This is a genomic window from Geitlerinema sp. PCC 9228, assembly GCF_001870905.1.
Taxonomy (GTDB): domain Bacteria; phylum Cyanobacteriota; class Cyanobacteriia; order Cyanobacteriales; family PCC-9228; genus PCC-9228.
The window spans coordinates 19,090-70,107 of record NZ_LNDC01000081.1 but is presented as its reverse complement, the minus strand read 5'-3'; the positions used below and the strand labels follow the sequence as shown (position 1 = coordinate 70,107).

Here is a 51,018-nt window from a genome sequence, read left to right as displayed (position 1 = left end):
GCCTGTTTTTCGGCTTCGGCGAGGGCGTTGCGCGCCCCTTCCACCACCGGTTCTGGCGCTTTGTTGACAAAATTGGGATTTTGCAAGCGCCCTTGGTAGGATTTCACTTCCGCTTCCACTTTTTGCAGGCGTTTTTCTAATTTGGCACGCAATTCGCTCACATCAACCACCCCAGCCAAAGGCAACAAGACCTGTACCGTTCCCACCACGCCAGCTAACGTTTGCTGCATGGATTCGTCGAGGGTGGCGGTAATGGTCAGGGGGTTGGCTTTGGCCAGGTTTTCGATGTAGGCTTGCCCCTGTTCCAAAACTTGCCGTTCGCGATCGCTTTCGCTTTGTAAGATAATCCCCACGGCGGTGTTGGGCTTGATTTCGGCTTCGGCGCGTAAATTGCGAATGGAGCGAATGGTGCCAATGAGCAAGTCAAAGTCGGTTTCTAGCTGCGTGTTGACCCAGGATTCGTCGTAGCTGGGATAGTTTTGCAAGGCGAGGGTTTGTTCGGCATTAGCTTTTGTCAGAGTTTGCCAAATTTCCTCGGTCAAATGGGGCATGAAGGGATGCATGAGTTTGAGAATCCCTTCGTTGACGTGGGCAAGAACTTGCTGTGCCACCCGGCGGGAATCGGCATCATCCCCTTGCAGGCGGGCTTTCACCAGTTCGATGTACCAATCGCAGAAATCGCCCCAAATAAAATCGTACAGTTCCTTGGCGGCTTCGCCCAACCCGTAGCTACTCAGGTAATCGCTGGTCTTTTTGACGGTTTGCTGGTAGCGAGAGAGAATCCAGCGATCGCTCCATTGGCAATTTTCCACCGCTGGCATCCCCAACTGGACCGGGGTTTGTTCGTCCAAATTCATCAACACGAACCGTGCCGCGTTCCACAGCTTGTTGGCGAAGTTGCGGGAAGCTTCCACCGAGGCAGATTCGTCGGTTTTGCGGTTGTATTCCAGACGGATATCCTGACCGGCACCAGCCACTTCCTTGACCAAAGTATAGCGCAGGGCATCGGTACCGTATTTCTCCATCAGCAACAGCGGATCGATACCATTGCCGGCGGATTTGGACATTTTCTTGTTGTTCTCATCCCGCACCAACCCGTGGATGTACACATCTTTAAAAGGCATGGTGCCGGTGAAATACCCAGCCATCATGGTCATGCGGGCGACCCAGAAGAAGATAATATCGAAGCCGGTGACCAGGGTAGTGGTGGGATAGTAGGTTTCTAAATCTTGGGTGTTGTGGGGCCATCCCAAGGTAGAAAAGGGCCACAATCCGGAGGAGAACCAGGTATCCAACACATCCGGGTCTTGTTCGATCTTGACATTTTCGCCAAATTGTGCTTTGAGCTGCCCCCTGGCTTCTTCCTCGTTTTTCGCCACGACAAAGGGGGTATCGTCGGTAATTTCGCCGTTGGTTTCGCTAACGGCATACCAAGCGGGAATGCGATGTCCCCACCACAGTTGCCGGGAAATGCACCAGTCTTTGATATTGGCTAGCCAATCCCGATAGACCTTTTTCCAACGTTCCGGAATGAAGCGGGGCAGGTTTTGGTTGTCCAGGAAATCTAGGGTTTTATCGGCGAGGGGTTGAATGCTGACAAACCACTGGGTAGATAGGAGGGGTTCTACAGGAACTTTACCGCGATCGCTGTAGGGAACGGTATGGAGATAATCTTGCACCGAAACCAGATAGCCATCGTCTTCCAGGCGTTTGACCACATTTTTGCGCGCCACAAACCGTTCTTGCCCCTCAAATTCTCCCGCATTGGCATTGAGGGTGCCATCCAAGTTCATAATGCTAATAAATTCTAGCTTGTGGCGTTGCCCCATCTGAAAGTCATTGGGGTCGTGGGCGGGCGTTACCTTGACGCAACCGGTACCAAATTCTGGGTCTACCTGTTCGTCAGCGATAACTGGAATTTTTCGTTGTAGAATGGGTAAAGTGAGGGTTTGTCCGATTAAATGCTGGTAGCGATCGTCGTTGGGGTTCACCGCCACTGCCGTATCCCCCAACATGGTTTCCGGACGGGTGGTGGCGACTTCCACATAGCCGGAACCATCGCTAATGGGATAGCGGAATTGCCACAGATGCCCGTTGACTTCTTCTGGTTCCACTTCCAAGTCGGAAACAGCCGAACGACTGGCGGGACACCAGTTCACCATATAGTTCCCGCGATAGATTAACCCGTCTTGGTAGAGGCGAACAAAAGCTTCCAGAACCGCATCGGAAAGCTGGGCATCCATGGTAAAGCGTTCCCGACTCCAATCCACGGATACGCCCAAACGTTGCAGTTGGTTAACAATTTGACCGCCGGATTCTTCTTTCCACTTCCACGCCCTTTGCATGAAGTTTTCCCGACCGAGTTCGTAGCGGTTGGTGCCTTCGGCTTTCAGTTGTTTGTCGAGAATGGTTTGCACGGCGATGCTGGCGTGGTCGGTTCCCGGCAGCCACAGGGTGTTGTATCCCTGCATGCGATGGTAGCGAACCAACACGTCGATGAGGGAGGCTTCAAAGGCGTGTCCCATGTGCAGGTTGCCGGTGACGTTGGGTGGCGGGATGACGATGCAGTAGGGTTCGCCGGGATGGTTGGGGTCGGCTTGAAAGATTTGCTTGTCTGCCCAAAACTGCTGCCATTTGGCTTCGGTGGTTTTGGGGTCGTATTGTTTGGCTAGGTTGTTGCTGGTTTCACTCATGGAGAAACGGGATGGCGAACTGGTGAATGTGTACCTTTATGAATTTTGCCATATTGTGGTGGGGTTGGAGATGGAGAATGGGGAGTTCTTTGGTAAGGGTGGTTGGAGATGGGGAGCGTTGGGTTAATATTTTTTTGCTGATGGATTGGAAAATAGATTTCCCTCAGAGTAAGAAGCTAGATAGTTGGTAATGTTCTGATTTAGGTTGCGACATAGCTTCTGCGTTGGCTTCAGTTCTGCCTTTCCTTATCAAATTCCCCCAAAAAACTCGTTCTCGTTTAAGAGATGTATTATAGCAGTTTTCCCGATTTTACGCTTTATATTTGAATCGTTTTGCAACCTTAAAATTTTTCAGTAATAAAACCAAAAGTGTTTTTTCTTCTATTCTGATATCCAAACAAATACGAACAAGTCAAGCTACTTCCATGGAGACTCTACAAAATTGCTGGCATAGAGGATATCTTTCAAAGCGCGATCGCTAATTCCGGTTTTAGAACTGCCAGAAAAGATGCTTTCCAGACTTCGGCGTTTATTTCGATTTGCCCTGTAGCTTCCATTTTAGGGAATTTTTTGTTATCTCTCTAGAAACCGCTACCAAAATCGCCTATGAGTCAATCACCCTCCCCAAAGCCTCAGCAAACTAGAGGATTGGCGACAATTCTCAACTTTATCGAACGCCTTGGGAATCGCTTACCAGACCCAGTAACGCTATTTGCCCTCCTTGCCCTGTTTACCATTTTTGCTAGCGCGATCGCATCTTGGGCGAACCTTGCCGTCGTCAACCCAGCCAAAGAAGAAACCGTAGAAGCCGTTTCCTTACTTACAGCAGAAGGCATTCGTCGTATTGTCAGCGAAGCCGTACCCAACTTTGTCCAATTTCCCCCTTTAGGTACCGTTCTCGTCGCCTTGTTAGGCGTTGGCGTTGCCGAACATAGTGGCTTATTGTCCACCGCCTTACGACGGCTAATTCTCGTTACCCCCGCCAAATTTGCCTCTCCCATGGTGGTGTTTGCCGGGGTGATGTCGAATTTAGCAGCAGATGCGGGGTATGTCATTTTGGTTCCTCTATCGGCAGTGGTATTTCGAGCTTTCCACCGCCATCCCATCGCTGGTTTGGTTGCCGGATTTGCTGGGGTTTCCGGTGGCTTTAGTGCCAATTTGATTATCAATCCACTGGATCCCTTGCTAGCAGGATTATCCCAAAGTGCTGCCCAGTTAATCGAGAAAGCGTATACTGTAAATGCCATGGCAAATTACTATTTTATGGCAGTTTCTACCGTTGCGATCGCTTTTGTAGGCTGGTACGTTACCGACTATATCGTAGAACCCAGATTAGGCACCTACAACAATGAGGAACCCGAAACAAACGAAGTTGAAGAACTAACCCCTTCGCAACGGAAAGGATTGCGTTGGGCGGGATATGCCTTACTTGCCTATCTTGTCTGTATCGCCCTTTTAACATTACCTCCACAAGCTGTCTTGCGGGATCCAGAAACCTCCGAACTTATCAAATCGATTTCCTCGCCGTTTATGGAAGGAATTGTCTTTCTAGTGGCATTGGGATTTTTCTTTCCTGGTCTGGCGTATGGCAAAGTCGCGGGCACCATCCGCACCGATAGAGATGTCGCCAATACCATGTCGAAAGCCATGAGTTCCCTAGGATATTATTTGGTTCTGGCATTTATAGCAGCACAGTTTATTGCTTATTTTGATTGGAGCAATTTGGGAATTATTTTTGCCATTAGTGGCGCGAATTTTCTCAAAGCAACGGGCATCGAGGGCGTACCTGCCTTATTCTTATTTCTTGCCTTTAGCGTGGTTTTAAACTTGTTTATTGGTTCGGCTTCCGCAAAATGGGCAGTTTTGGCACCGATTTTTGTGCCCATGCTCATGCTTATTGGCTATTCGCCAGAAGCGATTCAAGCCCTTTACCGCATTGGTGATTCTAGTACCAATATTATCACGCCGTTGATGCCCTATTTTCCCGTGGTGCTTGCCTTTGGACAGCAATACGACAAACAATTGGGAGTTGGGCGTTTGATTGCCCTCATGATTCCCTATAGCATTGCCTTCTTAATCAGTTGGCTGGTGTTGTTCTTTGTCTGGGTGGTTTTGGAATTGCCGTTAGGTCCCAATGCCCCCATTTATCAAACGTGAGCGGAACAATCGCGATCGCTCTTTACTTGCGCTAAATTGATTCCCATAGCTACAATCAACTGTTGTTCGAGCGAAATCAAAAACCATTATGAAATTTAGTCGCATCTCTTTTTCCGCGATCGCACTTTCCCTCATACTAGCAATCATGAGTTTAACTGGTTGCAGCGATCGTGGTTCTGTTGCTCCAGAAGCTTTGAAGAAAATTCCAGAACCAGTCAAAGTTCGTTCTAGTTATGGAACGTTAGAAGAACTATTTCAAACCGAAGTTGTCAATATGGGACTGGAGAAACTGGGATATCAAGTCATTTCCGGAACCGAAGTGGAATATCAATTTCTCCACGAAGCGATCGCGGCAGGCTATCTCGATTATACAGCCAGTCACTGGCATATTCTCCATACCAAATACCGACAAGAAGGCATGCAAAAAGTGGGAACCTTAATCGAAAATGCCTTACAAGGATACTTAATCGACAAACCCACCGCTCAAAAACATGGAATTTCCAATATTCAAGACTTGCAAAATCCAGAAATTGCCCAACTTTTTGACAGCGACGGTGACGGCAAAGCCAACTTAGTGGGGTGCAATCCAGGGTGGGGGTGCGAACGCATTATCGAACACCATCTCGATGCCTACAATCTTCGAGAAACTGTAGAACACGATAAAGGAAATTATTCCGCTCTGGTTGACGAAATGCTAAATCGTTTTCAGAACAACCAACCCATTCTTTATTATACTTGGACACCCTACTGGTTAAACGAAAGATTGCAACCAGGGCAAGAAGTCATTTGGCTAGAAGTTCCCTATACCGCTCTTCCCGAAGAACAACAAGTTCTGGAAAACATGGATACCAAATTTCAGGGAAAAAATCTAGGATTTCCCATCGATAAAATAGGCATTGTTGCCAACGAACAATTCCTCAATGACAATCCAGTTGCAAAACGGTTCTTAGAAGTTGCCACTATTCCCATGGAAGATATTAACGCTCAAAATCAACTTATGAAAAAAGGACAAAATACCCCCGACGCCATTCGTTCTCACGCGCGGGAATGGATTCAAAACAACCAACCAACGTTTAATCGTTGGCTGGAAGCAGCCAGAAAAGAACTGCAAAATCAATAGCTAGGGCGTTTCATTTCCCCCTGTATTTTTTGCCGAACATAAAATTTCATTTTGCCATTGCTGTTGGTCGTTCTTTTGCCAAATCCGAAGCGTACCATCGTATCCAGCACTCGCTAAAGTTTCTCCGGTTGGCGTTAAAAAAGCCACATCGTAAACAAATCCATAATGACCGCGCAGGGAATTAACTCGCTGTTCGGATTGGCTGGGATTGAAATTCCATAGTTTCACCGTTTCATCATAGCTGGCTGTTGCCAAATACTGTTGGTTATTGCCAAAACGAACGGCACTCACCAAAAAATCATGGGCGTTAAATTTTAATGTATTCCGTTCCCCTGTATTCAAATTCCAAATATCGATTTCTCCTAAATTGGTACCGCTGGCTAGCTGAGTTCCATCGCTGCTAAATGCCAGGTCAAAAACATGGGTGACATTGGATTTTTCCAGGGGAGAAAGATTGGTTTGCTGCTGCGTGTCTAGGTTCCAAATCCAAATTTTGCCATCGTTGCCGCCAGTAGCTAGGATATTGGGATTGGTGGGATGAAAGGCAACTGTTTGGATTTTGGTTTTTTGGCTATCTATTTGGAGTTGTATGGGTTGTGAATTGCTGTTGCTATCTGATAGATTCCATACAGCAATTTTCCCGGTACTGCTACCAGCCGCAACTTTCGTGCCATCGCTACGAATATCTACACTTAGAATACGACCAAATTGTCGGCTGAGAAGCTTTTGCCGTAAATTTCCCGTCTGTAAATCCCAAACTTTAACCGTTCCATCGCCTCCCCCGCTAACGAGAATTTTTCCGTTTCGAGACATGGCAATATCGTTAATTCGACCTTTATGACCTTGCAGGGGGGCATTTTTTTCTTGTTGGTTCTGCCAATCCCAAATTTCAATTTGACCTTCAGAACGAGCAATGGCTAATGTTTGATAGTCGGAACTAACTGCTAAACTGAGAACGGCTGCTGCATCTGTTTGGCAATTGGTTTGGGAACTGGTAGCTGGCGTTTTGGTTTTGGTAGTTTGCGTTGCCCTTTGGTTGAGTTTTAAAAAATTGCTATTACCAACCAACCACCATCCCACACCACCTACAATGGCGAGGGAAATGATTAAGGCAATGATTGTGACGGCGGTATCGTTTTTGTTAGACATAGCTGAAATTGGGTTTTAAGTTATTTTAAATTAAATGGGTTGGTGGGGGTGTGCCCTACCCGGGCAATGCCCACCCGACAAAATTCGTGCCCCAGGTACAAATATTCTATAACGAGTCGTTCGGTTGCAGGTACCCTTGTTCGATGAAAAACATCCGCAACGCTTTTTCTTACCAACAAAGCTAGTCGGGTGGGCATTGCCCACCCGACAAAATTCGTTCCCCAGGCACAAATATTCTATAATGAGTTGTTCGGTTGCAGGTACCCTTGTTCGATGAAAAACATCCCAAAGCTAGTAGGGTGGGCAATGCCCACCCGACAAAATTCGTGCCCCAGGTACAAATATTCTATAACGAGTCGTTCGGTTGCAGATATCCTTGTTCGATTAAAAACATCCGCAACGCTGTGGGAAAATCAGAATACGTTCCTACTTGCGTATTTCCTTCATAAATTTCTAATCCCCAATCCGAAGTGCGATCGTAATTGGCTAGCATGAAATCCCATCCCTCTCGATATTCCCCTAACAAAATTTTCTGGGCAACGTATCCCGCTAAAATGCCGTTCACTTCGCCACTATTTTTGTTACTAACAAAGGTTTGATACATGCTGGCGGCAACGGATTCTAAATATTGGGGATACTGCCGCGTTACGTCAACCCAATCACCACTTGCAAATTTTAAAATCTTCGTTGGCGGAAACGAACCGGCGTAGGAACTAAACTGATAGAGAAAAGCATTATCCATGGTAACAAATTCAGTGGTTCCATCGTTGTCTATATCCATAAACGAACCGCCGGCACCATCTCCGCCTACTGCTGTTTCTACGAACTGGTTGCCATCCCAGCTGTAAATGCTAAAAATGGTACAGCAATGGGCACCGCCGCTGAAAGTTTTTACAATTGCTTCTGAAATGCCGTTATTATCTAAATCTTGTAGAAAAGCACTTCCTGTATAAAAGGTAAATTTTTTCTCGGCAACCCTTTCTTTCCCTTGATAGGAAATGGTATATTGTAGGTTTTTACGATCGCTACCGGTGCCGATTTCTATGGGTTCGTAGTTGACTGTTATCTGAATTCCATCTTGTTGAATGGTTCGATTGATGGCATCTTCACCAAATTCGATTTCGGTTTGAGCAATGACGGGAGATGCTGCTAGGAAGGCGGAGGATAGAGCCAGCAGACTTGAAAGAATTTTAGGAGAATTTTTTTTCATGTTTTGTGGTTCCTCAAGTTGGGAAGGTTTGGGATGATTTTGCTCGATCGCGATCGCTTTTTGGTTAACCAGATGGCTGCAATACGACATCCGCATTAGCAAGACCGGATAATGAAACCGAGGAAGAACTTCGGAAAACCCCCTGTAGTCCCCTTGCAAAGGGAGACGGCTTGGAAGATATTTGTGGTTTATATTATCGGATTGGGGATGAGATTCGCTAGCTTCGGAAAACCAATACCAACCGATTTCCGGCTGCATACCACAAAATCCGGAAAATGTCAAGATACCTGGCTGGGGGGTCTGAAAAATTTCTGCGAGCGAGGGGGTTGTTTTGAAGCGCGATCGCGATTTTTCCGCACGAAGTTATGGGAGTTTTAGCCTTGCTAAAGGGAATTTTGGGTAAAATTGAATATAAGACGCCACATTAGGACTTTAAAAGTCACTTTTGATTTTAGCATTTTGGCTACAAAGGCGCAAATCCGTGTTTTAATTGATATAGATTCTCAACAAAAAAATTGCCTGTTTGGGGGAAACGATTGGAATATTAAAACGATAGGCGGCAAGAATATTAGCCACAGCCTAGAGAAAAGCAAATGGTTTCAGGGAATTTCATGGTCGATTTTTGGACCACACATCCAATTTATTTGCCTATTCTTCTATAAAAATACAATATTTGAATCGTTGCGATCGCAGATATTTTCAAGCTGGGGCGGGCACGGCAACCATTTCCCTCACTGGCAAACAAAAGGATAAGATGGAGGCAAATGGCTACCGGAGATTTTTCCATGAGCGAGTTTCAATACTACGAATTCCAATCCATCAACCGCCGCCTGACCAAAGAAGACCGGGAATATCTGAAAAGCCTATCCAGTCGTGTCGATTTGGAAACCCATACAGCGCGTTTCATCTATGCCTACGGCGACTTTCGCGGCGACCCCCTGGAAACCCTCGATCGCTGCTTCGATATGATGTATTACATCGCCAACTTTGGCGTTCGACAGCTCGCCTTTCGCCTTCCCAAAGATGCCCTGGACCCGGAAACCCTCTCTCCTTATTGCATTAGCAGCGAGGCAATCGAAGTTCGACCCACCGAAAAATCCCTCATCCTCAGCATCCAGCTTGCCAATGAAGATTTGGCTACGGGGTGGATTGACGAAAAACAGGATGCCCTTTCGCCGTTGCTTCCCCTCTACGATGACCTTTGCAATGGCGATTTGCGACTTCTCTACCTGGCTTGTTGCCGTTTGCAAACTTGCGAAGATATCTACGACCCGCAAATCAATGAAAATGACAAGCCTTTTGCAGTATCTCCACCGGCAGGATTGGACCAACCTTCTGAGGCGTTACAAGAATTTATGGATTTCTTTAATATTGATATGGATATGGTTGTAGGCAAACAATCGGGTTGAGGGAGGAACGAAAATAAAATTTCCCCAAGCTGTCTGTGGGCCATAATTTGGGGAAAGCTGGGAAATAGCAAGCCAGCGATCGCATTTTTTCGTTGACCGAGCCACCACAAACGCTCTACAAATAAAATAATAGACCTACAACAAGTTTATGAAACAGCCAGCCGACAAACAACCTGCCAACCACCAAGCCGGCGAACTAGGGGAAACGCTGGTTGCCACCTGGTTGCAGCAACAGCAGTGGCGTATTTTGGATCGTCGCTGGCGATGTCGCTGGGGAGAAATCGATATTATTGCTCAATATAATAACAACCAAACCAACGCCCCCATTGCTTTCGTGGAGGTAAAAACCCGCCGTGGGAACAATTGGGATGCAGGCGGCAGGTTGGCTGTGACTCCTAGCAAGCAAAACAAATTGCAAAAAGCTGCGTCTTTGTTTTTGGCGGAAAATCCCCACCTCAGCGAAAATCCCTGTCGGTTTGATGTGGCGTTGGTGCGTTGTTGTCGTTTGACAGCGCGATCGCACCCTGGTTCCACCCATCCACCTCCGGATACTGCTATCATCGTAGGAAATCCTATATACCTAGAAAACCACCAACTGGTTCTCGAAGCCTATATTGAATCTGCCTTTTTGCCATTGGCTTGACCCCAGTCGCGGTCGCTTTTTGCTTTCAGAAATGGCTTCCCTTCCCTATTTCCAGTTTCCAGGCTTCTTCTTATTAACAAAAAACCGATTGCCAGACCGTTCATGAAACCACCTATGGAGTTTTCGCTATGAGTTATTGCCTCAATCCCCACTGCCAACACCCAGAACAACCTGAGATGAGCGAAGTCGAACACCGTACTTGCCACAGTTGTGGGTCTAGCTTGGTTCTCAAAAACCGCTACCGCATCCTCAAACGACTAACGCCGAAAGCTTCTCAAAGAACGTTCTTGGCTGTTGACGAAGATAAACCTTCGACTCCCTTCTGTGCCATCAAGCAATTCAATTTGCCAGATAGCCATTCCTCCGTAACGGCAACGCCACCTTCCCACTCCACTTATTTGCGTTTGGAATCGTTGGCAGAACATCCCCAAATTCCCCAAATGTGGGCGTATTTTCGAGAGGGAGACTATCAATATTCCGTACAAGAATGGATTGAAGGGGAAAACGTAGCCGACGAAATTGGTGCCAACGGAGTTTTTTCCGAAAGCGAACTGCGGGAATTCCTACAACAAGTATTGCCTATTCTCGATTATATCCACAGCCGGCAAATTATTCACCGGGATATTAAGCCAGAAAATTTCGTTCGATCCGGCGATCGCATTTATCTGGTGGACTTCAATAACGCGCAATTTGCCACCGGTACCACCAACCTCTACGCTGGCAACCATCCCATCGGTTCCGCCGAATACGCTGCCCCCGAACAAGTGAAAGGCGCGTGCAGCCCTCGCAGCGATATCTACAGTTTGGGAGTAACTTGCCTGCACTTGCTTACTGGCCTGTCTCCCTTTGACCTGTTCAACCCCAAAACCGATACCTGGGTTTGGCAAGCTTATCTGAAACAACCGGTAAGCAAACGCACCGCTGCCATCTTAGAGGGCATGGTCGCCAAATCCCCCAAACAACGCTACCGCCACGCCAGCGAAGTTGCCAAAGACCTGAACCGCAATCCCGTAGCCTCCGCGATCGCCTTTCACAACGTTCCCACGCCCCAGCAACTCACTCCCAAAACCACCGCCGGTGCGATCGCTAAATTGCGGTTTGCTTCCCTAGGTACTCTAGTAGCCGCCAGCGGCGTTGCTGTGGGCATGTTTGTCAGCCACCTCGCCAACCGACCCACCGTCGAACCTGTAGGATTGCAAGCGCCCAGCATGCATCCGCTGCCTTCTCCCAAAGTCGAACCACCGCAATTCCAAACCCAAGCCGCACAACCCACCTCTCCCGTCAGCAGCATGCTAGATACCCTGGGAACCATTTGGTCGATGGATCGCAGCCAAAACGGGAATTTGCTGGCTTTGGGAACCGATGAGGGAACCGTTGAAGTTTGGAATTCCAAAACCAACCAACGGGTAACGCAATGGCAAGCTGGCGAAGGGGCCATTTGGGCGATCGCAGTAAGTCCTGATGGAAGTAAAGTAGTAAGTGCCACTCAAGACAACCGCGTCAAGATTTGGGATACAGCCACCGGTCAGCTTCTCCACAACCTCAAAGGCCACCACGCCTCCGTCTATACCCTCGCCATCAGTCCCAGCGGTCAGTATCTAGTTAGTGCCGGTCAAGACAATGTCATTCACCTGTGGCACCTGCGTACCGGCATTCACTTAAACACCCTCAAAGGGCATCGCGACGACGTACAATCTCTGGCTTTCTCTCCCTGGGGCAACCTACTGGCTTCCGGCAGCAGCGACGGTACGGTGAAACTCTGGAATATTCCCACCGGTAACTTGCAACAAACCCTCATCGGTCACACTTCCGATGTATGGTCGGTGGCCATGTCTCCCGATGGCAAAACCCTCGCCAGCGGCAGTTGGGATCGCACCATCAAACTGTGGGACGTGCAAACCGGCGAATCCATAGAAACCTTTAGCCAACACGACCGCAAACTCAAATCCCTTGCCTTTAGTCCTGACGGTCATACCCTCGCCAGCAGCGATTTTAGCGGTACCATTCACCTGTCTCCCGTAGATAACCAAGGCATCACCGGTACTTTGAAATCCAATTCCGATTTGGCAGGCATTCTCTTCGCCGATGGCGGTCGTACGTTGCTCAGTGGCAAGCAAGACCGCGTGATGGAATGGAATTTGTTTGCCCACTTGTATCAGTAGTGATTATGTCGACTCGCTCTCCTATTTGGCAACTTCCTCCCACAGAAACTCCCCCTGCCTGGTTTCGACCAATGGTACAACGCTACCTTCCATCTGCGGCAGAGTGGGACGGTCGCTATCTGGCGCAACTGCTTTGGCAGCGAGGCATTCGCCAAGAGGAACAACTGCGGGGGTTTCTCGACTGCAAGGCTTACCAACCCACCAGTCCGTTTGCCTTTGGCGAACCGATGAAATTGGCAGTCCATCGCCTGCAATTGGCTATGGAAGGTGGGGAAGCTGTTGCCATTTGGGGAGATTTCGATACTGATGGCGTAACGGCAACCAGCGTTCTGTGGGAAGGGTTGGGTGAGTTTTTCCCGCCAGAGAAGTTGACCTATTTTATTCCCAATCGCCTGCAAGATTCCCACGGCTTGCATAAGGCTGGCTTGAAACGGTTGGCGTCATCGGGATACAAGCTACTGGTGACTTGCGATACGGGAAACAGCAATCTCGGGGAAATTGACTATGCCGCTCAGTTGGGTATGGATGTTCTTGTTACCGACCACCATACCCTCCCGGATTCCCCGCCGGCGGCGGTGGCGGTTATCAATCCGCGATCGCTTCCTGCTGACCATCCTTTGGCCCATCTGTCGGGGGTGGCGGTGGCGTACAAACTCATAGAAGCTCTTTATGAAAGTTTTCCCCATATTCCCCAACAACCGTTAGAACATTTGCTGGATTTAGTAGCCATAGGACTGATTGCCGATTTAGTGAAACTAACGGGAGATTGTCGCTATCTGGCACAAAAAGGCATCGAACAATTGCAAGCCGATTACCACAAACCCCCCGACCAACGCCACCGACCGGGAATTGGCAAGCTTTTGGACCTTTGCAAGCGTAGTGGCGATCGCCCCACGGATATTTCTTTTGGTATTGGTCCGCGTATCAATTCCGTTAGCCGCATTTACGGCGATGCCAGTTTGTGTGTGGAACTACTCACCAGCCGGGATGTGCAACGCTGTTCGGAACTAGCAGAAAAAGTAGAACTTACCAACCACCGCCGCCAGGAAATGGCAGAACGAGTAGCCGCTCAAGTGAGAAACAAATTAGCCGAAATTGACCTATCTACCACGTGCTTCATTGTTTTGGCTGATGAAAGTTGGTCGGTGGGGATTTTGGGATTGGTCGCCAGTCAAATTGCTGAGGCATATGGCATGCCAACGTTGCTGTTGGGAATTGATGGGGAAACAGCCATGGGGTCGGCACGTTCGGTCTGCGAAATTGACTTGTACCGGCTGATTTGCGATTGCTCCCATTTGCTAACCCGCTGGGGCGGACATCCGTTTGCTGCTGGGATGAGTTTGCCGGCAGCCAACATTCCCCTGTTACGGGAAACCCTCAACCGCAAGCTACGGCATTTGGCAGACAAAAATGAAAATCTGGGGGTTCCTCAGGTTGCTGCGGACTTAAAAGTCTCGGTCGAGGAGTTAGGCAAAAATTTGTTTAAAGAATTAAAATGCTTGGAACCCTACGGCATGGGAAATCCCGTTCCCCGGCTTTTGCTGGAAAATTGCCGGTTTGTCAATCCCTACGATAAATCTCTTCAGGATAAAAGAACGCAGCGACCGATGAAATATAAGAAAACCGAGTTTAAAATTTGCAACCACCGCGGCGATATCGGATTTTCTGGTGTTTGGTGGGGACATCCCAAGGAAGATTTGCCACTAGGAAAGGCTGTGGATGCCATTGTGGAGTTGGAAGCCAATTTGGCGAAAAAGAAATACGAAGTGCGTTTGGTGGATTTTCGCCTACGGGAAACACCAGCTTCTGTAAAAATGACCAATGGCGATGTACCGGCCATTCTCGATTTTCGGCAGGCGACAGAAGTTCCCCAGGGAGAAGAATGGGTTTTGGTGAAGCAATGCCCTCAAAGTTGGGACGAACTGTCTCAATGGTGGCAGCAAGCGGTTCGCCTGCAAAAACCCTTGGCATTGGCCTATCGCTGCAACGAGGAGGTAACCGCAACGGAAATTTGGCAGCGACTGGTTGGCATGGCAAAATATCTCAGCCGTACCCAAAAAATTGTTTCTGAGGCTGATTTGCTGGCTAAATTGCCGATTGCCAACTATCCGCTTTTACAGGTGGGATTGCAGGCTCTCACCCAGCTGGGATGGGAGGTGGTGCAAACCCCTGCGGGTATCCAAATTTTGGGTGATGGGGATTTTTATAACACAAGTCCCGAAAAAATGCAACCCCTCCGGGAAGCGATCGGGGAAATTCAGTTTCGCCGGCAGTATTTCCAAACCGTTCCCATTGCTACCATCCAAGCAACACTACGATAGGGATCCTTGGTTATCCTCCGGCGGCAAAGGCTGCCATAATCAATGCCGAAAGCAGCAATCCCGGACTGAGCAAGAAAACCAATGTTAGCAATTCTTGTGCTTCCATACAATCTATCCGAACGATATTGGCGAATGGACGATTTTACCAGTTTAGCTTAAAAAAATCCTGGCTTTCCAGATGGGCAAATTTTTTTAGATTTTTATAATGAAAGCACCGACCGTACAGCGATCGCGAAGGTTTTGCTATGATTTTAGACTATATTTTCAACGCTGCCAACCTTTTTGTGCTGCCCTTTTGGGCGTTAATGATTTTTCTCCCCAACTGGGGGGTGACCCGCAAGGTCATGACTTCCACCATTCCCTTGGTTCTGCTGGCTGCTACCTACGTTTATCTATTTATCGTTGGGTTTGACAGCGAAGCCGCTTCCTCCCTTGCCAATCCCACCCTCAGCGAAATTGCCGGCTTTTTTGCCCAAGAGTCGGCGGCAGCCATTGGCTGGGTTCATTTTATCGTAATGGATTTGTTTGTCGGTCGTTGGATTTATTGGGAAGGACAAAGAACGGGTTTGGTGACCACCCATTCGCTGATTTTATGCCTGTTTGCCGGACCTTCTGGCTTGCTTTCCCATATCATCACCGCCGGTATCTGGAATCGGTTTTTTGCTTCGGCAGCTAAGGAAACCACCGCCGAAACCAATCCCACAGCTTAATTTTCTGCGAACCTGGGGATGATTTTGGCTAAAATAATGGATTGTCACGCTCTGGAATCTTTCCAGAGTTTTTTTGTGTCTACAATAGTGCTGGTAACGGATGGCCAAAGTTTATGGCAGGGAAACAACGAGCGACATGGTCTTGGTACGCGCAGCTAGCCATCGCAAGTGCGATCGCTGTTTTGGTAGGATGGGGTCCTACCCTAGCGGAAAATCCCGAACACGTGCAAAATCTCATGGAAAACCGCGAGTGCGGGGGATGCGATTTAACTGGGGCGGATTTAAGCGGTATGGATTTGAGCGAAGTGGATCTTACGGGGGCAGACTTGCGGGGAGCTTTTTTGGTGGGAACCAATCTCCGGGATGCGATCCTGGATTTTGCGATTCTTGACAATACAGTTATGACCGATGCTTATTTGATTGGTGCTGAAATGCAGGAAATTTCCCTGGTAGGAGCCGATTTAAGCAATACGGTCCTGCGCGATGTAGATATGGATAAAGCAAATTTAGAAGGAGCGATTCTTCAGAATACGCAATTTAGCGGTGCCGATTTGGATGGTGCCAATTTTCGCAATGCCGATTTGCGTAATGCTGGCTTGAGTAATACTAATATTGCCCAAGCCAACTTCACCCGTGCCGCTATGTCCAACGTAAATTTTAGCGAATCTGACTTAAAAGGATCCTCCTTTGCCGGGGGGTTGCTCAACGACGCGGTGTTTTTTGAAGCCGATTTGCAAGAAACCAATTTCCAGGAAGCCACCCTCAAAGACGCCACGTTTATCGATGCCGACCTGCAAGATGCCAACTTGAACAATACCAACTTACTCAATGCCAAGTTAGAAGGTGCCGACCTGCGGGGGGTGACCTTTTGCGGTGCCATCATGCCGGATGGGGAAACTTCCCTACAGGGGTGCAATTAGAGAAAATTAGCCAGCATCGAACGCACCAGCTGGAAAATGGCGGTAACCGCGATCGCGACTGCCCCAGAAACCACCGCAATCGTGGCAATGCCCAGGGGATTGTTGAGAATACCTCCCGATAGTGGGGACAGAATCACCAACGCCACGGTAATCGCCCCCAAAATGGGCAAATCCTTGCCTTCTATCAGCCGTCGGTTTTGCGCGATCGCCAATCCCGCCGACAGCAACACCGCGATCGCCATGCTAAGGCCCGGGGCCACAAACGTAGCCGCAGCCAGGTACAGCAAAGACCCCTCAAATCCCGTAAAAGCAGCCCCTGCCATCACTTCCACCATAGAAAACGAACGGCTACCAGAGGCAGTTGCAGGCACGTTGGAACTTGGCGCAGGTGCCGGAGAAGGAGCTGGTGGCGACGGGGAAGAACGGCTCTGCTGTTGGGTCGGTGCCAACCCAATCGATGCAGAAGAGGTCCCAGTAGAACCACCGCCACTGGCAGTACCCGATTCTGGCAGAGCTGCCAGCACTTCTTCTGCGGCCTGAAAGCGATCGCTGGGAGTGGCTTGCAACAACTTATCCAACACCGCCGCCGTGAGATCGCTCACCTTGGCTTCCTCGTGCCAGTTCCACTGATTGCTATAAGAATCGTACAAATCCATAGGCTGCCGCCCCGTCAGCAGGGTAATGCAAGTCACAGCCAAAGCATACAAATCCGTTGCCGGATACACCGTACTCCCCGACATTTGCTCCGGTGGCGCAAAACCCATGGAGAAAATGCCAGTGGAAGCACCTTGTTGTTGGAGTTGGGTGCCCCCCATAGCCGCCCGCTTCACAGCACCAAAATCAAGCAAATACAGGCGATTGTCCTGATTGCGCATAATATTAGCCGGCTTGATATCCCGGTGAATGGCATTTTTTTCGTGAACCACCCGCAGAATATCCAAAACCGATCGCAAAACCTCCAAAATTTCCGCTTCAGAAAACTTGCCCTTTTGTTCCAGTTCCTGTTCTAAATTTTGGCCATCAATATATTCTTGGACTAGATAAAAAAATTGTTCGTTTTGGTTGGGGTCGCTACGGGAAGGAATTTCTAAAGGGAAAAAAGCCAAAAGATTGGGGATATTGGGATGTGCGTTGCCCAGCTCTTCCAGGGCCACAGCTTCGCGCTGGAATAAATTTTGCGCCAGTTCCCGTTGCTGGGACGTTAAATCCCCAGAAGGTTGAAATTGTTTGACCACGCACGGACGCATGGCTGGCGTATAGCGGTCTCTGGCGAGAAAAGCTGCCCCAAACCCACCTTGACCTAACAAACGCAAGGGGAGATAGCGCCCAGCCAGAATAATGGGCATACCGCAAGTTGTACAGTATTTTTGCTGGGTGGTCGTGAGGTTGTTTTTATCGTCCAGATCGGGAAAAACGTTGTTGGGTCTGGGACAGCTAGGACGGGTGCAGTAGACTTCCATGCCAGTTGTTTTACCAGTTGCTTTGCCAGTTGTTGTATCAGGTTTTTGGACAAGTGTCATGCCCAAGGCAATTCGGTGACTGGATGGTCACATCGCTGGCAGCGTGCTTGCAGCCTTTTTATGCACCAACCAGCCAGAAAAAATTCCAAAAGCTAGTGGAAACAGGGGTTTGCTTTTAGGTGAGCGTAGAATTGGGCGTACCGGAGTTGGACGACGGTGGCGGTTGTTTGTCCGGTTCAAACGGCGGAGAAGGCGGAACCGGCGGTTTTTTGTTTTCCCATCCCGGCGGCGCAAATTGAGGCAGCAGTTCTCGACTGAAGGCCTCTGCCGCCTTGGAACGGTAGCGGTTGGGATTGTAAATCACCGAAAGCATCCTTTTGACTTCTACATCTTGAATGTGGGCACGGTGTAGGGTGCCTAGCTGCAGTTCCTTTTCAATGGCGGAAGTAGAGACAAAGGCAGCACCCAAGCCCGATTGCACCGCATTTTTGATGGCTTCAATGGAGTTGAGTTCCATTTCAATGCGAAAACGACGGGTATCGATGCCGTAGCGCGACAGCACCTGATCGATGACTTTGCGAATGGTGGATTGTGATTCTAGGGTAATAAATTTCAGTTTGTACAGGTCTTCTTTTTGAATGTTTTCCGTTTTCGCCAGGGGATGGGCAGCGGGTAGTAATAGGGCCAGTTCGTCTTCGATGTAAGGAATAATTTCTAAAGAATCGTGCAGTTCCGCCGGTACTTCGCCGCCAACAATGGCTAGGTCGATTTGACCGTTGAGAACGCTCCAAGCCGTGCGCCGGGTGGAATGGACGTGCAGCTGTACCGATACTTCCGGATAGCGGTTGCGGAACATGCCAATCATGCGCGGCAGCAGATACGTACCGGTGGTTTGAGAAGCACCAATAATTAGGGTGCCTCCCTGCAAGTTTTGCAAGTCTTCTAAAGCGCGGCAGGTTTCCTGGCAAAGGGTGAGTACCTTTTCCCCGTAGCTGAGCAGCAAATGCCCGGCTTCGGTGAGTTGGGCGCGCCTGCCACCGCGGTCGAACAGAGGAACGTTGAGCTGCCGCTCTAAGTTTTGTACTTGCAGGCTAATGGCTGGTTGGGAAACGTACAAACTGTCAGCAGCTCGTTTGAAACTTCCCTCCGCGGCGATCGCTTTGAGAATGCGTAACTGATCCAAAGTGAAAGGCAACTCAGACATATGATATCAACCTAAAAGGGCTTGCGGACAAAATCAACAGCAGCCTGGGCCGTTGGTTGGGCGATCTAGAAAGAAAAGTAGGCTACGTTCGTTAAAATACGCTACAGTATAGCGATTGAGGTCCTTAAAACCTCCCATATGGTTTCTAGATACGCCTAGTATTGAATCTTACTCTATTTAATTTCCTTATATGATGTTCGACCATGGTTCGGTTTGGAATTGGATCGCAGACAGCCACTTGGTGATGGTGGCTCTGCTGGCAGGCTTTGCTCTGGCACACAGCGGTTTGGCTGCTTGGCGAGGGCAAGGAGAGCAATGGTTGGGCGCGCGGGGATATCGCGTCCTGTTTGCCCTGGTCAGTCTGCCTTTGGCCGTGTTGCTGGTCGTATATTTCATCAACCACCGCTACGACGGCGTGCAACTGTGGCAGGTGCAGGATGTGCCTGGAATGCGATCGCTGGTTTGGGTGCTTTCTGCCATTTCCTTTGTTTTCTTATATCCGGCTACTTTTAACCTACTAGAAATTGCCGCCGTGCAAAAGCCACAGGTACATTTGTACGAAACCGGAATTATCCGCATCTGCCGCCACCCGCAAATGGTGGGGCAAGTCATTTGGTGCATCGCCCATACCCTGTGGTTGGGGAGCAGTTTCGCGGTGGTGACCTCTTTGGGGTTGATTGCCCACCACCTGTTTGGGGTTTGGCATGGCGATCGCCGCTGGCTGCAGCGATATCCAGAAGCCTTTCCCCCAGTCAAAGCACGTACCTCCATCATTCCGTTTTTGGCCATTTGGCAAGGACGACAAACCCTGAAACCACAGGAGTTTTTGCGTCCGGCGTACCTGGGCGTGGCCCTATTTGTTTGGCTGCTGGCTTGGGCGCACCCTTACCTAATCCAAGGGAGTGCTTGGTTGGGATGGCGTTAATCAAAATTACGAAAGAGGGGGAAAGATTTTTACAAATTTTAAATTTCCGGCAAGTTGGCAGCGAATCTGGAAATTTCGTTGTAGCATGATCCCAAATAGATTATAAATTAACAAAAAATTTGGGAGAAAACATGCTGTCCGCTCTTAGCGAAAAAGAGTTTACAAGCAAGGTCCTGCAAGCGCCCCAGCCAGTTTTGGTCCATTTTTGGGCACCTTGGTGCGGGCTCTGCAAACTGGTCCACCCCATTTTGACGGAATTCCAAAGCAACTACGGCGATCGCATCCAAGTAGTGGAAATCAACGCCGACGAAAACTTCAAACTTGCCAACGCCTACAAACTAAAAACCCTACCAACCTTGCTTCTGTTCGTGCAAGGGGACGTTTGGCATCGCATCGAACATTTCTCCGGGCGCGAAGAACTCAAACACATCCTCGCCCAATTGGCTGGGGACGACCAAAGCAGCACAACCACAATAGCACCCACTGCTTCTACATACGCCCGCCTATCCTCAGAATTTGGCTAGCCAGTTGAAGACCCATCGGGGCTATGGAAAAATAAAAAATTTTGCCGATTCCCCGCCTGGGTATCCCCCGATTTCTCTAATTCTCCACCTTGTCCATCCATCAACCATCTTGAGAATTCGTCGGTCGATCGAGTAATACGGGCTAGGTATATGTAACAATCTATAAGGGCTAGCCGTTTCAATGACGAACTCTCAAGTAGTATTTTTGCGATGGAACCGATTTATCAGTATGCCTGGCTGATTCCTGTTTTACCCTTAGTCGGGGCGATGCTTGTGGGATTGGGGCTGATTTCCTACAGCAACGCCACCAGCCACCTGCGCAAACCCACCGCCGTTTTTATCATCTCCCTCATGGGAGCGGCGATGGTTTTGTCATTTGCCCTGCTTTGGGACCAAATCCAAGGGGCTGCCCCCTACACGCAAATGTTTGAATGGGCAGCCGCCGGAGAGTTTCACCTCTCCATGGGATATACCATCGACCACCTCGCCAGCCTCATGCTGGTCATCGTCACCACCATTACCTTGTTGGTTATGGTGTACAGCGATGGGTACATGGAACACGACAAAGGCTACGTACGCTTTTTTGCCTACTTGAGCCTGTTTGGATCCTCCATGTTGGGTCTGGTGATGTCCCCCAATCTCGTCCAGACCTACGTGTTCTGGGAATTGGTAGGGATGGCTTCCTACCTGCTGATTGGCTTTTGGTACGAACGCCCTGCCGCCGCCGATGCCTGCCAAAAAGCCTTTGTGGTCAACCGCGTGGGCGACTTTGGCTTTTTGTTAGGCATGTTAGGTCTGTATTGGGCGACCGGTACCTTCGAATTTGACCTCATGGGTTCCCGCCTCAGCGATGCGGTGAGCACCGGTGCCCTCAGTGGCGCGATCGCAGCTTTATTTGCCGTGCTGCTGTTTCTGGGCCCAGTGGCCAAATCCGCCCAATTCCCCCTACACGTGTGGTTGCCGGATGCTATGGAAGGACCCACACCCATCTCAGCGTTGATTCACGCTGCTACCATGGTCGCCGCCGGTGTCTTCCTGATTGCGCGCATGTATCCGGTATTTGGCGAAGTGCCCCTTGCCATGGATACCATTGCTTGGACCGGGGCATTCACTGCCTTTTTGGGGGCAACCATTGCCTTGACCCAAAACGATATTAAAAAAGGTCTTGCCTACTCCACCATTTCCCAACTGGGATACATGGTGATGGCGATGGGCCTGGGTGCTTACAGTGCCGGTTTGTTCCACCTAATGACCCACGCCTACTTCAAAGCCATGCTCTTTTTGTGCTCTGGCTCGACCATCCACGGCATGGAAGAAGTGGTGGGGCACAATCCGACCCTGGCACAAGATATGCGTTTGATGGGTGGTTTGCGCAAGTATATGCCCGTTACCGCCATCACTTTTGCCATCGGTACCCTATCCATTTGCGGCATTCCGCCCTTTGCTGGCTTCTGGTCGAAAGATGAGATTCTTTCCCAAGCCTTTGAGGCCAACGCCGCCTTGTGGGTCGTGGGATGGTTGACCGCCGGTTTGACCGCTTTTTACATGTTCCGGCTGTACTTCCTCACCTTTGAAGGTTCTTTCCGCGGCAACGACCGCGATCTTCGCCGGCAAGTCCTCGCAGAAGCAACCCCAGCTGAAGAACAAGCCGCTTGGGCCGCCGCTTTTGGACCGGGGGCCATGAATCCCCAAGAACTGGAAGCGGAAAGCGATGCCCACGACGAAGCTTCGCATCACCACAGCGAATATCCCCACGAATCCCCTGCCAGCATGACTGTGCCTTTGATGGTCCTGGCAATTCCTTCCATAGCCCTGGGGTTCGTAGGGATGCCGTTTGCCAATTATTTTGAGGAATTTATCTATCCCCCCGAGGCAGCTGCAGAGGTTGCCGAACATGCCGTCGCTTTTGACTGGACGGAATTTACCATTATGGCGGGTAGTTCCGTGGGAATTGCCCTGATTGGCATTACAGTAGCTTCCTTAATGTACCTCTCTGGAAAAATTAGTCCGGCACGGGTTGCCAAATCCCTCGCTCCCTTGTACAAATTTTCTGTCAATAAGTGGTACTTGGACGATATTAATGAGGCCATCTTTGTCAAAGGCTCGCGACGCCTAGCACGACAAATTCTGGAAGTAGACTATCGCGTGGTCGATGGTGCCGTGAACCTCACGGGATTGGCGACGCTTCTCGGCGGTGAAGGATTGAAATATTTCGAGAACGGTCGCGCTCAGTTTTACGCTTTGATTGTATTTGCAGCCATTCTAGGTTTGGTGGTGTTTTTTAGCATGGGATAACGAGACCCCCATGGCCATGGCACACCTGTAACGAGTTGTACGGCGATCTCAACCCTGGCTGCATCCTGCGAACTGCCAAAAGCTAGGTTTGGCTCGATGTTTTTGGTGTCAAAACTTCGGCCAAATCACCATCGATTCCCAGCCTGGCTTGGCGGTGAATGGAATCGGGAAAAAACTATCGAGACAGTGGCGATCGCAAATTTTGGAGTGAAAGATCGTGAATGTATCGGAATTTCCTTGGCTGACAACCATTATTCTGTTGCCCGTAGTGGCAGCTCTGTTGGTACCCATGATTCCGGATCGAGGGGGCAAAACCGTACGCTGGTACGCCCTCATTGTCGGTTTGGTGGATTTTGCCCTCATTGTTTGGACGTTTTATACCCAATACGATTTGTCCAAATCCGGATTGCAATTGGTAGAAAGCTACCCTTGGGTGCCCCAATTCGATTTGAATTGGTCGGTGGCTGCCGATGGGCTTTCCATGCCCCTGATTCTGCTAACTGGCTTTATCACGACTTTGGCGATTTTGGCCGCCTGGCCGGTTAGCCTCAAACCCAAGCTGTTTTACTTCCTCATGCTAGCTATGTACGGCGGGCAAATTGCGGTGTTCGCCGTGCAGGATATGCTCCTATTTTTCCTGGTCTGGGAGCTAGAGCTGATTCCGGTCTACCTGCTGCTGTCAATTTGGGGCGGCAAACGACGCCGCTATGCAGCCACCAAATTTATTCTGTATACCGCTGGTGGTTCCCTGTTTATCCTCCTGGCAGCTTTGAGTATGGCTTTCTACGGGGATACGGTAACTTTCGATATGAACAGCCTGGCGGTGAAGGACTATGCCTATAATTTCCAACTTTGGGTTTATGCGGCGTTCTTTATTGCCTATGCGGTGAAGCTACCGGTTTTTCCCCTGCATACCTGGCTGCCTGACGCCCACGGCGAAGCAACTGCCCCGGTACACATGTTGCTGGCTGGCATCTTGCTGAAGATGGGGGGCTATGCTTTTATTCGCATGAATGCGGGGATGTTGCCCGATGCCCACGCCAATTTTGCCCCGATTTTGGTGATTTTGGGTGTGGTTAATATTATCTATGCTGCCCTCACGTCTTTTGCCCAACGCAACCTCAAGCGCAAGATTGCTTACTCTTCTATCTCCCACATGGGATTCGTTTTGATTGGGATTGCTTCGTTTACCGATTTGGGCTTAAGCGGAGCGCTTCTACAGATGATCTCCCACGGTTTGATTGGGGCTAGTTTGTTCTTCCTGGTGGGAGCTACCTACGACCGCACCCATACGCTCATGTTGGATGAAATGGGCGGTGTCGGTCAGAAAATGCGCAAAATGTTCTCCATGTGGACTACCTGCTCGCTGGCTTCTTTGGCTTTGCCGGGGATGAGTGGTTTTGTGGCAGAGTTGATGGTGTTTGTGGGCTTTGCCACCAGCGATGCCTACAATCCCCTGTTTAAGGTGGTTGTGGTTAGTTTGGCGGCGGTAGGCGTAATTTTGACCCCGATTTACTTGCTTTCCATGTTGCGGGAAATTTTCTACGGCAAGGAAAACAAGGAGTTGGTGGAACACGAAGTTTTGGTGGATGCGGAACCGCGGGAAGTGTTCATTATTGCTTCTTTGTTGGTGCCGGTGATTGGCATTGGTTTGTATCCCAAGATTGTTTCGGGTATGTACGATGCCACTACCCAGCAAATTACGGCGCGACTTCGCCAGTCCGTGCCGACGCTAGGAGAAACTTCCCAGGTGGCTTCTTCGACAAATACCTGGCCAGCTTGGCAAGCCCCTGCGATCGCAAAAGATTAGCTTCCATGCTCTCTTAACGCTAACAAAAGGACAGGGAACGCGCCTGTCCTTTTTTTCAATGGCAACCATAGATTTTTCCTATATTCAGACTTAGAAAAAATCCCCCAAAGCGACCATCGCTCTACCTGGATCGAATCCGATAAAATATTCATCTACCTGGCAAGCTACATTTTTCCTGACTGTCATATATGCTGCAATATCCCCAAACCAAAACGGTAGACCATATCGATACCTACCACCGAACCCAAGTAGCCGACCCCTATCGTTGGTTGGAAGATTTGGATTCTGAGGAAACCAAGGCTTGGATCGAAGCGCAAAATCGCGTCACGTTTGCCTATTTAGAAGAAATTCCCCAACGCCAACAGATTCAAGACCGCCTCACCCAACTTTGGAACTACGAAAAATACAGCACCCCTTGGCGACGGGGAAGGCGCTATTTTTATTTTAAAAACGATGGCTTGCAAAATCACAGCGTTCTCTACACGCTGCGATCGCTTGACGGCGAACCGCAAGTTCTCCTAGACCCCAATACGTTCTCCGAAGATGGTACGGTGGCTCTTTCTGGTATTGCCATCAGCGATGACGGTGGTTGGATTGCCTACGGAACTTCTGCGGGAGGGTCTGACTGGCAGCAGTGGAAAATCCGCAACATCGAAACTGGCGAAGATTTGGCAGAAACCCTCAACTGGATTAAATTTTCCCACGTATCTTGGACCAAAGATAATCAGGGGTTTTACTACAGCCGTTACGACGAACCCCAACCATCGCAACAGCTTTCCAGCCTCAATTACTACCAAAAACTCTACTACCACCACCTGTATACTCCCCAATCGGAAGATGTGCTGGTCTACCAACGCCCAGACCAAAAAGAATGGGGATTTAGCGGTCGCGTCACCGAAGACGGTCGTTATTTGATTATCTCCGTTTGGAAGGGCACCGACCCCAAAAATTTGGTTTTCTATCAAGATTTAACCCAACCCCATGCCCCAGTGGTGGAACTCATTAGTGAGTTTGAAGCGAGTTACCGCTTGATTGGCAACGATGGGTCGCGGTTTTGGTTTTTTACCGATTGCAACGCTCCCCGAGGCAAAGCGATCGCGATCGATATTACCACGGGGGAACGCGAAGAGGCGATCCCCGAACGTGAGGAAATCCTGGAAGATGTGACCCTGCTCAACCATCAGTTGGTTGCGGCTTACCTCAAGAATGCCTACAGCCAGATCGAAATTTTCCAACTCGATGGCACCTTCGTTCGCAATGTAGAACTGCCGGGGATTGGTTCTGTTGGCGGTTTTGACGGCAAACCAAGCGATCGCGAAACCTTCTACAGTTTTACCAGCTTTATCCATCCTCCCACCATCTACCGCTACGATATGGTCACCGGGGAAAGTACCCTCTACCGCCAGCCACAGGTTGACTTCGACAGCCAACAATACCGCACCGAACAGGTCTTTTACACCAGCAAAGATGGTACCCAGGTGTCCATGTTTGTTACTTATAAAAAAAGTTTGTTACCCAACGGAGAAAATCCCACCTATCTTTACGGCTACGGCGGTTTTAATATTTCCCTGACGCCCAGTTTTTCCGTGACTCAAGCTATTTGGCTGGAAATGGGAGGCATTCTTGCTATTCCCAATCTCCGCGGCGGTGGCGAATACGGCGAAGACTGGCACCAGGCGGGCACCAAACATCAAAAGCAGAATGTCTTTGATGATTTCATTGCGGCTGCGGAATGGTTGCAGGAAAATCAGTGGACCAGTCGCGAAAAATTAGCTATCGGTGGTGGTAGCAACGGTGGTTTGTTGGTGGGTGCTTGTATGACTCAACGCCCGGACCTATTTGCAGCAGCTGTCCCTGCTGTTGGCGTGATGGATATGCTACGCTTTCATAAATTTACCATTGGTTGGGCTTGGAAAAGCGATTACGGCGACCCAGACAACCCAGAAGACTTTCCTGCTTTATACGCCTATTCCCCCCTACACAACCTCCAACCCGGTACTCGCTATCCTTCTACGTTAATTACCACTGCAGACCACGACGATCGCGTCGTTCCCGCCCACAGTTTTAAATTTGCCGCTGCCTTACAAGCTGCTCACCAAGGCGAAAATCCCGTGTTAATTCGCATCGAAACCAAAGCCGGTCACGGTGCCGGCAAACCCACCAGCAAGCGGATTGAAGAAGCCAGCGATCGCTTGGCCTTTTTGGTCCGCACTTTAGAGATGGTGGTTTAGGGAACGTACCGAGCATGCGAGCGTGGGGGCGTGGAAAATAAGGAGGAAGTAGCAGATTTAGGAAATAAATTTATTTTTGTCTCCCCCATGCGCCCACGCTTCTCCCCCAACCTACTCCTCATACTGCCAAGAAACCTCCATTGCCTCCTCATCAAAAATGCGCTTGGGTTTCAAAATCAACAACACCTCAGCCCACAAGGGCACCTGGGGGTCCGCATCAAACCAAGTGAGCTGGAGCTGTCCTTCTTTTTCTACCAAGAAATAACGAAACGCTTCAAAAGTACGAATGGCGCGATCGATAATTACCAAAACTGGTTCTGAATTTTTCACCTCGTTTTCCTCAGCAGGAGAAACCAGCAACGCATCCACCGACATAGCACTGGCATCCGTTCGCGCCGTGGCGTGGATGGCAACCGGGTCTTCCGCTTGGCGAATCACCGGCCAGCCTGGTAGGGGCACAAACTCTCCAGATTTGGCAATTTTAGCCACCTGAAAGGGGTCTTCGCTACCCAGAGTGGGGGTATTCTCCAAATCTTTTGGCGTCAGGGGAAACGTACCCACAACCGGTACGATCCGCGGCAGTTCGATTTCTGTTTCCACCCGATAGGTGGGGGCAGTGGGTGCTTTGCTTTGGGGAACTGCTGCCAAATCACTCAGTAAATGTTCGAGTTTTTGCCTGGCAGTCTCCGAATGTGCGTATCGCAAGCCACTGGCAATGAGGCGAGTACGGCTTTGCAAGTCAGAATAGTCGCGCGCGCGTTTCCAGTAGGCGTAGGCAACGGCATCTCCGGGATGTTCGGTGAATCCTTCAGGGATTTCCGCGAGGCGGGAAAAATCTTTGACGGCTTTGGTGACTTCGCGAACGTCGGCGATGCTTAACTGCCTTTGGTAGCTGAATTCGGCGACGGCAATGCGTTCGTCGTTGCTTAATACCCGCAGTTCGTACAAAATGTCGCTGCCGGTTTGTGCGTAGTGCGATCGCAGTTGCTCTGTTGCCTGGGTGGCGAGGGAGGTATCGTAGACCTGAGAAGCTACAGCCAACTGATTTTGCTGGGAGGTGGTGATGCCGGTTTCGTCAAAAATGGCTTTGGGGTCGTAGCCACCCTTTTGCAAGCGCCAGATTGCACGTCCTCGATCGAGCCAAGTGCCTTCTTGACGGCGCAACGCATCGAGCAGTTGCCTGGCTTCCCTTTCGGAAAGGGATGGATTTGGCGGGGTTTGGTAGGAAGGGGTTTCGCTCATGGCGTTGGGAAAATTATTGAGAATGCTAGTGGTTTCCGTCGCGATCGCTAGCTGAATTGTACCAAATTTTCCAGTGCCCTCGTTCCTATGTGCGAAAACTGGTTTTTCCTGGCATTTTCCCCACCGCGATCGCCAACTCGTGCCTTTACTAGAAAGCCGCAGCAGGTGCTAACCAAACCTTAACTTCGAATTATCCTTTTTTTGAAATCATAGAAGGAAAAGTATAGGTGGGGTGACCCTTTCACCATCCATCCCCAAAAGGGGCATCGAACCACATTGACGGCTAGATGGGTCCCGAAAACCACATTAAGGTTACCAGTTGCTAGCTGCCGGCAAAACAACCATTTGTAACACCACCAAAATGTCTGAAAACCATTCATGAGTCGAGGGAATTTACCGACCAAGTCATCCCAGCATCGGAAACAACGTGTCAAACTCCAATTGTCAGTCATCCAAGAGCGCGTTGTACACGGAGTTCTGGCACTTGCGGCCAGCATTCCCGTCATCATTGCTCTATCCATTCTGGCAATCTTTTTGTACCACGCATGGATGTTTTTCCAACAAGTTCCCATTTGGGAATTTTTCACCGATACCGAATGGACGCCTGATTATAAAAGCCGGCAGTTTGGGGTTATTGTTTTGATCAGCGGTACCCTGACCATTACCGCGATCGCTATGTTGGTGGCCATTCCCACAGGGATTTTAGCGGCTATTTATCTCAGCGAGTATGCCAACCCCTCAGTACGTCGTTTCCTCAAACCCAGCCTGGAAGCCCTTTCTGGCATTCCCACCATTGCCTACGGGTATTTTGCTATTCTCTTCCTTACCCCTTTTTTGAAACATGTAGTACCAGGATTACCGCCCTTTAATGCTTTGAGTGCGGGATTGATGACCGGCATTTTAATCACCCCCATTGTTTCCTCCATCAGCGAAGACGCCTTTCATAATGTGCCCACAGCTTTACGTGAAGGGGGCTATGCCCTGGGCTTTACCAAACGGGAAGTGACTCTCAAAATTTTATTGCCGGTAGCCTTTCCTGGCATTGTAGCTGCCTTAACCCTAGCAGCTTCCCGTTCTTTGGGAGAAACCATTATTGCCAGTATTGCTGCCGGGCAAAATCCCCAGCTTACCCTCAACCCTCTCATCCCCGTAGAAAGCATCACAGCTTATATGGTGCAAGTGAGTTTAGGGGGCGTGGCGACAGGGTCTTTGCGTTCCCATACCATTTTTACCCTGGCTTTGGTCTTGTTTGTAGTTACCTTTGCTCTCAACGGTCTTGGCCATTGGTTGGTACGCCGCCACAGCCAGGAAATGTCGGGGTTGGTGATTCCCCAGCCGGAACTGACCGAACAAGAGCAAAAGGATATGGAAGCATCCCAATTGAACGCTCAAATCGAACTGACTCCTTCCCAACAAGAAAATTTATTTTTCGCCAAATACATCCAACGCAATCGTTTCGATACTCTGTTTGAATTTTTATCCGCACTGGCGGCTTTTGTGGGCATCTTGGTTTTTGCTCTGTTGGTTATTGTCACCCTACAAAAAGGTGCCCATCAGTTGGATTGGGTCTTTTTAAGTAGCTTCCCTTCTCGCAATCCAGAAGAAGCAGGTATTTATGCGGCTTTGATTGGCACTTTGTGGATATTGGTTGGTACAGTGGCACTGGCTTTTCCCATTGGATTGGGAGCAGCTATTTATTTAGAGGAATATTTACCCCAAACTCGCCTCAGCGAACTGTTGGAAATTCACCTGGCCAATATGGCAGCTGTTCCGCCAATTATTTACGGTTTGTTGGGACTGGCGGTTTTTAGCGAGACTTTTGGTTTTATCACGGGTGGCAACAGTATTTTGGCAGCAATTTTGACCATTGGGATCTTAATTTTACCGCCGGTTATTATTACAGCGCGAACAACTCTGCGTTCGGTTCCTGGCGAACAACGACAAGCCGGTTATGCGGTGGGAATGAGCCGCTGGCAGGTGATTTGGAGTATTACTCTTCCTAGAGCGTTGCCTGGATTGGTGACGGGGATGTTTTTAGCAATTTCTCGCGCCATTGGCGAAACTGCACCTTTGATTGCGGTAGGGGCAGTTGCGTTTTTGCGGTTTACTCCTTCCTTTTCGGTTGAGGGGTTGCAAACTAGTTTTACTACGCTGACAACGCAAATTTTCTTTTGGGTATCCAAACCCCAAGAAGCTTTTCGTGAAAATGCTGCCGCCGCTATTTTGGTTTTGGGTGCGATTGTTTTGTTTTTAAATATTGTGGCGGTTTTGCTGCGTGATATATCTCGCCATCGTCGTTAATTTTGAGGAGGAAAAATTGTATGTCGGAAAATACGCTAACTAACTCGGAAAAGGAAGATTTAAATGGTCCCCAAGAGGTGATTTTAAGGACGGAAGATGTATCTGTGGCTTACGATGGTACCCCTGCGATCGCCAATGTAACGCTGGGAATTTTTAAAAATCAAATTACCGGTTTTATTGGTCCTTCTGGCTGTGGCAAAAGTACGTTGCTACGCTGTTTTAATCGCCTAAACGATGCCATTACCCGCGCTGAGGTGACGGGCAAAATTTTTCTACACGAACGGGAAATCTCCCGCATCAATCCCGTGGAAGTCCGCCGTCGCATTGGGATGGTTTTTCAACGACCCAATCCCTTTCCCAAATCGGTTTATGAAAATATTGCTTTGGGGTTGCGCGTGAATGGCTATCGCGGTGAGATAGACGAACGGGTGGAACATGCCTTGCGTCAGGTGGGTTTGTGGGAAGAAGTGAAAAATGATTTGCGCAAAAATGCCTTGCATCTCTCTGGTGGCCAGCAACAACGCCTGTGCATTGCCCGCGCCATTGCCCTCAACCCGGAAATTTTGCTGATGGACGAACCTTGTTCTGCTTTAGACCCCATCTCTTCGTCGCGGATTGATTATCTTTTGGAAGAAATGAAGCAACAATATACGATTGTTATTGTTACTCACAACCTCAAGCAAGCAGCGCGGGTGACGGATATGGTGGCTTTTTTCAATGTAGATACCACCGATAGCCAACGGGTGGGTCGGTTGGTGGAATATGCCCCCACCACAGTAATTTTTCGCCAACCCAATGTTCAGGCCACTTGGGAATACGTCTATCAGGGATTTTCCGGCTTGCAATCGGGAAGCGATCGCTTGCTTTCTGCTGAGTCGAGCGAATGAAACCATCAGATCAAATAGCTGCCAGTCAGGTTCTACTCAAAAATTCCACCTGCGGTTCCACCGGGTCTCGCACCAAAGCAATGCCATTAAACTCCCAACGATCCAGCACCTCTTGCAGTTGGGAAGCCGGCAGTGATTCGATCCCAAAGCGGTCGGCTACCTCCGGAGCGTGGGTATTTAGGTAGCTCAAGGCTTCGTATTGTTCTCGAAAAGCCAGTACGTAGTTCAGGCGTTGTTCCTCGTCGGGTCTGGCTTGCAAATATTGTCCGTTTTGTCGGGAACGAACCAAATAGTAGGTTTGCGAGTACATAACAGTTGTATTTTTCAGCGATTGAAAAGATTACTCTTGCCCTAACTGAATCCTGGGGTCCACAAATTTTAGCAATAAATCGGCGATCAAATTGCCCACAATCAACATGGTAGCTCCCATCATCAGACTTGCCATCACCAGGTACAAATCCTGAGATTGTACCGCTTGTAGGGTTAAAAGTCCCAATCCCGGCCAGTTGAAAAATAATTCGGTGATAAAAGAACCGCTGAGCAAATTGGCAAATTCAAACCCCAAAATGGTGATAAGCGGGTTGATGGCATTGCGCAACGCATGGACATAAATAACCCGATTTTCCGGCAGTCCTTTGGCACGAGCGGTGCGAATGTAGTCTTGGCGCAAAACATCGAGTAGCTGACCGCGCATCAACCGCTGCAAGCCAGCAAAACTGGTAATGCTCAGGGCAATGGTGGGTAGAATTAAATGCCAGCCAATATCGAGAACTTTACCGATGAAGTTGAAATCGGCGTGGTCGATGCTGGTCATACCACCAACTGGAAACAGAGGAGAGGTTTTTTGGGCTAAAAATAAAAGCAGCAAGGCGGTAATGAAGCTGGGAAATCCCTGGCCGGTGTAGCTCATTAGGCGCAAAAAGCGATCGATGGCGCTGTTTTGGCGGATGGCGGCTAAAATGCCCAACGGAATGCCAATGGCCCAGGTAACCACCAATGAGGAAATCGCCAGCAGCAGCGTGGCCGGAATGCGTTCCGCTAGCACTTCGGTAACCGGTCGTTGGTAGGTGAAACTGCGGCCGAAATCCCCTTCGGTGATGATGCTTTGCAGCCACAGCAGGTATTGCTGCACCGGCGGACGGTCCAAACCAAACTGGCGGCGCAATTGTTCTAGGGTTTCTTGGGAGATTTCTGGGTTTTGCTGCAGGTTATCCAAGTAGTCACCCGGTGCCAGTTGGATAATGGCAAAACTGAGTACCGAAGCCAGCAACAGGGTGAAAAGTCCTTGTAACAGGCGTTTGAGTGTATAAGTAAGGGTATCGCTGGTGAGGGCAGCGATCGCTTTTTGTTGCAGATTTTTCCACTGTTGGCTGGCTAGGCTCATAGATTGATGCTTGGATTTAATATTGGATCAAACTAACCACAGGGGTATGGTGATTGAATTTTTTCCTGCCTTCTAAGGCTAAAAGCTCGATGACAAACACACAAGCAGCCACTTGTGCCCCAGTTTTTTCCACCATATCCGCCGTTGCTTTGGCAGTGCCACCTGTTGCCAGCAGGTCGTCCAAAATCAAAACGCGATCGCCCTGGCAAAGAGCATCTTTATGAATTTCCAACAATCCTTTCCCATACTCTAACTCGTATTCGATGGAATGTACCTCCGCCGGTAGCTTGCCCGATTTGCGCACCGGAATAAAACCTACGCCCAATTGTTGGGCAATGGGAACGCCAAACATAAACCCTCTAGATTCAATTCCCACCACGCAATCGGGGGTAAAAGCGGCACTTTGTTCGGTCAAAGCATCGATGGTATAGCGCAAACCTTGTGGATCGCGCAGTAGGGGGGTAATATCTCGGAAAATAATGCCCGGTTCGGGAAAATCTGGAATATCGCGAATTAAAGATTTTAAATCCATAATCAGTGAAATTGACTTGGTAGAATTGCGGTTGCACTAGCGAATTTGGCCAGTTCCCAGGCCAAGATTAGTGACATAGTGACATACTCCAGACAGCGACCGCTACGCGGTACGCTGCTGGCTTCTCCTCCCTTTAGAGGGATTCGCGTTTTTTAGTGAGGCGATGCCCCACCCCACTTTCTTAATTAAAATTCCTGAGTTTACATCCCTTTGGAGTTCAATACCGCAATGAGGACAACTATTATGCCAACGGTCAGATAACTCTTTCGGGACTCGGTTGAGACAGTTAGAGCAATGCCGAGACGTTCCTTTTGGATTTACCTTAATGACTGGTTTACCAGCTTTTTCGGCTTGGTAGAAAAGGATTTCATTGAGGAATTCCGCTATCCCCGCATCAGCAAAACTCTTATTTAGTCCCGATCTGGCTGATAAACGGTTGGGGAGATAATTTCCATTTTCATCTTGTTTAGGTTGGCCTCGACCCGTCATGTTGGATCCTTGCAAATCTTCCACAAATAAAACATCTGCCCGATCCAACAGTTCTCCAGCTAATTCGTAATGCCATTGTTTCCGTTGTCTAGCAATCTTTTGATGAAGTTTAGCAATACGTTGGTTTAACTTCCGTCGAGGCTTAAAACCTTCCGCTTTCTTGTCTCTGTTGACTTGAAGCTTAGCTAATTTGTCTTCAGCTTGACGGTAAAACCTACGCGGTTCTTTGGTAGACCCGTCCGAACCAGCTACAAAACACTCCCAGCCCGAATCAATACCAAGATTATTATCTTGAGTCGTCTTGATGTCCAAAGTCGCAGAATCTGGGATTGATTTATCCTCTAATGTTAGCGTGACATACCAGCCATCTGCCTTTTTCGTAATCAACGCTCGTTTTACCTTAACCCCTTCGGGGAGAGGGCGATGTCGAATAAATTTGATTTCCCCTAGCTTGGGAAACTTGACTCTGTTCCCGTTAACGGGGTCGGAGGGCATAGAGGAGAACGCCATAGTGCGATAACGATTCTTCCCCTTAAATCTGGGTTTACCGCTGCGCTTACCATTGCCATCCCCCTTTAACCATCGCTGAAAAGCTAAATTAACCCGCTTAACTACATCTTGGAGGACATGAGTATGAACTTCCTTATACCACGGTCTTTCCTCTTTTAGTTGAACCAAAGAACGTTTTTGACCGTAATAAGTTGGTTTTTCTCTTGGTTTAGCAATACTGCTAACCAAAGGACAAGCGTTGATAGAACAATGATTCATTTCCCACCAATCAAACCTGTCAGTTAGAAGATAATTATACTGATACCTCAGCATATCCAACCAGCGCGTCATTCGACACCGTTGGTCATAGGTCGGTTTCAAGCGGTATTGGTAAGAAGGAATCATCCTCTGTCTCTCTAGCTGTTAAAGTCAGTTTAGCAAAAATTGGTACGGTGATTGATGAAAAATGATTTTGTTTCTAGTGGTAGAGCCGTTTCTGAGCTAAAAGCACACCACGAGTCTTACTTTATTGCTAGTTGTGGGGGAGTTACAGGTGCCCAACTGAAAAATTACGTGGAGAACCAGAACCGACCCGATTCATTGTGCCTTTCCGCTTCGCTACGAGTCACAGGCTATCCTTCCCGTTGCTCATGCTGACGCATAGAGCGCGGGGCTGTCGCCCATAGCTCAAGGCATATTCTAACCGGATCGCGGAAAATCTTCGATACGTTTGCAAGCCCTGTCGCTTTCGCACCGGGAGGAAACACGAACGGCGGCTTGAATTGCCTTCCCCACGCCCGAAAAGGGCGAAAAGAGGTACAGTTTCTGCTCTTTCGGTGTTTTAGCCGGAATCGTCTACCCTGTACGGTATCATATTTTCCTCGCCAATGTTTTTAGGGCTGGTGGGGCTAACGGCACTGCCTTCCCCCTGGTAGGGCGGTTTAACCGTTAACGGCAGAGCGACAAACACCGAAAGCATTTGTAGGTTCCATGACCTGAAAAACGTAGTTAGTTAGTGAAGACCTAGGCTGGTCAGCTACCTGAAGCTGGAGGCATGAAGCCCCCGTGCTTCAGCCGGGGGTGTTGAGGTTTGTCACCGGCAGTGGTTCTTCAGAAAGGCTCTCGGGCCAATTGACTTCCGAATTGGAAAATCAAATCTTGCCAGCTGCTCTGTCGCACCCACCTACATTCTATAATTTTAAAGGAGTGGGAATGCTAGGGGGATGGCTGATAGGTTGCCCGGATACAATGGGTATCTTAAATGGGTATAGTTGCCAGGGAAATGGTGTCAAAAAACAAAGGATGATTAGGAATTAGGATAGGAATGACGAACGATTCTGTGGAACGAGCACCCGCAAATTCCAACAAAAATGTCAATCTGGCCAGCGGTGCGCCGGTATCGGAGGAAGCAACTAGCTCTCCCATGCTGGCCATGCTCCCCGACCCGCCTTTAGACGAGCGCGAATGCCCGCCACGCTCGCGGACGCAATTGGACTTGCTTTTGCTAGCCATTGAGGCATTGCACTTGGGCGGTTCGGAGGAGTTTTTGCAGGTAGCCAAAGAGCTGGGGTTGGAAGATATTATTCCCAACCGCGTGACCTTGTGGCAGCTGCGCAGTGCCAATCCCTGGCGTCTCCACAGCCAGCGGCGTACGTTGCGTTGGCAGGAAGGCAAAGCGTTGGTGGCGATTGTTTGCCATCTCAGTCGGCGGCTAACCTTTACCATTCGCCAGTTGTTGGTGGACGATCGAAAATTGCAGGAAAAACAAATTCCCTACCGGCAACATCTACGTATTTCCCAGTATTTGGAGCGTTTTCGCTCTCACTATCGTTCCCGCATGAATCTCCGCCGCAGTGCTGTTGCCGCCTACAGCAGTGACGAACGCCTCAACGAGCTGGCGATGGGATTGTTGGGGCAGCTTTTATTTTGTACCGGTACCTACGGCATGCAAAGGCTGTGGATGAGTTTGTTTGAGGGAGAGGTGTAACGGCATGACGATTCAACGTCAGTACCAGCTGCCCAACTGTACTTTGGTTTTGGAAGGACTAACGGACTCGCAAAGCTACACCCAACCGAGTCTGGATGTGATGTCAATTCTGATTGACGCCCAGTGCCATTTTCACACCCAGGAGCAACAAGTGGGCGGTGGCATGGAATTTTTGCAGGGGTTGGTGGCGGCTGTAAGTCGCTACGCCCAAGAGTTTTTGAGTCAAACGCGATCGCTGGCTGGTTTGGGCGGTACTATACCAGCGGTACAGTTGCAACCGGTGGAAGGCAACCGTCACTGTTTGTTGGTATATCCGGAAAGTTCCTCCATGGAAGGGGAAAGCAGCGATCGCCAGGTCCAACAGATCTATCTTTCCACATTAGAATTATTCGACCTGCTAGAAGCGATCGACCAATTGCTGGCGGACCGATTGACCCTGCCCCATCTTTCCCTACAACTGCAACCGCTGCCCAAACAGTACGTCCAACGCAGCAGCGACCCCAACCAACAGGTCTTGCCAGCAGCAGTAGGCATCGCCGGCGTCGCGATCGCGGGAGCGGTCTTTTTCTGGATGCCCTATCCCGAAGTCAAACGCCCGCAACAACTACTTCCCGATTCCCAAGACCAAAACCCAACCTCAACTTCGCCAGCCACCACACCAACTCCCCAGCCCTCTCCCCAAAACAGCGCCACCAACCCCGAACCCACCCTCGAGGGCGAACCCACCGTAGAACCCACTCCCGAAGCGCCAGCATCGGAAACCGCCACGCCAACTCCCCCTTCCGTAGAAGAACTACAGGCGGCTTTGTCCATTCGGCCGGAAATCACCGACCCCAACCAGTTAGAAGCTTTGAAATGGCAGCTTTATAACGAATTAGAAAAAGCTTGGGACAATCGAGAATATGTAGAAGACTTAGAATACCAAGTTGGCGTGGGCAGCGATGGTGCTATTCTAGGCTACAAACATCTCAACGCCCCTGCCGAACAGCAAACAGAGAGCACGCCCCTGCCAGATTTGGTGTATCTGCCCACCTCCGAAGAGGCAGCCGCCCCAGAATCCGTCGCCCTGTTCCGGGTGGTATTTACCGAAAACGGCAATTTAGAAGTTAGTCCCTGGCGCGGTTATATTTCCGAACCCGACCCGCCGCCGGAAATTCAGGATGCAGCCACCATTTTGGACTTGCAGGACCGCCTGATCGAGAAGGTTACCGAGGCCCTACCGGAAGACCCCACCTTTGACGAACCTTTGGAATATCGGGTGGAAATGAGCCAGTCGGGTGCCATGATCGACTACGAAGCCCAAACCCAATCCGCTCGCCAGCAAGTTTCCCGAACCCCCCTCGCCGGTTTGCTGGAGCCCGCGCAAAGACTGGCCCGGGATGAAAACGGTGCCGTGAGGCGCGCTCGAGTGGCCGAGTTTCGCCTGGTGTTTCAGCCGGGGGGAACCCTGGAAGTCAGCCCCTGGCATGGATTCCCCTAAAAAACATAAAGAAAAACCTACTTGAGTTGGGGCTTGACCCGGCAACAAGTAGGTTGGCATAAGATTTGTTTGGGGTTCAACCGCACGGTTGCTACTGCCAGTAAGCTTGCTGCGGTCCCGACCAAACTTTATCGGCCGTGCGACCAAATAAGACAGCTTCGTCTTGGTTGGCGGCTACCGTGGTGCCGTCGAAATTAACTGCCCATAGGGACCATTGCGGTTCGCCCATGATGCCGGCGCGAAACAGAACGCTATTGTTATGGTTTTGGCTCCATCCCAACAAAATGGCATTGGTGTATTCAATGTTATTGGGGGCGATGGTGGCTGTACGGTCTTGTTGCCGGTCCCAAATCACAGCATAATCGGAAGCGACTGAAGAGTTGAAAATCCCTTCAAACTCCCTAGCCAAAACGCGATCGCCCCCTGAAGACCAAGAAACAGGTACCAAAATGGACATCGCGCCTTGGGGCACTTCAGAAGCAGCAACGGCAAACGGGTGGTCGGCAAAAGGAGAAGTGGGCGTAATGGCACGCAGATGTCCGTTTTGCAGGTTTTCTACAAATAACACACTGCTCACGTGGCTGCGATACAACTCCGGTTGGACGCGCAATTTAATCCGGCTGTAGGCAGCATACTGACCGTCCGGAGAAACCAGAGATTGGCTGCGGTAGTAACGGACGCCCGACCCGCTTTGGGAACTCACCTCTTGGTGCGTATTAATAATCCAGCGCCAGGGAATGGGATGGCGGCTGCCAAGAGGGTCTTGAGGAACTGACGATTCGGCCATGGAGGACTCAGAGCCACGAGTCTCTGTGGTTTCAGAAGGTGAGGCGGCACTTTCAGACATACCTGCAAAAGGTACGCTTAGAACCGCCAGGATCGCCGTAAGTCTCAGCAGACTTTTACGCAAGAGGATGGTATTTAACATTGAGCAATAGAAGCTTGTAGACGACGCAGAAAGTGTGAGGATGAACGCCTACAAATGAGCGACGCACCGACGTAAAACCACGAAAGCACAACACAGACGACTAGGAAAATAGCTGGATTTTCCTGCTGCTGGTGGCTTCCGCGAATCTTTGTGTATTTTCAATGTCATACAAGATGCTATTTTTTAGCTTATCATTTTCTCCTGGGTTTGACGGGAAATTGTTAAAAAACACAACAATCGATTGGCAGATACCTCGCCAACGCAGAGACTGGTTTGAATGGTAGTGCCCCTTCTGGCGATCGAGAATCCCCTTTGGATGTTGTCCCTTGAAGGTGTGACCCATTGATGCCAAACCTACTGCCCAATATCACAAAAATCATAAAAAACGACTTAGATCGAAACTTTTTTGTCCGGATTCCTCCGTATGGAACCGTTCCCCAACCATCATCAGCAGAATTTGCTCGGCATAATCGATCGCCCCTTTCAGTTCGTCGCGCAAAATTTCCAACCCACCATTGGCATACTCTTCAAAAATCTGTATGCGTTGGGCTTGGGAGTCCGGATTGCTATTGGCTAAAATCTCTTTTTCTTTGATTTCGCCAATGGCAATTAGATCCACGATTGCATCGTAACCGCGATTGACAAAATAATCTTGGGAGATGGGGCCCGGTTCGCGTTTGGAAATGCTTTGCAAGGGTTCCCGTTTGCCCCGCTTGACTCCCAAAGCTGCTGCAAACAAAACCGCATCGGCATAGGTAGAAAACAAACCGGTTTTGCTATCGGTCGCTGTTAGGGCTTTGACCAAATCAGCTTTATCCTGGGCAATGCGAATTCTTGATGGTGCCATGGCTGCCAAAACGTGGTTCCCGTTGGTTAATGACGGAATGAGTGGTTTTTGGGGTTCCCAATTTTGCTAAAATAAGAGTGTTTGGCTCTATGTCCATTGCACGCTTTCCCAATTGGCTAGATTTTAACTTTCCTATGCCATTTCCCATTTGTATCGTTCTCGGAACGCGCCCAGAAGCTATCAAGCTGGCACCAGTTATTGCTGCGTTTCAACGGTCCCCCCAGTTTTGTCCCCATGTGATTCTAACCGGACAGCATAAGGAAATGGTAGCTCAGGTGATGCAGCTGTTTCAACTGCACGCCGACTACGATTTAGAAATTATGCAAGCCTCCCAGACGTTAGGGGATATCACCTGTCGCAGCCTGACGGGGTTGGAATCGCTGTTTGCGAAAATTCAACCGCATTTGGTGTTGGTTCAGGGGGATACAACCACGGCTTTTGCTGCGGCTTTGGCGGCTTTTTACCAGAAATTTCCTGTGGCTCACGTGGAGGCGGGGTTGCGTACCAATAATTTATTTCATCCCTACCCGGAAGAAGCCAACCGCCGCTTGATTTCCCAAATTGCCCAGCTGCATTTTGCCCCTACGGCACTGGCTGTGGATAATTTACGCAACTCGGGCGTTGTTGGCAGGATTCACCAAACGGGCAATACGGTCATCGATGCGTTGCTGGCGGTGGCGAAGGGAAATCCCCGCTGCGAGGTACCGGGGTTGGATTGGCAGCGATATCGGGTTTTGTTGGCAACGATTCACCGGCGGGAAAGTTGGGGAAAGACGTTACGGGGAATTGCTCAAGGCTTGCGCCAGATTGTCGATGCTTTCGCAGATACGGCTTTGCTATTGCCCTTACATCGCAATCCCCAGGTTCGCGACCCCCTGCGGGCAGCTTTGCAAGACCATCCCCGTATTTTTTTGACGGAACCGTTGGATTATCAGGCTTTGGTGGGGGCGATGCAGGGTTGCTATTTGGTTTTGACAGATTCGGGAGGCTTGCAGGAGGAGGCCCCTAGTTTGGGCAAGCCGGTGCTGGTGTTGCGGGAGACGACGGAACGTTCGGAAGCGATCGCGGCGGGAACGGCCAAGTTGGTGGGGACCCACAGCGATGGTATCCTGGCGGCGGCGCAATCTTTATTGGCTGATGAGCAAGCTTATGCAGCTATGGCAAATGCTACCAATCCCTTTGGGGATGGTTTGGCGGCCCAGAGAATCGTGCGAATTGTAGAAGCATTTTGCTAGGGGTAGGTTTCAAAGGAGATGCAGGGATGGTTCTTGGCTTGGTATCCTAGAAGAAAAGGCAGCGCGATCGCGACGACTGTCCTTAAGTTTTGTTGTTTCTGATTTTTGATTGTTCCACCGACAACGCTTTTGCACCCATGGTTCCTTTACCAGAAAATCGCCCCAAACAACTTTCCTTGGGCACCCTGGAAACGGAGATAATGCAGATTATTTGGGATTTGGATGGGGCAACGGCCAAACAAATCCACGACCGCATTCTCAAAGACCCAGACCGCGAACTGGCTTACGCTTCGGTGATGACGGTGTTGCGCCGCCTCACGAAAAAGGGCTGGCTGGTTTGCGATACGTCCAATCGGGCGTTTCGCTGGAGTCCCACGGTTTCCCGCCACCAAGCACAAATGCTCAAAGCCCACCAGCAACTACAGGAGTTTCTGGCTGTGGGCAATCCCGATGTGGTAGCTGCTTTTGCCGATAGTTTGGACCAAGCTAGTTTGGAACAAATCCAAGCGATCGCCCAACGGTTACAAGCACAGCGACAAGCGAGGGAGGACTAAGCATGCACGCAAGCGCGATCGCCATGGTTTTGGCTATCTCTTTGGCGGTGCGATACGGCTACAGTTGGCAGGCAACTGCTGAGAACCGTAAGTCCCAAACTTACCCCCAACGCCATTTACGTGCTTTGGTAGCTTTTTTGTTGCCCCCTTTGCTGCTGTTTATGACCGCGGTTTCTATTGTTTGGATGGGACCGGTGGGCGGTATGGTCTGGGGTAAAGCTGGGTGGGTAAGCTATATTCTTGCTTGGGAATTTCTCATATTTGCCATGGGACAGCTCGTTTGCTTGGCTTGGCAAACTTGGAATTTGCAGCAAAAGGTACACACCTATCCCCAACAGGTCTGGGAAGGTATTTCGTTTCGCTTGTTAGAGACGCCCATTGCCTACAGTGCTTTGGTGGGATGCTGGCAGCGATCGCTGGTGGTTAGCCGCGGCATGCTGGCATTGCTCGATCGCGAGCGGTTGCACGCGGTTTTAACCCACGAACAGGGTCACGAATATTACCGGGACCCGTTTTGGTTCTTTTGGTTGGGATGGATGCGCCGCTGCTGTTCCTGGCTGCCGCATACGGAGTTGCTCTGGCAGGAGTTGCTCCTGTTGCGAGAAATTCGCGCCGATGCTTGGGCAAGCCAACGGGTGGATCCGCTCACCCTAGCGGAATCGCTATTGCAAGTGGTGCAGCATTCCCTTCCCGATACAGAAACTACGGAAAATCTCGGTACGGCCTTTAGCTGTGCCTACCCCGACAACCGCTTGCTGGAACGGATCGATGCTCTGCTCGACCCTACGGAATCACCGCCGGAAGTCCCCTGCCGTTGCTGGTTGTGGGTAGCCGTATCGTTTTTACCTTTGGCGATCGCGCCTTTTCATTATTAATTAAATGAGTTTCCATAGGCAGGGTTGACAATTTTTTTGATAAGTTTTATAATAGGGGATGACATAGGGCAGTATTGCCGTAAAAAAGGGGAGGTTTGGGGACGCCTTTACCCAAACATCTAGCCTGCGCAAAAATAATATTTTATTTATGGGGACAAAATCAATACTTTGTATTGACAACTATTGCTTTTGAATTAGAGCTGCCACGAATTGGGCATTTCGATGCCAGCAGCGATCGCGATACCACTGGTGGGCGCGATCGGCAACCCCCTGAAGCCGATCTTCATTGGTCTTCGTCACCACCGGAATTTGCAGGTAGTGGGTGCCCCGTTTCAGAGAGCCCACCGTCTCCGGAACTCCATTCATGCCAATGGGAACGACACCGTGGGCGCAGTAAGCAGCAAAAGTTTCCGAACGTTCCAAGTGGCTGGCGGTTTTGGCACTAAAAAAACCAATCCAAGCATTAAGCAAAATCCAACCAATCTCGCTGGGCTGCATTTTTCCTCGATCGACCCAATCAAACTGGGGAGAAGCAGCTACTTGTACTTGCAAGGTAGGTGCAATATAATAAATTTCTTGCATCCCTAAATCGCGGCAAGTTTGGGCAACGTCATCGCACTTTTGCTGGTGGCAGCGCAGAGGAGAGTGACTGCCCAAGACAACAGCACGCCGATACCGATCGCGCAAAGGAGGAATAATCGGTGGTTTTTCTAAATAATCTGGTTGGGGCAGACAGCGTACCTCCCGTTGCAACCATTTTTCTAAAATCGCCTGCAAGCGAACGTTCAACGCGATCGCCACATCCGCCTGTTGGGCAATGCGATAAGCCACCATCCCCCCAATGGGGTTAACCCATTTCATTTGCTGAAACTCAGCCACTGGCATATCGTGGAAAATGACCAAAACTTGCACCTGCCGCGATCGCCGCACCGCTTGCAATCCTTCCTGCAGCCAAAACGGAGCATCCATTTTTCCCTTGGCATAAGCAGCACCGCTGTAGTGTAGGAGAATATGAGTCACTTCTGGAGGGATTTGCTCCAAAAACGACTTTGAGGTCTTTTGTGGTAAAATCAGCACCGGAAAATCTGTCTGGGTGACAGAAGCGCGATCGCTGACTTGGCAGACCAAAAAATGGGAACTTATTTGGGAATCTTGCCAGAGCTTTTTGGCTAAATGAAAGGCATAATTGCTTACAGAACAAATCTCCGTCGAGACTTTGGGAATAATTTGCAAAACCGACTTTTGTGGCTGTTCCCCGGCAACCTGGTTTGGATTGGGCGATCGCATTTCCTTCCTCCAGCCAAAAAGAAATTGATGGTTCTCGAACGTTGCGCCACCTGTTGGCTATTTGACAGCCAATTCCTACTGGGATAGACAGTATGCCTATCATATCAATTTTCCCATAGGGCAACCGGCCAAAATGCCACCCCAGGCTACAGCAACGAACTTCTCCCAAAACCTAGGTCAAGCAGAAAAAATTTGCTACCATAAACCAAATTGACCAATTTTAGAAATTTTGACTTTTTATTGGTAAAATGACCGATCCAAGCGTAAAAGAACGTTTGCAAAAAATCAAAGCGGCAAAAGACAAAGCACGCCGTCGCCGCGAAGGTAACGAAAAAGGATTGTATCTTTTATTTACCGGCCTGGGCAAAGGCAAAACCAGCAGTGCTATGAATATGGTATACCGCCATTTAGCCCACGAACGACCAGTAGCTGTGGTGCAATTTGTGAAAGATTCCCATTCCTACCCCGACGGCGATCGCATGATGCTGCAAAAATTGCAAGCCGCCGGTTTCCCGGTACAAATCTATACCCTTGGTGGCGGCTTTAGCTGGGAAACCCAAGACCCCGATCTCGACCGGAAAAAGGCGGAAGATGCTTGGCAGCAAGCCAGCCAATTTATCAGCCATCCAGAAATTTCTTTGGTGTTGCTTGACGAATTGCACGTTGCCCTGCACAAAGCACAGTTGCAGGTAGAACCCATACAAACCGCCATTCAAAACCGTCCCCATCACGCTCATGTGGTGAGTACCGGACGCTACGCCCCCCAGTCTCTCATAGATATTGCCGATTTGGTTACCGAAATGACCCGCATTAAACACCACGTTAGCCAAGGTGTTCCCGCACAGATGGGAATTGAATACTAAAATGTCTTGGTTTGCTTGACGATGCGCCCAACTTTCTCCTAAGTCGGGGGAAGGTTGGGGATCTTGTTTGTAGTTTTCAGCCAATCAGCCATCGCTGTTTTGAAAATGGCTATCTATACGACGAATTGGAGATTTTCCCGGATACAATTTTTTGCAGTTGTTGCTTTGCTGGCAACGATTCTTGGCTGCGAGCGTCAGTCTTCTGCCCAAGTTTTGGAAAATTTAACCAAAATGAACCGAAGCCAGCAGGCTTATCGTTTGGATAATTCCTATTTTGCTTCTAGTGTTGGGGATTTGAATATTGCTCTCCACAAGCAAACTCCCTATCGCTATACGATTCGCATTGTTGATAAAACTTTGGTGATGCATGTGGCACAAGCTCAACGATCGCAGTTGCCCAGCTATATCGCTCTGTTGGAAGTGCGTACCCCCGGCAACGGCGTTTCTAGCCTTACTTGCAAAACCGACCTGGCACTAACTGACATTGCTATTTCTTCCCAGGTATTTCCCGCCGTAGCCTCGCGGCGATCGCAAGGTTCCCCTCTAGCATGTCCGCCTGATTTTACGAAAATTCGATCTAAATAAATAGTTGGAAAAGTTCTTGTCAAAACTGCGAATTTATGCTATATTAAAATGTATACAATTGCATATGGAATTCTAGGCAGGATTGCTGCAGGAGGTTCCACCGGAGAAAGTTTTGCTCGAGTTAAAAAGTGGGATTTTCTGGTGCCACTGCCGGAGGGGAAGGTTCGTTTGGGTTCCTTCGCTCAAACATCTAGGCAGGGCAAAAATAATAAAACTATTTTGGCGCAGGTTAGATGTTTGGGTTGAAGTGTCTCATTAAACTCCCCCTTTTTTATGACGAGTCCCCTCGTCCTATGTCACCCTTAATTATAACCAGCAAACAAGAAAAAATCAAGAGCAATTTTGACAATTCTTAACCAAACACGCAGCATTCTCTTTCAAAATTCCCCCCCCCAATTCCCGACAAAAACAAAAAAAAGACCGACGCCAGCCGGTCTCCTTCCGGAAAACATTTATACTTCTCTGCTCAAAACCAGTTTGATTTGAATCGAACCAAAATTTTACCCCGTTAGCTGAACTTGTTGTAACTTCCCAGTTTCCAAAGCATCTTTGACCTCTTGGCGTGCCCAAGTATCCACCGCCAAAATATCGTCTAGAGAAGGATGGGCAACGTGTTCTTCCCGATGCCGATCGCAAGTATATTCGATGGCGCGGGGAATATCCAAAAAAGCAATCTTCTCGGCCAAAAACAAAGAAACCGCTTGTTCGTTGGCAGCATTTAAAACCGCTGGCATGGAACCCCCCGCACGCCCAGCTGCGTAAGCCAGTTCCATACAAGGATATTTCTTACGGTCCGGTTCGCGGAATGTCAAATCTCCAGCTTTCACCAAATCCAACGGTTCCCAATTCGTATACAACCGTTCCGGCCAGGAAAGCGAATACAGCAAAGGCAACCGCATATCCGGCCATCCCAACTGCGCCAGCACCGACGTATCTTGCAATTCGATCAGCGAGTGAATGATGCTTTGGGGATGCACCACAATTTCAATACTATCGTAATCCAAATGGAACAGATAGTGAGCCTCGATCGCCTCCAGTCCTTTATTCATCAAAGTTGCCGAATCCACTGTAATCTTCTTACCCATGGACCAATTGGGATGTTTGATGGCATCGGCAACCGTCACTTGCGACAAACTTTCCGGAGGCCAATCCCGGAACGCGCCGCCAGAAGCCGTGAGCAGAATGCGACGCAAACTTCGGTCGGGAACCCCTTGCAGGCATTGGAAAATGGCCGAGTGTTCCGAGTCAGCCGGCAATAACCGCACACCGTATTCTTCCACCAAGGGATTCACCACCGGACCGCCAGCAATTAAAGTTTCCTTATTCGCCAGGGCAATATCTTTCCCAGCCTTGATAGCGGCAATGGTCGGCAACAACCCCGCACAACCAACAATGCCAGTAACCACAGCCTCCGCATCCCCATAGCGGGCCACTTCCGTTACCCCAGAAATGCCAGCCAACAGTTGGGGAGGGAAAGACAGATCCGCGATCGCGGCTTGCAAATCCGGTAGCAGGGTTTCGTCGTGAATGGCGGCGATTTGCGGTTGGAATTCGCGAATTTGGGCCGCTAGCTGTTCGACATTGCGTCCGGTAGCTAGACCGACTACCCGAAAGCGATCGGGATACTGACGGACAATTTCTAAAGTTTGAGTACCAATGGAACCGGTAGAACCAAGAATTGTAATTGCTTTCACGGTTTATTTTTTTGGAATAGCAACAGTTTCTACTATAAATTTTTGGCGATCGCTCGCACGCATCCTAGTACCCTAGCACAAAGAAAACCACGCCATCCCAGGGAAAAGTGCCCCTTCCCACAACTTCCCCAGCAACGCTAAAGTACATGAAATTGCCGCAACCGCTACCAACTTTCAGCCAACCAAAGCCATGGGCAAACAAAAACGAAAATTCCCCCATCTGGTAGGGTCCAAATGGACAGCCAAACAAGCAACCTGGGGATGGCGACATTTTGAAGTGGTCAACCGTCAAGACAAAGGCAAATGGGTGTTCGCCGAAATGATTGCCTCCTGCGACCCCAGCGTACGTTTTTGGTTAAACGCCAAACAGCTCAAAGACCGCCAGCTCTGGGAACCGGGTTGGAAATCCCTGCAAGAGCAAGCAGAAGCAGACGAGGAAATTTCCTAAAGCCAAAGCTGGAAACATGGCAAAACATGCTAGCTTAGAAAAGGTTGTATGGCTTGCTACTTCCATCGCTGGGCATCGTAGCAGCCTGGTTTGCCTCGCGGTTTGCCGAAGTCCACCATCCAACGAGAATACGCTTACAATACGCTCTATGGGCGCAGCTGTTTCCCTGCAAAACATTCGCAAAATTTACAATCGCGTCCCCGTGGTCACCGATATTTCCTTTACCATCGACGCGGGGGAAATGTTTGGCCTGTTGGGACCCAACGGGGCCGGAAAATCTACCACCATCCGCATGCTGACCACACTTACCAAACCCACCGCAGGAGACATTTACATCGGTGGGTACGATGTCAGCCGCCATGCCAGACAAGTAAAAGAACGCATCGGCGTAGTTTTGCAGCAAACCAGCGTAGACATGGATTTGTCAGTTTGGGAGAATATGGAATTTCACGGTAAGCTCCACCATATCCCCAAAGCCAAACGCCGAACCGCCATCGAACGCTGGTTGGAGTATGTGGAACTGGCTGAGCGGCAGAACAGTTTGGTGAAAGAGCTTTCCGGTGGCATGAAGCGTCGCTTGCAATTGGCTAGAGCCATGTTGCACCAGCCGGAGATTTTGTTTCTCGACGAACCCACTGTGGGCTTGGACCCGCAAACCCGCCGCCGCCTGTGGGAGATTATTCGCGACCTGAACAAGCAAGGAATGACCATGCTGCTGACCACCCACTACATGGAAGAAGTGGAATATTTGTGCGATCGCATTGGCATCATGGATAGCGGTCGGTTAATTGAGTTGGGAACGTTAGAGGATTTGCGCCGAAAACACGGAGAAGGGTTGGTGATGAAACAAAGTGGCGATCGCTGGGATTATATCTTTTTTCCCACCCTGGAAGCCGCCAAAGCCCATTTGGACAGCCAAAGCGATCGCACGGGGATGCTAGTACGCGAATCCAACCTAGAAGATATTTTTGTGGAACTTACCGGACGACAGCTCGATTGAGTCTTGGTACTAAGTCCTCCTACCACTATGCCTAGTCTTGCCGCCAAAATTGAAGCGATTCTGTATTTAAAAGGACAAACCCTTTCGGTGGCTGAAATTGCCCAATACGCAGACTGCGATCGCGATGCCGTCCAAGACGCCCTCATCCAGCTCATGGACGATTATGCCCACCGGGAGAGTGCCTTGGAAGTGGTAGAAACCAAAAATGGCTACGCCCTGCAACTGCGGGATGCCTTCCAAGAGTTGGTGCAAACCCTCATTCCCGTGGAACTGGGGGTCGGTTGTTTGCGGACCCTCGCCGCGATCGCCCTATCCGGTTCCATGCGCCAATCGGAATTGGTAGAAGTACGCGGGTCCGGTGCCTACCAACACGTACAAGAACTGGTAGAGCGGGGATTTGTACGCCGCCGCCGCCCCCCCGACGGACGCTCCTACATGCTGCAAATTACCGATAAATTTTACCAATATTTTCAAGTGGACGACCTATCCGCTCTCACTTCCCAGGCGCAAACCACTTCAGAGGCTTCAAACGCCCAGTAAGCGATCGAAATATCCAGATTTTCCCACGATCGCCCAACCAGGTCTTGCCTTGGAACGATAAACTTGAAATAGGTAAAAAGAAAGCCCAACGACTGCCGAACTTATGTCTTTTAACCCTGATTTCCTGAACGCCCACGATGACGAAGAACAAGAAAATGCACTTTTAGAGTATTTGCAAGAACAGTCTCCAGAAGTCCTAGCACGGGTGGCTAAATCCATCAGTCCAGAAATCAAAGACATTATCTCTCAAAACGTACGTGGGTTAATGGGAGCTCTTCCCAGCGAACAGTTCAAAGTCCAAATTTCCACCGATTCCGATAACATGTCCGGCTTGCTAGCTTCCGCCATGATGACGGGATACTTCCTTCGTCAAATGGAACAACGCATGGAACTAGAAGCCCATCTCAACACCTCCGACCCCAGCGACCGTTCTGGGGAAGACACCGATAAGCACGAACAGTAACATTCACCAAATAGCCGCATGCCAGCTCAGCTTGGGAAGTTGGGGATCTCTGGCATTCCCTTTTGGGTCGTTCCCATCTCCCCTCACCAGCCAACCCCCCATGGCGATACCATCGCCCCCTTCCTAGCTGATGGCTGCATGCCGGGGATTAATCTGCCAAATGGCTGGGAAACGAACCGGTTTTGGCGGTAACAGTGACTTGTTCCCCATCCCGTTTGACTTCTACATCTAGTTGGGTTCCCACTTCCGTGGCATCCACCGCTGCTTGCACGTCGGTAGCGGTTTTCACCGGTTGACCGCCCACTTGGAGGATGACATCCCCTTGACGCAATCCAGCTGTTGCCGCCGGCGAACCGGGCAGCACTCTAACAATCAAAACGCCGGTGGTGGGAGGAATTTTCACTTCATCTCCCAAACGGCTGGCCAGTTGCTGCCGATTTTCTGGGGTCAAATCCACCATCTGAATTCCCAAAAACGGATGGTCGGCCGTGCCCTTGGTGACAATTTGTTGGGCAATGCGTTTGGCGGTTTCGATGGGGATGGCAAAACCCAACCCTTGGGCGTTGGCGCGAATGGCGGTATTGATACCAATGACTTCGCCGCGGTCGTTGAGCAAAGGTCCGCCGGAATTGCCGGGATTGATGGCAGCGTCGGTTTGAATAAAACGCACCCGCTTGTTGCCAATCCCCACTTCTTTGCTAGAACGCCCCAGGGCACTGATAATCCCAACCGTAACTGTATTGTCCAATCCTAAAGGATTGCCGATCGCGATCGCCCACTGACCGGGCACCAATTTTTCGGAATCGCCTCCCTCAGCAGTGGGCAAGGCTTGGGCGTCAATTTTTACCACGGCAATATCGGTAAGTTCGTCGGTTCCCAAGACCTCCCCTTCCAGGGTACGACCGTCTTTGAGGGAAACCTGCACCCGATTGGCGTTTTTCACCACATGGGCATTGGTAAGAATGTAGCCATCTTGGCGATAAATAAATCCCGAACCGGTTCCCTGTTCGATGCGTTTGCGTTCTGGCGGCATGCGATCGCCAAAAAACCGCCGAAATAAAGGATTATTCAGGGGATGTTCGGCTTCTGATTCTACCGTTCTCACCGCATCCAACCGCACCACCGCCGGTCCCACTTTTTCCACCGCTTTGGCAATAAAATTCGGACGGGAAGAAACCGGACTCTGACGGCGTGGCAATGAGGAAAAGTCCCGCTCGGGTTGTTTCTTCAACACCACGCGCACGGCTTCTTGGTCTTGCTTTTGGCGATGTTCCGCTTCTAAATAACGGTTGAAAAAGAAACCGCCACTACCCCCCAACGCCAGCAAGGATACATAGACAATCCACTGTTTCCAAGGCAATTTCATAAAAATATACCAACTAGCAACCTAGTTTGATAAAAGATAGAAATATAGACAGAAAAGCCGCATCTTGGGGCTGTCTATCTTAATTCTACGTTTAAAACCTGGGAAAAAACCATGTAGGAATTTCCTATTTATACGAAAAATTCCCCTAACGAACAGCAACAAACGCTACGTCTGAGGGGAAAAACGCCTAAATCGATCGAATTTTCCTAAAAAAATTCCCCAGGCGCGCCCTTTCGTGGTAAAAACATCTAGGCATTTCTTCCCTTGCCAGCTGCCGCTGTAGCCTTTCTGTCGCCATTCGTGGCACAATGAAAAAGAAAGCCATCGTGCTGCTGGCGAGACATTTGTCGAACAAATAGATAGGCAAAAACTTCCTATGGAAACGAAATTGGTTCTTTCCGTGCTCAGCATCCTGTTTATCGTCGCTTGCCTGTTTTTCGGAACCCAAAACGGCTTTTACGACACCGATAACTATCACGGAAACGGCTCAGCTCACTAAAGCAAAATCCCACTCCAGACTAACCTAATCACTGGACAAAAATCGACATTCGTGTTGATTGCGTTCGGTTCGTCCAGCCTTGGTCTCGTAGCAGACTCCG

Annotated in this window: 42 protein-coding genes; 27 read left to right on the top strand and 15 right to left on the bottom strand. The window is 49.7% G+C overall.

From position 1 onward, the window contains the following. Positions 1–2,693, bottom strand: a 2,693-nt coding sequence (locus tag AS151_RS07205; protein ID WP_071516369.1) for a valine--tRNA ligase, incomplete at its 3' end; no start/stop codon positions are given. A 606-nt stretch (positions 2,694–3,299) separates the two neighbouring features. Here AS151_RS07205 and AS151_RS07200 point away from each other — a divergent pair. Beyond that, entirely contained in the window at positions 3,300–4,850 is a 1,551-nt protein-coding gene (locus AS151_RS07200; protein WP_071516368.1) for an AbgT family transporter, read from the top strand. 88 nt (positions 4,851–4,938) lie between these two features. Next, entirely contained in the window at positions 4,939–5,970 is a 1,032-nt protein-coding gene (gene proX / locus AS151_RS07195; RefSeq protein WP_071516367.1) for a glycine betaine/L-proline ABC transporter substrate-binding protein ProX, read from the top strand. On the opposite strand, the gene AS151_RS07190 is transcribed toward proX, so the two are convergent. Both AS151_RS07190 and AS151_RS07185 read right to left on the bottom strand, forming a co-directional pair. Then, positions 5,971–7,119, bottom strand: coding sequence for a WD40 repeat domain-containing protein (locus tag AS151_RS07190; RefSeq protein WP_071516366.1), 1,149 nt, complete (start codon positions 7,117–7,119; stop codon positions 5,971–5,973). Positions 7,120–7,465: 346 nt separating this feature from the next. Next, positions 7,466–8,419: a hypothetical protein gene (locus AS151_RS07185; protein WP_211517550.1), complete on the bottom strand. Its 954-nt coding sequence runs from the start codon at positions 8,417–8,419 to the stop codon at positions 7,466–7,468. A 695-nt stretch (positions 8,420–9,114) separates the two neighbouring features. On the opposite strand from AS151_RS07185, the gene AS151_RS07175 reads away from it, so the two are divergent. The 6 genes from AS151_RS07175 to AS151_RS07150 all read left to right on the top strand — a co-directional run bounded on the left by AS151_RS07175 (position 9,115) and on the right by AS151_RS07150 (position 16,494). Next, a complete protein-coding gene (locus AS151_RS07175; protein WP_139240551.1) occupies positions 9,115–9,738 on the top strand; it encodes a hypothetical protein in 624 nt (207 codons plus the stop codon). Between the two features lie 148 nt (positions 9,739–9,886). Further along, positions 9,887–10,381 (top strand): YraN family protein, encoded by a 495-nt coding sequence (locus AS151_RS07170; RefSeq protein ID WP_071516363.1) that lies wholly within the window; start codon positions 9,887–9,889, stop codon positions 10,379–10,381. 128 nt (positions 10,382–10,509) lie between these two features. Further along, positions 10,510–12,543, top strand: coding sequence for a serine/threonine-protein kinase (locus AS151_RS07165; RefSeq protein WP_071516362.1), 2,034 nt, complete (start codon positions 10,510–10,512; stop codon positions 12,541–12,543). A gap of 5 nt (positions 12,544–12,548) precedes the next feature. Next, positions 12,549–14,864 carry a single-stranded-DNA-specific exonuclease RecJ gene (recJ, locus tag AS151_RS07160; protein ID WP_071516361.1) on the top strand — a complete coding sequence of 772 codons (2,316 nt, stop codon included), beginning with the start codon at positions 12,549–12,551 and terminating at the stop codon, positions 14,862–14,864. Positions 14,865–15,109: 245 nt separating this feature from the next. After that, the gene (locus AS151_RS07155) at positions 15,110–15,574 is read left to right on the top strand and encodes an ABA4-like family protein (RefSeq protein WP_071516360.1); all 465 of its coding nucleotides are present in this window, start codon (positions 15,110–15,112) and stop codon (positions 15,572–15,574) included. Positions 15,575–15,687: 113 nt separating this feature from the next. Next, positions 15,688–16,494 carry a pentapeptide repeat-containing protein gene (locus AS151_RS07150; protein ID WP_071516359.1) on the top strand — a complete coding sequence of 269 codons (807 nt, stop codon included), beginning with the start codon at positions 15,688–15,690 and terminating at the stop codon, positions 16,492–16,494. Here the strand turns inward: AS151_RS07150 and AS151_RS07145 are convergent. Together AS151_RS07145 and AS151_RS07140 are read right to left on the bottom strand one after the other, a co-directional pair. Then, positions 16,491–18,014 (bottom strand): serine/threonine-protein kinase, encoded by a 1,524-nt coding sequence (locus AS151_RS07145; protein WP_244532930.1) that lies wholly within the window; start codon positions 18,012–18,014, stop codon positions 16,491–16,493. The two genes, AS151_RS07150 and AS151_RS07145, sit on opposite strands and share 4 nt — an antisense overlap. A gap of 115 nt (positions 18,015–18,129) precedes the next feature. Beyond that, entirely contained in the window at positions 18,130–19,158 is a 1,029-nt protein-coding gene (locus tag AS151_RS07140) for a LysR family transcriptional regulator (protein WP_071516357.1), read from the bottom strand. A 190-nt stretch (positions 19,159–19,348) separates the two neighbouring features. On the opposite strand from AS151_RS07140, the gene AS151_RS07135 reads away from it, so the two are divergent. The 5 genes from AS151_RS07135 to AS151_RS07115 all read left to right on the top strand — a co-directional run bounded on the left by AS151_RS07135 (position 19,349) and on the right by AS151_RS07115 (position 26,943). Continuing rightward, entirely contained in the window at positions 19,349–20,083 is a 735-nt protein-coding gene (locus AS151_RS07135) for an NnrU family protein (RefSeq protein WP_071516356.1), read from the top strand. Between the two features lie 131 nt (positions 20,084–20,214). After that, positions 20,215–20,607 carry a thioredoxin domain-containing protein gene (locus AS151_RS07130; RefSeq protein WP_071516355.1) on the top strand — a complete coding sequence of 131 codons (393 nt, stop codon included), beginning with the start codon at positions 20,215–20,217 and terminating at the stop codon, positions 20,605–20,607. A gap of 210 nt (positions 20,608–20,817) precedes the next feature. Continuing rightward, entirely contained in the window at positions 20,818–22,902 is a 2,085-nt protein-coding gene (locus AS151_RS07125) for an NAD(P)H-quinone oxidoreductase subunit 5 (protein WP_071516354.1), read from the top strand. Between the two features lie 217 nt (positions 22,903–23,119). Continuing rightward, on the top strand, positions 23,120–24,712 hold the full coding sequence (locus AS151_RS07120) for an NAD(P)H-quinone oxidoreductase subunit 4 (protein ID WP_071516353.1): 1,593 nt from the start codon (positions 23,120–23,122) through the stop codon (positions 24,710–24,712). Between the two features lie 188 nt (positions 24,713–24,900). Continuing rightward, the gene (locus tag AS151_RS07115; RefSeq protein WP_071516352.1) at positions 24,901–26,943 is read left to right on the top strand and encodes a prolyl oligopeptidase family serine peptidase; all 2,043 of its coding nucleotides are present in this window, start codon (positions 24,901–24,903) and stop codon (positions 26,941–26,943) included. A 111-nt stretch (positions 26,944–27,054) separates the two neighbouring features. Here AS151_RS07115 and raf1 read toward each other — a convergent pair whose 3' ends face one another. Then, positions 27,055–28,185, bottom strand: a complete 1,131-nt coding sequence (gene raf1, locus AS151_RS07110) for a RuBisCO accumulation factor 1 (RefSeq protein ID WP_071516351.1) — start codon at positions 28,183–28,185, stop codon at positions 27,055–27,057. A gap of 378 nt (positions 28,186–28,563) precedes the next feature. Between raf1 and pstC the strand changes: the two genes are divergently transcribed. Then, the gene (gene pstC / locus AS151_RS07105; RefSeq protein WP_071516350.1) at positions 28,564–30,486 is read left to right on the top strand and encodes a phosphate ABC transporter permease subunit PstC; all 1,923 of its coding nucleotides are present in this window, start codon (positions 28,564–28,566) and stop codon (positions 30,484–30,486) included. Positions 30,487–30,506: 20 nt separating this feature from the next. Further along, positions 30,507–31,373, top strand: a complete 867-nt coding sequence (locus tag AS151_RS07100; RefSeq protein WP_071516349.1) for an ATP-binding cassette domain-containing protein — start codon at positions 30,507–30,509, stop codon at positions 31,371–31,373. Between the two features lie 25 nt (positions 31,374–31,398). Here the strand turns inward: AS151_RS07100 and AS151_RS07095 are convergent, their stop codons facing one another. The 4 genes from AS151_RS07095 to AS151_RS07080 form a co-directional block, all read right to left on the bottom strand. Continuing rightward, complete coding sequence (locus tag AS151_RS07095; RefSeq protein ID WP_071516348.1) at positions 31,399–31,683, bottom strand: hypothetical protein; 285 nt, start codon at positions 31,681–31,683, stop codon at positions 31,399–31,401. Between the two features lie 30 nt (positions 31,684–31,713). Continuing rightward, a complete protein-coding gene (locus AS151_RS07090; RefSeq protein ID WP_071516347.1) occupies positions 31,714–32,757 on the bottom strand; it encodes an ABC transporter permease in 1,044 nt (347 codons plus the stop codon). A 16-nt stretch (positions 32,758–32,773) separates the two neighbouring features. After that, positions 32,774–33,289 carry an adenine phosphoribosyltransferase gene (locus tag AS151_RS07085; RefSeq protein ID WP_071516346.1) on the bottom strand — a complete coding sequence of 172 codons (516 nt, stop codon included), beginning with the start codon at positions 33,287–33,289 and terminating at the stop codon, positions 32,774–32,776. A gap of 102 nt (positions 33,290–33,391) precedes the next feature. After that, positions 33,392–34,672 (bottom strand): RNA-guided endonuclease TnpB family protein, encoded by a 1,281-nt coding sequence (locus AS151_RS07080; RefSeq protein WP_071516345.1) that lies wholly within the window; start codon positions 34,670–34,672, stop codon positions 33,392–33,394. A gap of 1,018 nt (positions 34,673–35,690) precedes the next feature. On the opposite strand from AS151_RS07080, the gene AS151_RS07075 reads away from it, so the two are divergent. Together AS151_RS07075 and AS151_RS07070 are read left to right on the top strand one after the other, a co-directional pair. Then, the gene (locus AS151_RS07075) at positions 35,691–36,254 is read left to right on the top strand and encodes a DUF3038 domain-containing protein (RefSeq protein WP_071516373.1); all 564 of its coding nucleotides are present in this window, start codon (positions 35,691–35,693) and stop codon (positions 36,252–36,254) included. A 4-nt stretch (positions 36,255–36,258) separates the two neighbouring features. Beyond that, positions 36,259–37,734: a DUF4335 domain-containing protein gene (locus tag AS151_RS07070; protein ID WP_071516344.1), complete on the top strand. Its 1,476-nt coding sequence runs from the start codon at positions 36,259–36,261 to the stop codon at positions 37,732–37,734. Between the two features lie 91 nt (positions 37,735–37,825). Here the strand turns inward: AS151_RS07070 and AS151_RS07065 are convergent, their stop codons facing one another. Together AS151_RS07065 and AS151_RS07055 are read right to left on the bottom strand one after the other, a co-directional pair. Then, a complete protein-coding gene (locus AS151_RS07065; RefSeq protein ID WP_244532929.1) occupies positions 37,826–38,581 on the bottom strand; it encodes a hypothetical protein in 756 nt (251 codons plus the stop codon). Between the two features lie 457 nt (positions 38,582–39,038). Continuing rightward, positions 39,039–39,509 (bottom strand): DNA phosphorothioation-associated protein 4, encoded by a 471-nt coding sequence (locus AS151_RS07055; protein ID WP_071516341.1) that lies wholly within the window; start codon positions 39,507–39,509, stop codon positions 39,039–39,041. Positions 39,510–39,598: 89 nt separating this feature from the next. Between AS151_RS07055 and wecB the strand changes: the two genes are divergently transcribed. From wecB to AS151_RS07040, 3 genes are all read left to right on the top strand, one after another. Further along, on the top strand, positions 39,599–40,744 hold the full coding sequence (gene wecB / locus AS151_RS07050; RefSeq protein WP_244532928.1) for a UDP-N-acetylglucosamine 2-epimerase (non-hydrolyzing): 1,146 nt from the start codon (positions 39,599–39,601) through the stop codon (positions 40,742–40,744). A 137-nt stretch (positions 40,745–40,881) separates the two neighbouring features. Continuing rightward, the gene (locus AS151_RS07045; RefSeq protein ID WP_071516371.1) at positions 40,882–41,298 is read left to right on the top strand and encodes a BlaI/MecI/CopY family transcriptional regulator; all 417 of its coding nucleotides are present in this window, start codon (positions 40,882–40,884) and stop codon (positions 41,296–41,298) included. A gap of 2 nt (positions 41,299–41,300) precedes the next feature. After that, positions 41,301–42,173, top strand: a complete 873-nt coding sequence (locus AS151_RS07040) for a M56 family metallopeptidase (RefSeq protein WP_071516340.1) — start codon at positions 41,301–41,303, stop codon at positions 42,171–42,173. Positions 42,174–42,353: 180 nt separating this feature from the next. Here the strand turns inward: AS151_RS07040 and AS151_RS07035 are convergent, their stop codons facing one another. Further along, the gene (locus AS151_RS07035) at positions 42,354–43,460 is read right to left on the bottom strand and encodes a hypothetical protein (protein ID WP_071516339.1); all 1,107 of its coding nucleotides are present in this window, start codon (positions 43,458–43,460) and stop codon (positions 42,354–42,356) included. Positions 43,461–43,708: 248 nt separating this feature from the next. Here AS151_RS07035 and AS151_RS07030 point away from each other — a divergent pair, with 248 nt between their 5' ends. Next, positions 43,709–44,323 carry a cob(I)yrinic acid a,c-diamide adenosyltransferase gene (locus AS151_RS07030; protein WP_071516338.1) on the top strand — a complete coding sequence of 205 codons (615 nt, stop codon included), beginning with the start codon at positions 43,709–43,711 and terminating at the stop codon, positions 44,321–44,323. Positions 44,324–44,488: 165 nt separating this feature from the next. Then, complete coding sequence (locus AS151_RS07025; protein WP_170861335.1) at positions 44,489–44,908, top strand: type IV pilin-like G/H family protein; 420 nt, start codon at positions 44,489–44,491, stop codon at positions 44,906–44,908. 500 nt (positions 44,909–45,408) lie between these two features. Here AS151_RS07025 and dxr read toward each other — a convergent pair whose 3' ends face one another. Beyond that, positions 45,409–46,602, bottom strand: coding sequence for a 1-deoxy-D-xylulose-5-phosphate reductoisomerase (dxr, locus tag AS151_RS07020; protein WP_071516336.1), 1,194 nt, complete (start codon positions 46,600–46,602; stop codon positions 45,409–45,411). Positions 46,603–46,792: 190 nt separating this feature from the next. Between dxr and AS151_RS07015 the strand changes: the two genes are divergently transcribed. From AS151_RS07015 to AS151_RS07000, 4 genes are all read left to right on the top strand, one after another. After that, entirely contained in the window at positions 46,793–47,050 is a 258-nt protein-coding gene (locus AS151_RS07015; RefSeq protein WP_071516335.1) for a TIGR02450 family Trp-rich protein, read from the top strand. A 148-nt stretch (positions 47,051–47,198) separates the two neighbouring features. Continuing rightward, complete coding sequence (locus AS151_RS07010; RefSeq protein WP_071516334.1) at positions 47,199–48,050, top strand: ABC transporter ATP-binding protein; 852 nt, start codon at positions 47,199–47,201, stop codon at positions 48,048–48,050. Positions 48,051–48,077: 27 nt separating this feature from the next. Beyond that, the gene (scpB, locus tag AS151_RS07005; protein WP_071516333.1) at positions 48,078–48,590 is read left to right on the top strand and encodes an SMC-Scp complex subunit ScpB; all 513 of its coding nucleotides are present in this window, start codon (positions 48,078–48,080) and stop codon (positions 48,588–48,590) included. 103 nt (positions 48,591–48,693) lie between these two features. Further along, positions 48,694–49,053: a DUF760 domain-containing protein gene (locus tag AS151_RS07000; RefSeq protein ID WP_071516332.1), complete on the top strand. Its 360-nt coding sequence runs from the start codon at positions 48,694–48,696 to the stop codon at positions 49,051–49,053. Between the two features lie 148 nt (positions 49,054–49,201). Here AS151_RS07000 and AS151_RS06995 read toward each other — a convergent pair whose 3' ends face one another. Continuing rightward, on the bottom strand, positions 49,202–50,419 hold the full coding sequence (locus AS151_RS06995) for an HhoA/HhoB/HtrA family serine endopeptidase (RefSeq protein ID WP_071516331.1): 1,218 nt from the start codon (positions 50,417–50,419) through the stop codon (positions 49,202–49,204). Positions 50,420–50,795: 376 nt separating this feature from the next. Here AS151_RS06995 and AS151_RS23055 point away from each other — a divergent pair, with 376 nt between their 5' ends. Beyond that, entirely contained in the window at positions 50,796–50,918 is a 123-nt protein-coding gene (locus AS151_RS23055; protein WP_275527978.1) for a hypothetical protein, read from the top strand. Positions 50,919–51,018: the final 100 nt, after the last annotated feature.

Coding starts and splice junctions, on each gene's coding strand:
- AS151_RS07200 (WP_071516368.1), top strand. CDS start 3,300: ATGAGTCAATCACCCTCCCCAAAGCCTCAGCAAACTAGAGGATTGGCG.
- proX (WP_071516367.1), top strand. CDS start 4,939: ATGAAATTTAGTCGCATCTCTTTTTCCGCGATCGCACTTTCCCTCATA.
- AS151_RS07190 (WP_071516366.1), bottom strand. CDS start 7,119: ATGTCTAACAAAAACGATACCGCCGTCACAATCATTGCCTTAATCATT.
- AS151_RS07185 (WP_211517550.1), bottom strand. CDS start 8,419: ATGTCGTATTGCAGCCATCTGGTTAACCAAAAAGCGATCGCGATCGAG.
- AS151_RS07175 (WP_139240551.1), top strand. CDS start 9,115: ATGAGCGAGTTTCAATACTACGAATTCCAATCCATCAACCGCCGCCTG.
- AS151_RS07170 (WP_071516363.1), top strand. CDS start 9,887: ATGAAACAGCCAGCCGACAAACAACCTGCCAACCACCAAGCCGGCGAA.
- AS151_RS07165 (WP_071516362.1), top strand. CDS start 10,510: ATGAGTTATTGCCTCAATCCCCACTGCCAACACCCAGAACAACCTGAG.
- recJ (WP_071516361.1), top strand. CDS start 12,549: ATGTCGACTCGCTCTCCTATTTGGCAACTTCCTCCCACAGAAACTCCC.
- AS151_RS07155 (WP_071516360.1), top strand. CDS start 15,110: ATGATTTTAGACTATATTTTCAACGCTGCCAACCTTTTTGTGCTGCCC.
- AS151_RS07150 (WP_071516359.1), top strand. CDS start 15,688: ATGGCAGGGAAACAACGAGCGACATGGTCTTGGTACGCGCAGCTAGCC.
- AS151_RS07145 (WP_244532930.1), bottom strand. CDS start 18,014: ATGACACTTGTCCAAAAACCTGATACAACAACTGGCAAAGCAACTGGT.
- AS151_RS07140 (WP_071516357.1), bottom strand. CDS start 19,158: ATGTCTGAGTTGCCTTTCACTTTGGATCAGTTACGCATTCTCAAAGCG.
- AS151_RS07135 (WP_071516356.1), top strand. CDS start 19,349: ATGATGTTCGACCATGGTTCGGTTTGGAATTGGATCGCAGACAGCCAC.
- AS151_RS07130 (WP_071516355.1), top strand. CDS start 20,215: ATGCTGTCCGCTCTTAGCGAAAAAGAGTTTACAAGCAAGGTCCTGCAA.
- AS151_RS07125 (WP_071516354.1), top strand. CDS start 20,818: ATGGAACCGATTTATCAGTATGCCTGGCTGATTCCTGTTTTACCCTTA.
- AS151_RS07115 (WP_071516352.1), top strand. CDS start 24,901: ATGCTGCAATATCCCCAAACCAAAACGGTAGACCATATCGATACCTAC.
- raf1 (WP_071516351.1), bottom strand. CDS start 28,185: ATGAGCGAAACCCCTTCCTACCAAACCCCGCCAAATCCATCCCTTTCC.
- pstC (WP_071516350.1), top strand. CDS start 28,564: ATGAGTCGAGGGAATTTACCGACCAAGTCATCCCAGCATCGGAAACAA.
- AS151_RS07100 (WP_071516349.1), top strand. CDS start 30,507: ATGTCGGAAAATACGCTAACTAACTCGGAAAAGGAAGATTTAAATGGT.
- AS151_RS07095 (WP_071516348.1), bottom strand. CDS start 31,683: ATGTACTCGCAAACCTACTATTTGGTTCGTTCCCGACAAAACGGACAA.
- AS151_RS07090 (WP_071516347.1), bottom strand. CDS start 32,757: ATGAGCCTAGCCAGCCAACAGTGGAAAAATCTGCAACAAAAAGCGATC.
- AS151_RS07085 (WP_071516346.1), bottom strand. CDS start 33,289: ATGGATTTAAAATCTTTAATTCGCGATATTCCAGATTTTCCCGAACCG.
- AS151_RS07080 (WP_071516345.1), bottom strand. CDS start 34,672: ATGATTCCTTCTTACCAATACCGCTTGAAACCGACCTATGACCAACGG.
- AS151_RS07075 (WP_071516373.1), top strand. CDS start 35,691: ATGCTGGCCATGCTCCCCGACCCGCCTTTAGACGAGCGCGAATGCCCG.
- AS151_RS07070 (WP_071516344.1), top strand. CDS start 36,259: ATGACGATTCAACGTCAGTACCAGCTGCCCAACTGTACTTTGGTTTTG.
- AS151_RS07065 (WP_244532929.1), bottom strand. CDS start 38,581: ATGTCTGAAAGTGCCGCCTCACCTTCTGAAACCACAGAGACTCGTGGC.
- AS151_RS07055 (WP_071516341.1), bottom strand. CDS start 39,509: ATGGCACCATCAAGAATTCGCATTGCCCAGGATAAAGCTGATTTGGTC.
- wecB (WP_244532928.1), top strand. CDS start 39,599: ATGTCCATTGCACGCTTTCCCAATTGGCTAGATTTTAACTTTCCTATG.
- AS151_RS07045 (WP_071516371.1), top strand. CDS start 40,882: ATGGTTCCTTTACCAGAAAATCGCCCCAAACAACTTTCCTTGGGCACC.
- AS151_RS07040 (WP_071516340.1), top strand. CDS start 41,301: ATGCACGCAAGCGCGATCGCCATGGTTTTGGCTATCTCTTTGGCGGTG.
- AS151_RS07035 (WP_071516339.1), bottom strand. CDS start 43,460: ATGCGATCGCCCAATCCAAACCAGGTTGCCGGGGAACAGCCACAAAAG.
- AS151_RS07030 (WP_071516338.1), top strand. CDS start 43,709: ATGACCGATCCAAGCGTAAAAGAACGTTTGCAAAAAATCAAAGCGGCA.
- AS151_RS07015 (WP_071516335.1), top strand. CDS start 46,793: ATGGGCAAACAAAAACGAAAATTCCCCCATCTGGTAGGGTCCAAATGG.
- AS151_RS07010 (WP_071516334.1), top strand. CDS start 47,199: ATGGGCGCAGCTGTTTCCCTGCAAAACATTCGCAAAATTTACAATCGC.
- scpB (WP_071516333.1), top strand. CDS start 48,078: ATGCCTAGTCTTGCCGCCAAAATTGAAGCGATTCTGTATTTAAAAGGA.
- AS151_RS07000 (WP_071516332.1), top strand. CDS start 48,694: ATGTCTTTTAACCCTGATTTCCTGAACGCCCACGATGACGAAGAACAA.
- AS151_RS06995 (WP_071516331.1), bottom strand. CDS start 50,419: ATGAAATTGCCTTGGAAACAGTGGATTGTCTATGTATCCTTGCTGGCG.
- AS151_RS23055 (WP_275527978.1), top strand. CDS start 50,796: ATGGAAACGAAATTGGTTCTTTCCGTGCTCAGCATCCTGTTTATCGTC.